We start from the raw sequence: 56,355 nt of genomic DNA, 5'->3' as shown, positions 1-56,355 counted from the left end.
TGGTCCTGCAGGACATCCGCGTCGGCGACGTGGTGCACGTCGGCTACACGGTCACGGGCGCGAACCCGATCCTGGACGGCCAGGCGAGCGACTGGGCGACCTTCGCGTGGCACAACCCCGTGCTCGACGCCCACCTGCGGGTGCTGATGGATCCGGGCACCGTCCCGGCCATCCACCGCGAGAACGGCGCGCCACGCCCCGTCGTGCGCACGCTGCCCGACGCGGTCGAGGTGTCGATGCACGCGCATGCCTCGCCCGCGATGGTGGACGAGTCCGGCTATCCGGGCTGGTACCAGCCGTTCCCCCTGGCGCAGGTCACCGCCCGCCGGGACTGGTCCGACGTCGTGGACTGGGCGCTGCCGCTGTATCCGCCGGTCGATGGACTCCCCGCCGACCTCGAGGGCCTGGTCGCCGGCTGGAAGGTCCTCGATGATCCCGCCGCGCGGCTCCAGGCGGCGCTGCGCGCGGTCCAGGACGATGTCCGCTACTTCGGCGTCGAGATGGGCGAGAACACCCACCGGCCGGTGTCGCCGCCGATCACCTGGACCCGGCGCTACGGCGATTGCAAGGACAAGGCGTACCTGCTCGTCACCGTCCTCGACCGCCTCGGCATCCGCGCGGTCCCCGCGCTCGTGTCCACGCATCGCGGCCGCGCCATCCGCGATTTCGCGCCGACCGCGGCGGTCTTCGACCACGTCATCGTGCGTGCCGAATTGCCGGAAGGCGTCGTCTGGGTCGATCCGACCCGCACGCAGGAGGGCGGCGACGTGCGCCTGGCGGACACCAGCCACCTTGGATTCGCGTTGCCCGTGGCGCCTGGCGTCGCGTCGCTCGAGGAGGTCGCTCGGCCCGAACGCCACGACAACGCCATCACCACGCGCGAGCGGTTCGAGGTCGGCGAGGATGGCCGGTCGGTCGAACTGGCGATCAGGACGACCTACCGCGGACGCGCCGCCGACCGCGCGAGGCGCACGATCGGGTCGGAACGACCCACGGACGTGTCCCGGCGCTACTCGGATTACTACCGGCGGCGCTACGGCGAACTGTCGGTGATCGAGTCCATGCGCATCAGCGACGACCGCCCGGCGAACGCGTTCGTGGTGCAGGAGCGGTACCGGCTCGCGGCCCCGGTGCGCGTCGATCGCACGCTCCACGTGCTGCCGTTGCAGGCCGAGGCGCTGCAGCCGATCGCCGAATCTCCGCGCACGGTCGAGCGCACGGGTCCGCTCGAGTTCGCGGCGTACCCGACGCGGTATCGGCACGAGATCGAGATCGACGTGCCCGAGGCGTGGGAGGCATCGTTCAAGCGGGAGGCCCTGTCGCACCGTTCGCCGGCCTATGCGTACTCGCGCGAGGTTGAGCCGACCGAGGACGGCGCGCGGGTGGTCTACGAGATGGACGTGCAGCGCACGGAGCTCGCACGGGAGGACGTCGCGGCGCACCTGTCCCAACTGAAGGCGACGCGCGAATCGTTGTGGATCGAGCTCGGTTTCCACGCCTCGCCCGCGTCGCTGGACGCGGCCGAGCGGAGGCGCCGGCTCGAGGCGCTGCTCAAGGATGCGATGGAGTGAACACCATGAAGACCCATGCCCTGCGGGCGATCGCGCTCGCATTCGCGGCCGCATGCGCGACCGCCCCCGCGACCGCGGCCGAGGACGGTGACCTGCCGGCCGCCGCGCAGCCGCCCGCGCTGGCGCCCCAGGAAATCGTGGCCGACCCCGCCGCGGCCTGGACCCGCTTCCTCTCGAGCGCGGCGCTGGAGGATGTCTACGCGGCCCACGCCGTGTTGAACGACGTGGGCTACCAGGCCGGCGCCGTGGACGCCGACCGCTGCCGTGACCACGCGCAGGCCCTGCGTGCCTCGGTGGAACGCGCGCCCGTGGGACTGGCGATGCGCCATGCCGCGATGCTGTGCGCGGAAGCGATCGGCGACGACGCCTGGGCGGAGGAGGAGGCGACGGTGTTCGCCGCCCTGTCGCGCCACGCCTTGTCGGGCGCGGGTGCCACCCGCATGGGCATGCCCGTGCGCGTGCTCATGCCGAGGGACCCCTATGCGCTGCTGAAGGCCAGTGGCCTCGAGTTCCTCTACGAGTACTACCAGGACGCGCGTCCGGCCCGCTATTTCCCGCTGGTGGTCGCGGCGCTCGACCCGGATTCGGGCAAGGAACGCCTGCTCCGGTTCGACTTCGTGGATTCCGGCAACGCGATGCTGCACGGCGACGTCCACAGCGGGTTCCCCGCGCAGCGGCACGCCCTCGCCAACGAGTTCCTCCGGTCGCATGCCGAAGGCGGCGACGTCGCGTCGATCGATGCGCTCGCGCTCGTGGAGGCCGCTTCGGCCCGCGGGAACCAGGCCAAGCGCGACCCGCTCAAGCGGGCGGCGGAGCGCGGCGGTATCCAGTCGGCGCGGGCATGGGCGGTCCTGTGCGTCCGGACGCCCTTCGAGGGCTGTGGCGACGGCTTGTTCGAGGCGCTCCTGCCGGGCGCGGAATCGCGGCACGGCGCCGTCCTGGTGCTGATGGCGTTCGCGCATGCCGAGGGCATCGGCTCGCCCGCGTCCGAGGACGATGCGAAGCGGTTGCTCGACCTGGCCGCGACGCGCTGGGAAGGCGAGGGCACGGCCGAGGTCGAATTCTCCGAGTTGTGGTCGCTGTCCCGGGGCGACGACCTGCGGCCTGGCTGGTTGCTCGATCGCCTCGAACGGGCCGCGTCGGCGGGATCGATCGACGCGCGGTTGCACCTGCTCGCGTTGCGCGCGGACGAGGCGGGCCTGTTCGACCCGGAGGCCACCCGGTTCCTGTCGCAGCCCGGGATCAATTCGCTCGGCGAGGGCCATGCGCTGCTAGCCGCGGACGCGTTCCAGGCCAAGGCCAAGCCGCTCGCGCTGGGCTTCATGGGCCACGCGGCGGCGGCGGGCAACGCGATGATGATGGGCCTGGCCGTGCTGAGCGAACTCGAGGCGGTGAAGGGGGCGCCGACCCCCGCGCTGCTGGAACGGCTCGAGGCGGCGGCGCATGCCGGCAGTGCCGCGGCCGCGCGTCGGCGCGCGTCGATCGCGGCGGATGCGGGCCAGTGGCAGGACGCGCAGTCCTGGCTGCTGGCCCCTGCGTGGTCGGGCGATGCCGATGCGATCCTCGATTACGCCCTGCTCATCTCCGAGGACCATCCGGGCGCGCCCGCGAAGCTGGAGGAGGCCGTCGGGATCCTGAAGTCCCTGGCCGAACTCGACGACGTGCCCGCGGCCCGCCGCGAACTGTCCCGGCTCGCGTTCGAGGGCCGCGGGATGCCGCGCGATCCCGCGCAGGCGCGCGCGTGGCTCCTCGAGGATGCAGAAGGCGGGGATGCGCAGTCGCAGGCGCTGCTCGGCCTGTCCTACCTCGACGACACGCACGGCGCGCCCGACGTGGATGCCGCCGAACGCTGGCTCGTCCCGTTGGTGGAGGCGGGCAACGACACGGCGATCATCGACTATGGCGCGTGGCTCTACTACAAGGGCGAAAGCGTCGAGGCGCGGCTGCGCGGCCTGGACGTCTGGGCGAAGGGCGAGGCGCACGACATCCTGACCGCGCGCAACAACCATGCCTGGGCGCTGTGCACCTCGCCCGACGCCGCGATCCTGGATCCCGAGCGCGGGCTCGAGATCGCGCTGGCGATGGACGCGGACCATGAGCTGGACGCAGGCGAGACCGACACGGTCGCCGCGTGCCATGCCGCCACGGGTGACTTCGAGTCCGCGACCCGGGTGCAGCAGGCCGCGCTCGACGCCATGGCCGCGTTCGATCAGGTGTCCGGCGACCAGGCGCGCGCCGACGCCATCGAAGCGATGCGCGAGGACCTCGGCAGCCGGCTTGCGCTGTACCGCGCACGCGAGGCCTACGTCGAACCGATCCCGCAGTGAGCGACATCGGATCGCGCGCCGACGGGCGTGCGATCCGCCCACCGGAACCGTGGGTGGGATCAGCCCTTGCGGCCGCTTCCCGACTTCTTGCCGCCGCCGTCCTGCTTGTTGACCGTGGCCCACGCGATGCGCTCGGCGTCCTCCTCCGAGCGACCCTGCTTCTTCTCGCTCTGCTCGATGTGGGACGCCTGGCGCTTCTGCTTGTCCGTGTAGGCCGACTTGTCACCCTTGCTCATGGTCGCCACCTGCGGTCGGGGGAGGGGTGCACGCTAGGCCGGAGGCCGTAAGCGTCGGGTCAATCCGGAGGGCGTTGGCATGCACACGCGGCAAACGTATTCAAGCAATCCGGCAAACCCGCTGTGCTAGCGTTCCGGGACCTCCGGAACCGCGCCAGAACGCGCCAATGACCGAACCCGATCGATCGACTCCCTCGCGGTCCCGCACCCGCGTGCTCGCGACGCTCGGGCCGGCGACGGATGCCCCCGGCGTCCTGGATGCATTGATCGAGGCGGGCGTGGACGTCGTCCGGCTCAACCTGTCGCACGGCGATGCCGCCTCCCACGCCGGCCGCGCGAAGGCCGTGCGCGAAGCGGCCGCACGGGTCGGCGTGGAGGTCGGCATCCTCGTCGACCTGCCGGGCCCGAAGATCCGCATCGAGCGGTTCGCCGAAGGCCGCGTCCGGCTGTCGGAGGGCGATGGCTTCGACCTGCTCGCCGACCCCGATGCGCCGCCGGGCGACGCGCGCCAGGTCGGCGTCAGCTACCTCGGCCTGCCCGGCGACGTCGCCCCGGGCGACGTCCTGCTGCTCGACGATGGGCTGGTGCAGTTGCGCGTGGAACAGGTCGAGGGCGCGCGCATCGCCACCACCGTGCTCAACGACGGCGAACTCTCCGACCGGAAGGGCCTGAACAAGCAGGGGGGCGGCCTTTCGCTCGGCGCGCTCACCGACCGCGACCGCGAGCTCATCGCGTTGGCGGCCGAACTGGGCGCGGACTTCATCGCGGTGTCCTTCTGCCGCAACGCGGAGGACATGGCGGAGGCGCGCCGGGTCGCGCAGTCGCACGGCAGCCGGGCGGCGATGGTCGCCAAGGTCGAGCGCGCGGAGGCGATCGAGCACCTGGCGGGGATCATCGACGCGTCGGACGTGGTGATGGTGGCGCGCGGCGACCTCGGCGTGGAGATCGGCGACGCGGCGCTGCCCGGCCTGCAGAAGAAGATCATCCGGGAGGCGTTGGCCCGCAACCGCGTGGTGATCACCGCCACCCAGATGCTGCAGTCGATGGTCGACAACCCGATGCCCACGCGCGCCGAGGTGCTGGACGTCGCCAACGCGGTGATCGACGGGACGGACGCGGTGATGCTCTCCGCGGAAACGGCGGCCGGCAGCTGGCCGGTCAAGGCGGTGCAGGCGATGGCCCGCATCTGTGCCGGCGCCGAGGCCCAGTTCGAGCACGAGACCGACTTCGAGCAGGCCCAGCGCGGCTTGCAGCGGGCCGACCAGGCGATCGCGATGGCGGCGATGTTCCTGGCCGAGCACATCGAGGTGCGCGCGATCGTGGCCATGACCGAGTCCGGCGGTACCGCGCGCTACCTGTCGCGGTTCCGCTCCAGCGTGCCGATCTACGGCCTGTCCCGCCACGTGGGCGCGCGGCGCCAGATGGCCCTGATGCGCGACGTGTTCCCGGTGGACTTCGACAGCCGCGGCCTGGCCGCCCGGGACGCCGCCCGGGAGGGGGTGAAGCTGCTGTTCGACAAGGGCCTGCTGGCGGACGGCGACCGGGTCATGTTCACCAGCGGCGACCACATGGAGCACCACGGGGCCACGAATACCCTGCGCCTGCTCCAGGTCGGCCCCGGCGGGCGGGCGGAGGGGCTGGGCGAGCTCTAGGGGCGCCCACGGGCGCACGGGGCCCGGGGTCCGGCCGGGGGGCGGCGGCGGCTATAATTCCGCCTTTCCCCGCACCGAGCGCAGGACGCCAATGAGCATCGAACAGCTTGCCGAGACCGCCCAGGCCATGGTCGCCCCGGGCAAGGGCATCATCGCCATCGACGAATCGAACGCCACCATCAAGAAGCGCTTCGACGGCGTCGGCATCGAGTGCACCGAGGAGAACCGCCGCGCCTACCGCGAGCTGCTCCTGACCACGCCGAAGCTGTCCGACCACATCTCCGGCGCCATCCTGTTCGACGAGACCATCCGCCAGGCCACGAAGGCCGGTGTGCCGTTCGCCAAGGTGATGAGCGACGCCGGCATGATCCCGGGCATCAAGGTCGACCGGGGCACGCACCCGCTGGCCGGCTTCCCGGGCGAGGTCGTGACCGAGGGCCTGGACGGCCTGCGCGACCGCCTGAAGGAGTACTACGGGCTGGGCGCGCGCTTCGCCAAGTGGCGCGCGGTGATCAACATCGGCGACGACATCCCGTCGGGCACCTGCATCGAGGCCAACTCGCACGCGCTGGCGCGCTACGCGGCGCTGTGCCAGGAGCAGGGCCTGGTGCCGATGGTGGAGCCGGAGGTGCTGATGGACGGCAGCCACGACATCGACACCTGCTTCGAGGTGACCGAGGTCGTGCTGCGTTCGCTGTTCGGCGCGCTCTACGAGCACAACGTGCTGCTCGAGGGCACGATCCTGAAGGCCTCGATGGTGCTGCCGGGCAAGGACAGCGACGAGCAGGCCAGTGTCGAGGAGGTCGCCGCCGCCACCCTGCAGTGCCTGAAGTCGACCGTGCCGGCGATCCTGCCGGGCATCGTGTTCCTGTCCGGCGGCCAGTCCGACGAGGACGCCACCGCGCACCTGGACATGATGAACCGCATGGGCCCGAACCCGTGGCCGCTGTCGTTCTCCTATGGCCGCGCGATGCAGTCGGCCGCGCTCAAGCTGTGGTCGCAGGACATCGCCGCGAACATCGGCAAGGCGCAGGAGACGGTGTTCGCCCGCGCCCGCGACAACGGCCTGGCCGCGCAGGGCAAGTGGGGCCAGGCCGCGTAACGCGGACCGCCCGGGAGTTGCAGAGGGACGCCGGCCGGAGGCCGGCGTCTTTTTTTTTGCGAGGCCGCCGTGCTCAGGGCAGGCCGGCGAGCCAGTCCTCGTCCGAGCCCTCGTTGACGTCCTCGAACAGGAACGTCGACAGGTAGCGCTCGCCCGTGTCGGGCAGCATCGCCAGGATCACGTCCCCCTCGTCCGCGCGTCCGGCGACCTGCAGCGCCGCCGCCACCGTGCCGCCGGCGGAGATCCCCACGAACAGGCCTTCCTCGGCCGCGAGCCGGCGCGCGGTGTCACGGGCGAGCACGTCGTCGATCGGCAGGTTCTCGTCGTAGATGGCGCGGTCCAGCACCTCGGGCACGAAATCCGGCGTCCAGCCCTGGATCTTGTGCGGGTTCCACTCCTTGCCGGCGAGCAGCGACGCGCCGGCCGGTTCGCAGGTGACGATCCTCAGGTCGGGCCGCGCCGCCTTGAGCACCTTGCCCGCGCCGCTCATCGTGCCGCCGGTGCCCCAGCCGGTGACGAACCAGTCCAGCCGCTGGCCGGCGAAGTCGCGCAGGATCTCCGGGCCGGTGGTCTGCGCGTGGTACGCGGGATTGGCCGGGTTCTGGAACTGGCGGGCCAGGAACCAGCCGTGCTTCTTCGCCAGTTCCTCCGCGCGCCGCACCATGCCGCTACCGCGCTCGGCGGCCGGCGTGAGGATCACCTTGGCGCCATAGGCGCGCATCAGCTTGCGGCGTTCGATCGAGAACGTCTCCGACATCGTCGCCACGAACCTGTAGCCGCGCGCCGCGCACACCATCGCGAGCGCGACGCCGGTGTTGCCGGAGGTCGCCTCCACCACGGTGTCGCCGGGCTTGATCAGGCCGCGCGCTTCCGCGTCCAGGATGATGCCGATCGCCAGCCGGTCCTTGACCGAGCCGCCGGGGTTGAAGGACTCGACCTTCGCGTACATCCGCACATGCGGGGGCGCGACGCGCTGCAGGCGGACCACCGGCGTGCCGCCGATGGTGTCGAGGATGCTCTCGTGGACGGTCATGGGACGCTCCGGGGGGGGCGGGCGGGTCTGCGCACGATGGCACAACGCGGCGACCGTGGCGGGACGGCCGCCGGTCGAACGGCGACACGGAACGCAGCGTTCCATGCATGCGGCGCGCCGGCCCTGACCAAGGTCACGGGGCGTTGCCCGAGGCGCTGGCTAGAATCCCGGGATGACCACGTCTCCATCGGGCGCCACGGCCCCAAGGCCGGCCAGGGTGCCGCCATTCCTCGTCCTCGTCCTCGTGCCGCTGGTGCTGGCGCTGGCCGCCTGCGGGCGCGACGCGGCGCGCGCGGAGGGCGGCGCGGCGCGCGACGCGGCGATTCCCGTCACCACCACCGAGGTGGCCCGCCGCGAATGGAACGACAGCCTGCAGGCCGTCGGCACGGTGAAGGCGCTCGAGTCGGTGGATGTCACCGCGAAGGTCAGCGAGACGGTCGAGCGGGTGCACTTCGACAGTGGCGACGCGGTGCGTGCCGGTGCGCCGCTGGTGACCCTCTCCGGTTCGCAGCAGCAGGCCGCGCTCGCCGAGGCGCAGGCCGCGGCGAACGAGGCCGAGCGGCTGTATCGAAGGCTCGAGGGCCTGGCCGGCCAGCAGCTCGTGGCCAGCGCGCAGCTCGACACCCAGCGCGCGACGCGCGACGCCGCCCGCGCCCGCGTGGCGCAGGTGCGCGCGCAGCTCGGCGACCGCGTGGTGCGCGCGCCGTTCGCCGGCGTGCTGGGCATCCGCCAGGTCAGTCCCGGCGCGCTGGTGACGCCGGGCACCGTGATCGCGACGCTCGACGCCATCGACCGCGTGCACGTCGATTTCCCCGTGCCCGAGCAGGCGCTCCCGTCCGTCGCCGCCGGCCACCGCGTGATCGGTCGCAGCGCCGCGTGGCCGACCCTGGAGTTCAGTGGCGACGTCGAGACGATCGGCACGCGCATCGATCCGCAGACGCGCGCGCTGACCGTGCGCGCGGAGTTCCCGAATCCCGACCAGCGGCTGCGGCCCGGCATGCTGATGGAAGTGCGGCTGCTGCAGCCGGCGCGCGACGCGCTGGTCGTGCCGGAGATCGCGGTGGTGCAGGTCGGCCGCGAGAGCTTCGTCTTCCGCGTCGGCGAAGACGGCGTGGTGGAGCGCGCGCCGGTGCAGACCGGCAGCCGCCAGGCGGGGTCCGTGGTGGTCGCGTCCGGCCTGGCGGCGGGCGACCGGATCGTGGTCGACGGCACCGGCAAGTTGCGCGATGGCGTGCGGGTGGTGGAGGCGGGCCGCGAGGGCGCGCCGACCGACGAGGGCGGCGGCGCCAGCCACGGCGCGGCCGTGCAGCCGGCCGGGGGCTGACGGGCCATGCGCCTGTCCGAGGTCTCGATCGAGCGGCCCGTCTTCGCGACGGTGCTGAGCCTGCTGCTGGTCGTGCTCGGGGTGATGGCGTTCTCGCGGCTCACGCTGCGCGAACTGCCGGCGATCGATCCGCCGATCGTGTCGGTGGAAATGGCGTACCCGGGCGCGTCCGCGGCCGTGGTCGAGACCCGGATCACCCAGGTCCTCGAGGACGCGGTGAGCGGCATCGAGGGCATCCGCACGCTGTCATCGCGCAGCCGCAACGGCAGCGCGGACCTGACGCTCGAGTTCACCCTCGAGCGCGACATCGAGGCCGCCGCCAACGACGTGCGCGACGCGGTGAGCCGCGTGCTCGACCGCCTGCCCGAGGAGGCCGAGCCGCCGGAGATCGAGAAGGCCGACAGCAGCGCCGAGACCATCATGTGGCTCAACATGAGCTCCAGCCGCATGGACACGCTGGCGCTGTCGGACTACGCCGACCGCTACGTCGTCGACCGGCTGGCGTCGCTCGACGGTGTCGCCCAGGTGCGGATCGGCGGGCAGCAGCGCTACGCGATGCGCGTCTGGCTGGACCGCGAGGCGCTCGCCGCGCGCGGACTGACCGCCTCCGACGTCGAGGACGCGCTGCGGCGCGAGAACGTGGAACTGCCGGCGGGCCGGCTGGAGTCCGAGGACCGCGACTTCACCCTGCGCGTGGCGCGCAGCTACCTGTCGCCGGAGGATTTCCAGCGCGTGCCGCTGGGTCGCGGCGCCGACGGCTACGTGGTGCGCCTGGACGACGTGGCGGACGTCGAGCTGGCCACGTCCGAACGCCGCGCCTACTACCGCAGCAACAGCGAACCGAACATCGGCCTGGGCATCGTCAAGACATCGACGGCCAACAGCCTGGAAGTGGCACGGGCCGCGCGCGCGGAGGCCGAGCGCATCCAGCAGACGCTGCCCGGGGGCACCGACATCTTCGTGGCGTTCGACAGCACCGTGTTCATCGGCGCGGCGGTCGAGCGGGTCTACCTGACGCTGGCCGAGGCGATCGTGCTGGTGCTGATCGTGATCTGGCTGTTCCTCGGCAGCGCGCGCGCTGCGCTGATCCCGGCGGTGACGGTGCCGGTCTGCCTCGTCGCCTCGTTCATGGCGCTCTACGCCTTCGGCTTCTCGATCAACCTGCTGACCCTGCTGGCGCTGGTGCTGTGCATCGGCCTGGTGGTGGACGACGCGATCGTGGTGCTGGAGAACGTGCAGCGGCGCGTGGACCTGGGCGAACCCCCGCTGGTCGCGGCCAAGCGCGGCACCGCGCAGGTCGCGTTCGCGGTGATCGCGACCACGGCCGTCCTGGTGGCGGTGTTCCTGCCGGTCGGCTTCATGGAGGGCGACACGGGCCGCCTGTTCCGCGAGCTGTCGGTGGCGTTGGCCGGTGCAGTGGCGATCTCCGCCTTCGTCGCGCTGACGCTCACCCCGATGATGTGCTCCAAGCTCGTGCGGCCGCACGGGCGCGAGCACGGACGTGGACTGGACGGCTGGATCCACGCGCGGCTGGAGAAGGTGACCACGGGCTACCGCGGCATCATCGAGCGGCACGTGGACCGCACCTGGCTGTTCGGCGGCGTGCTGCTGGCGGCAGTGGTCGTGGGGGCGCTGCTGTTCCGCTGGGTGCCGTCGGAACTGGCGCCGACGGAAGACCGCGGCGCGTTCTTCGTGTCGGTGACCGGTCCGGAAGGCGCGGGCTTCGATTACACGGTCGGGCAGATGCAGCAGATCGAGTCGGTGCTCGGCGACTTCGTCGCCAGTGGCGGTCCGATCCAGCGCGCCAACACCCGCGTTCCCGGCGGCTGGGGCGCGAGCGAGGAGATGCACACCGGCAACGTGATCGTGTTCCTGCGCCCGTGGGACGAGCGCGAGGTGAGCACGAACGAGGTGGTGGACGAGCTGCGCGCCGAGCTGGGCACGCTGCCCGGCGTGCGCGCGATGCCGCGGGTGGGCGGCGGGCTGGTGCGCGGCGGCGGGCAGCCGGTGGAGATCGTGCTCGGCGGGCCGGAGTATGGAGAGATCGCCGCCTGGCGCGACCGCCTGATGGCGCGCATGGAACAGAACCCGGGCCTGTACGGCGTGGACTCCGACTACCGCGAGACGCGGCCGCAGATGCGGGTGGAGATCGACCGCCAGCGCGCCGCGGACCTCGGCGTGTCGGTGACGGAGATCGGCCGCACGCTCGAGACGATGATGGGCGGGCGCCGCGTGACCACCTACGTCGACGACGGCCAGGAGTACGACGTCGTCGTCCAGGCCGGCCGCGAGGACCGCCGCACGCCGTCCGACCTCGCCAGCCTGTACGTCCGTTCGGCTGCCGGCGAACTGGTGCCGCTCGCCAGCCTGGTGACGATCCAGGAGATCGCCGAGGCCGGCGAGCTCAACCGCTTCAACCGCCTGCGCGCGATCACCATCTCGGCCGGACTGGCGGATGGCTATCCGCTCGGCGAGGCGCTCGAGTGGGTGCGCGGCGTCGTGCAGGAGGAACTGCCCGAATACGCGCAGCTCGACTACAAGGGCCAGTCGCGCCAGTTCGTCGAGGCCGGCGGCGCGGTCTTCTTCACCTTCGCGATGGCGCTGCTGATCGTGTACCTGGCGCTGGCCGCGCAGTTCGAGAGCTTCGCGCACCCGCTCACCATCATGCTGACCGTGCCGTTCGCGGTGCTGGGTGCGCTCATCGGCATCGCGGTCACCGGCGGGACGCTCAACCTGTTCAGCCAGATCGGCATCGTGATGCTGGTGGGGCTGGCGGCCAAGAACGGCATCCTGATCGTCGAATTCGCCAACCAGCTGCGCGACGACGGCGCGTCGGTGCGCGAGGCCATCGTCGAGGCGTCCGCCGTCCGGCTGCGGCCGATCCTGATGACCTCGGTGGCGACCATGATGGGCGTGGTCCCGCTGATCGTCGCCGGCGGACCGGGTTCGGCGAGCCGCGCCGCCATCGGCGTGGTGGTCCTCTTCGGCGTCGCGTTCTCCACGTTGCTGTCGCTGTTCGTGGTGCCCGCGTTCTACATGCTGCTGGCGCCGCGCACGCGCTCGCCGCGGGCGCTGGCCCGGCGGCTGGCGAAGCAGGAGGCGGAGACCCCGGAGGTCGGCGGCCACGCCTGAAGCGCGCCTCACCTATTGGCGCCCCGCGGGCTTCGCGCCGCGGGGGCGATCCGGTTAAGGTGCCGGCTCCGCCGCCGTCCGCCCCGTGCCGGGGCCGGCGCGGCCTGGCCTGACCGGGAGGGGCACGTGGAACAATTGATCAACGCCGTCAACGGCATCGTCTGGAGCCTGCCGCTGGTGGTGCTGTGCCTCGCGCTCGGCATCTACTTCTCGATCCGCACGCGCTTCATGCAGGTGCGCGGCATCCCCGAGATGATCCGGCTGATGCTCAACAACAAGGCGTCGGACTCGGGCGTGTCCTCGTTCCAGGCGCTGGCGATGTCCCTGAGCGGGCGCGTGGGCACCGGCAACATCGCCGGCGTGGCCACCGCCATCGCCTTCGGCGGCCCGGGCGCGGTGTTCTGGATGTGGATGATGGCCTTCCTCGGCGCGGCCACCTCCTACATCGAATGCACGCTGGCGCAGATCTACAAGGAAAAGGACGACGAGGGGCGCTACCGAGGCGGCCCGGCGTACTACATCGAGAAGGCCATGGGCCTGAAGTGGTACGCGTGGCTGTTCGCCGTGGTCACGGTGCTGGCCTGCGGCTTCCTGCTGCCGGTGGTGCAGGTCAACACGCTGGCGACTGCGATGAACGTCGCCTTCGACATCCCGCCGCTGCTGATGGCGGTCGTCGTCGCCGTCGCGCTCGCCCTGATCATCTTCGGCGGCGTCACCCGAATCGCCACGTTCGCGCAGTTCGTCGTGCCGTTCATGGCCCTGGCGTACATGCTCGTCGCGATCACGATCATGGCGCTCAACGCCGACCGCCTGCCGGCGATGTTCTCGCTGATCATCGACAGCGCCTTCGGCCTGCATGCCGGCTTCGGCGCGATGCTCGGCCTGGCGGTGGAGTGGGGCGTCAAGCGCGGCATCTACTCCAACGAGGCGGGGCAGGGCACGGGCCCGCACGCCGCCGCGGCGGCCGAGGTGCAGCACCCGGCGCAGCAGGGCTTCGTGCAGGCGTTCTCGGTCTACGTCGACACGCTCCTGGTATGCAGCGCGACCGCCTTCATGATCCTGTCGACCGGCATGTTCAACGTCGCCTCGCCGGAGGGCGGATTCCTCGTCCAGGCCCTGCCGGGCATGGAGGCGGGGCCGGCCTACACCCAGGCCGCGGTGGATTCGGTGCCGGAACTGGCCGGGTGGGGCGAGGGCTTCGTGGCGATCGCGCTGCTGTTCTTCGTGTTCACCACCGTCATCGCGTACTACTACATGGCCGAGACCAACGTGGCCTACATCAACCGCAAGGTGCACCGGCCCTGGCTGGTGCTGCTGCTGCGCCTGACGATCATCGGCGCGGTGATGGTCGGCGTGTTCCGCACCGCCGGCGGCGCCTGGGCGCTGGGCGACATCGGCGTGGGCCTGATGGCCTGGCTGAACCTCATCGCGATCGTCATCCTGCACAAGCCGGCGCTGGCTGCGCTGCGCGACTACGAGCGCCAGAAGCGCGCCGGCGTGGTCGACTACGACTTCGACCCGAAGGCCCTGGGCATCGACAACGCGCACTACTGGGAGCGCCGCGAGGTGGGACTGGAGCCCGACCTGCCGGACGTCGACGGCCCGGTTCGCGGTCCCGGCAGTGGTGGCGATGGCCGCTGAACCCCGCAGGCACGGCCGCAGTGGCCAGGCGCCGCCGGCGACCCGCGACGGCGCCGCGCACCCGGAAGAACAGCGGCTCTACGGGCTGAACGCGGTGCGCGCGGCCTTCGCGCACCGTCCCGACGCGCTGCGCAAGCTGTGGCTGCTGGAGTCGCGCATCCCGGCGCTGCAGCCGATGCTGAAATGGTGCGTCGAGCGCCGCATCGGCTACCGCGTGGTCGGCGAGGACGACCTGCAGCGCCTGTCGGGCGGCACCCACCACGAGGGCGTCGTCGCCGACATGCTGCGCGCGCCGATGCCCGCGCTGGGGCCCTGGCTGCGCGGGGCCGCGGACGGGCCGCAGTGCGTGCTGTGGCTGGAGGGCGTCGGCAACCCGCACAACGTCGGCGCGCTGCTGCGCTCGGCGGCGCACTTCGGGGTCGCGGCCGTGCTGTTGCCGAAGGAGGCGCCCGCGTTGTCCGGCGCGGCGGCGCGCGTGGCCGAGGGCGGCGCCGAGGCGGTGCCGCTCGTCCGGCTGGGGCGCCGCGACAACGCGATGGCGCAGTTGCGCGGCGCGGGGTTCACGCTGGCCGCGACGGTCGTCCGCCAGGGCACGCCGCTGGCCGATGCGCCCGTCCCCTCGCGCGTGGCCTGGATCCTCGGCGCGGAGGGCGTCGGCCTGGACACGGACATCGCCGCCGCCGCCGACGAGCGGGTCACCATTCCCGGGACCGGCGCGGTCGAGAGCCTGAACGTCGCCGTCGCGGGCGCCCTGCTGATGTCGGCATGGTTCAGCCGCCGGGCGGGATGATGCGCCGCCGCGCGGCGTCAACGCGCGGGCCGGCTGGAGGATTCGACATGGACAAGGCGGCATCCGACCGCATCGCCACGCACGGGCCGGTCCTGCGCATGGTCATGGCCGCGGCGTTCGTGCTCGCGATGCTGCCGGCCTGGGCGGCGGCGCGCCCGTCGTTCGTGGTCGACTACCGGGTGGCGCTGTCGCCCGAACGCGGCGAGGCGCGGGTCGTGGTGTCGACGCGCGCGGTCGACGGCCGCCTGATCCGGCTGAAGATGCCGCTGGACCGCGACCGCTACCACGACCTCGAGGCCGACGGCTCGCTGGCGCGCGACGGTTCGCGCGTGACCTGGACGCCGCCCGAGGCCGGCGGCACGTTGCGCTATCGCGTGCGCATCGACCACCGCCGCCGCGGCGACGGCTACGACGCCCGGATCACGAAGGACTGGGCGCTGTTGCGGGGCGACGACCTGTTCCCGCCGATGCAGGCGACCGTGACCAGGGGCGCCGACGCGCGCGCGCGCCTGCGCTTCGTCCTGCCCGAGGGCTGGAGCGTGGAGACGCCCTACGCCCGCACGGACGACCGCAAGGCGTTCGTCGTCGTGGACCCGGAGCGGCGCATGGACCGGCCCGAGGGCTGGATGCTGTTCGGCCGGATGGGCGTGCGGCGGGACAGGGTCGCCGGCACCGACATCGCCGTCGCCGCGCCGGTGGGGCAGGACGCGCGCCGCGGGGACCTGCTCGGCTTCGTCACCGCGCTGGCGCCCGAACTGCGCCGCGCCTTCGGGGCGCTGCCGCCCCGGCTGCTGCTGGTCCAGGCCGGCGACCCGATGTGGCGCGGCGGCCTGTCCGGGCCGCGCTCGCTGTTCCTCCATGCGGACCGCCCGCTGATCAGCGAGAACGGCAGCAGCACGCCGGCGCACGAGCTGGTGCACGTCGTCACCCGCCTGCACGCGGCCGACGACGACGACTGGATCGTCGAGGGCATCGCCGAGTACTACTCCATCGAACTGCTCCGGCGCGCCGGCCTGCTGAGCGAGCGCCGCGCCGGCATGGCGATCGACTGGATGCGCGAACACGGCGAGGATGTCGACCGCCTGTCCACCGACCGCTCGAAGGGGGAGGTCACCGCGCGCGCGGTGGCGCTGCTGGCCGACCTCGACCGCGAAGTGCGCGGCGCGACCGACGGACGCCGCGACCTGGACGACGTCGTCCGCCCGCTGCTCGCCGACCGGGAGGTCTCGCGCGAACGCCTGCGCGAGGCCGCGCGCAAGGCGATGGGCCGCGAGTCGCGCGTGCTGGATTCGCGGCTGCTGCGCTGACGCGGCTCAGTCCGCGCCGTCCGCCGCGGGCGCCACGGGCGCGCTGCCGAATCCGCCGCGGGCCTCCGCGGCCAGGTACGCGAACACCGCATAGGCGGCCACGTTCTGCGCCACCGCGTCCGGATCGATCTTGTCGAAGGTGTCGTCCGGCGTGTGGTGGAGGTCGAAGTAGTCCGTGCCGTCCTGCGCCAGGCGCGCCCAGGCCAGGCCCTTCTGCGCGAACGGAATGAGGTCGGGGCCCGGCCCGCCGGTGCCTGGCGCATGCGCGATGCCCAGCGGCGCGAGCGCGCGCGCGATCGCGGCTTCGGCGTCCCGCGCCCATCCTGGCGCGCCCGTCGAGAACGCGTAGATCCGTCCGGCGCCGAAGTCGCTCTCCGCCGCGATCTGGTGCTTCACCAGCGCGTCGGCGTGGGCGGCCGCGTAGGCCTTTCCGCCGTGCAGGCCCTGTTCCTCGTTCGCGAACGCGACCACGCGGATGCTGCGCGCGGGGCGCGCGTCCATGCGGCCGATCAGCGCGCCCGCGGCCATGGTGATGCCGATGCCGGCGGCATCGTCGATGGCGCCGGTGCCGAGGTCCCAGGAGTCCAGGTGGCCGCCGATCAGCACCACCTCGTCCGGCATCGCGCTGCCGGTGATCTCGCCGATGACGTTTTGCGAGGTGTATTCGCCGCCCCAGCCGACATCCAGCGCCATGCGCACGCGGACCGGCCCGCGCTCGAGCAGCCGCGCGAGCTGGTCGGCATCGGGATTGGACAGCGCGGCCGCGGGGATCGGGGTGAGGCCGTCCTCGAACCGGGTCTGGCCGGTATGCGGGTTGCGATGCGAATCGGTACCCGCCGAGCGCATCAGGTACCCCGCCGCCCCGGCACGGATCGCGGCCGACGGCCCGCGCGAGCGCACCGCCGACCCCGGCCCGTAGCCCGCACCGTCGCGCGCGCGTTCCATCCGGTAGTCGACGAAGGCGATCTTCCCGTCGAGCGAACCGGGCGCGGCGGCCTCCAGCGCCGCGAGGTCGGCGAAGCGCACGATCGCGGCCTCGACGGTACCGCCCGGGCTGCCACCGAGGGCGGTCAGCGCCAGGGGCTGCGCGTTGTCGCCCAGCACGGCGCCGGACTCGCCGCGGCGCACCCACTTCGGGAAGGTGACCGGCTCGGTCCAGACGCGGTCGTAGCCGAGTTCGCGGAACTTCGCTTCCGCCCACGCCACGGCGCGTGCGTCCCCCTCGCTGCCGGCCAGTCGCGGGCCGACCTCGGTGGTCAGCGATTCGGTGATGCGGTAGCCGAGGTCGCTCGCCAGTGCCTGTTCTCGCAACGCGTCGGCGGCGTCGAACGCGGTCGACGGGATGGTCGTGGGTGCGGTCGGTGACGAGGCATGGAGCGGGGATGCGCCGAGCGCGAGGGCCAGGGCCAGGGCGGCCGGGACGAGGGCAGGGCGCATGCGGGCTCCACGGACGACGGGAAACGCCGCAGCTTAGCAGCGCCGCCCACCCCGTCCGTGTGCCCCAGGTCACGCGCCGCGTAGGCGGCGCGCACCCGGTGCGTCCTCAGCGTGGCTGCTTCAGCGCGTCGCGGATCTCGCGCAACAGCAGCACCTCTTCCGGCGGCGGCGCGGGTGCGGCGGCTTCCTTGCGGTGCATGCGGTTGTACGCGCGCACCACCAGGAAGATCACGAAGGCGATCAGCACGAAATCGAGGATGGTCTGGATGAAGGCGCCATAGGTGACCACGGGCGCGGCTGCTTCCCGGGCTTCGGCGAGGGTCGCGTAGTCTTCGCCGTCGAGCGCGATGAACAGCTGCGAGAAGTCCACGCGGCCGAGCGCCATGCCGACCACCGGCATCACGATGCCGTCCACCAGCGCGGTGACGATCTTGCCGAAGGCCGCGCCGATCACCACCGCGACCGCCAAGTCGAGGACGTTGCCGCGTGCGATGAACGCCTTGAATTCGCTGGCCATGCCCATGCGTGCTCCCCTCGTGCGAAGCCGGCGCGGCCGGCGGTCGGCGCAGGGTAGCGCAGGCGGTCAGCGTGCCGGGACGATCCGGCCTTCGAGCACCAGCAGGTCGTCGAGCGTCGCGCGGAACGTGTTGCCGGGTTCGAGCGGCCCGACGCCCGCCGGCGTGCCCATGAAGACCAGGTCGCCGGCACGCAGCGCGTACAGCCGCGACAGTGCGACCAGGATGTCCGCGACGTCCCAGATCATGTTCGAGAGCACGGATCGCTGGCGGACGACGCCGTCCACTTCGAGCGACAGCGTCCGCGCCGCGAGGTCGCCGACGTCCGCCGCCGGCAGCAGGCCGCTGGCGGGCGCCGCGTGGTCGAAGCTCTTGCCGGTGTCCCAGGGCAGGCCCGCGGCCTTGGCGCGCGCCTGCAGGTCGCGGCGCGTCAGGTCCAGGCCGATGCCGTAACCGAAGACGAGCGTCAACGCGGCGTCCCGGTCGAGCGCGCCGGCGGGCGCGTCCGCGCCCAGCGCCACCACCAGCTCCACTTCATGGTGCAGGTCGGACGTGCCGGGGGGATAGGGGATGTCGCCGACCGCGGGCACGATCGCGTCGGCGGGCTTGAGGAAGAACACCGGGTCGCCCCGCGTCTCCGGCACGGCCGCGCCCATCTCGCGGGCGTGGTCGGCGAAATTGCGCCCCACGCAGTAGACCCGGCGCACGGGGAACCGCGCGTCGCCGCCGGCGACCGGCAGCGAGGGGCGGGGCGGGGCGGGAATGACGAAGCATTCGGCGCCGTCGTCGCCTGCCGGGACGTCGGCCACGCGTCAGCGCGAGGGCAGGGAGTGGCGGTCGACGACGCGGAACGTGCCGTCCAGCACCTGGCCGTCCATGTCGCGTGCGCGCTGCCGCGCGATCGGCTTGCCACGCAGGTTCAGCAGGCGCAGCACCACGCCCGCGGCCAGCATCGCCAGCCCCACGAACAGGCCGCCCACCAGCAGCACCGCGAGCAACGCCAGGCCGAGCAGGGCGGCGCCGAGGCGCAGCAGCGGGTTGCGCGGCTTGCGCGGCGCGAACAGGGCATGGAGGCGGGTGGAGTCGAAGCGGAAGGCGTGGACGTGCATGGAACCTGCGTTCTCTCGGATTCGGTGCGTGATGGCGGTCTTCGTGGCCGTGACACAATTCCGTGCCCGGCCGGCGGTCGCCACTGGCCGGCAAGTATCGGGGCCGAGGCCGATCCAGTCGTGAAAGAAGCGTTAAACAGTGGCACGCGCGCGTGGCTGGTCGCACTCGATTCGCTGCCGGACGGCACGCTCTGCGAGCATGAAGCGGTCGTCGACGGGGACGCGGAGTCGCTGATCCTGCTGCGCGACGGCGACCACGTGCGGGCCTGGTTCAACATCTGCCCGCATGCCGGCAGGCGGCTGGACTGGGCGCCGGGGAAGTTCCTGCTGTCGAAGGCCGGGGACCTCGTCTGCGCCGTCCATGGGGCGACGTTCGCCCTGGGCGACGGCCGCTGCATCGCGGGGCCGTGCGTGGGTGAATCGCTGCGCGAGGTGCCGGTGTCGGTGCGCGACGGCGGCGTCTGGCTCGCCTGAGCCGGCGCCGGCGGCGGCGGACCTCAGAACATCAGGTTGACCGCCAGCACCACCACGACGATGTACGCCGCGGCCAGCGGTCCGCCCACGCGCCAGAGGTCCGCGCTGCGGTAGTCCGCCGGGCCGGTGATCATCGACATGACCGGGTTGGACGCGGTCATGAAGTTGTTGGACGCGGCTAGCGCCACGATCAGCGCGAAGGCGGTCGGGTCGCCCCCGGCGGCGAGCGCCAGGTTGATCGCCATCGGCACCATCACGATGGTGGCCCCGACATGGCTGATGACCAGCGAGAACACCGAGGTCAGCAGCGCCAGCGCCAGTTCGATGACCCAGATCGGCAGGCCTTCGGGCAGGCGTTCGAGGGTATGGCCCGCGATCCACGCCGCGGCGCCGCTGGTGTCCATCGCCCAGCCCAGCGGGATCAGGCAGGCCATCAGGAACACCGTCTTCCAGTTGATGGCCGAATAGGCCTCGTCCATCTGCAGCACGCCCGCGACCAGCATGCCGGCCACGCCCGCCATCAGCGCGACCGAGACGGGCAGGCTGGTGGTCAGCGCGAGGAGGATGGTGAGCGCGAAGATCGCCATCGCGATCTTGAACTTGTGCGGGCGCTGTTCGCCCTTGGGGTAGTCGGTGACGACGACCAGGTCGCGTCCCTTGGCCGCGTCGCCCAGGTCCGTCCAGATGCTGTGCAGCACCAGCATGTCGCCGGCGCGAAGCTGGACGTTGCGCACGTCCTCGCGCAGCACCTGCTTGTCGCGGTTGATCGCCAGCAGGCTGATGCCGCGTTGCTTGCGCAGCTGCAGGTCGCCGGCGGTCTTGCCGATGAACTTCGAGGTCGGCGGGACCACGGCCTCGGAGATGCCGGCACGGCTCGGGTTGAACAGGTCGCCGAAGTGCCGGAGCCGGGCGGACAGGCGAAGGAAGTTGTTCTGCGCGAAGTCGGTCACCTGCTGCCGCGGGCCCATCGCGCCCAGCACGCTGCCGACCCAGATGCGGGTGTCGGCCGGCGGCGCGAGGCGTGATTCGTTGCCGCTCTTCAGCGCCAGCAGGAGCGGCGCGCGGTGCAGCGCCTCGGCCTCGCCGACGGTCATGCCGACCAGCGGGCTGTCCGCGCCGACCGTGAGCTCGAACACCTCGCCCTCGATGCCGTAGGCCTGCGCGAAGTAGCTCTGGGTGCGCGCGGGCGTCACGCCCTTGTCGCTCTCGCCCCGCAGCAGCCGGTCGCCGAACAGGCGGAAGTACAGCAGCGCCGCGCCGAGCAGCGCCAGGCCGATGGGCATCGGCGCGAACATGCGCAGCGGCTCGAGCGTCGCCACGCCCGAGGGCAGGTTGGCGTTGGCCGAGACAAGCAGGTCGTTGAGCAGGATCAGCGGTGAATTGCCGACCATGGTCAGCGTGCCGCCCATCACCACCGCCACCGCGAGCGGCAGCAGGAGCCGCGACAGCGGGATGCCGGTGCGCGATGACAGGCGCGAGGCGACCGGCAGGTAGAGCGCCATCACCGACGGATTCTGCATGATCGACGAATTGACGCCGGCGACCGCCGAGGTCAGCAGGAGCAGGCGCTGCTCCACGCCGTGCGCGCGCCGCAGCAGCCAACCGGCCAGGCGGTTCAGCGCGCCGGTACGGTCCAGGCCCGCGCCCAGGATCATGGTCGCGATCACGCTCATGACCGCGTTGCCGGAGAAGCCGCCGAACAGGTCCTCCGGCGCGACCACGCCGGTCAGGCCCAGCAGCACGAGCACCACGAGCGCGACCACGTCGGGCCGGATGCGCTCGAACAGGAACATCGCCATCACGAAGCCCACCAGCCCGAGCACGATCTGCATGTCGGTGGTGAGCGTCAGCGCGGTGTCCATCGCGGCCGGGGCTGCCCCTTGGTCGTCGGTCCCGGGCCCGGGACGCGGGTGGTTCGTCGAGCGTGTCGCGCGTCAGGCCGCGACGCGGTCGTACAGCAGGTCCCACACGCCGTGGCCGAGCCGCTCGCCACGGGTCTCGAAGTGCGTCCGCGGGCGCCACGACGGGCGCGCCACCGCGCCCCGCGGGCCGGCCCGGTTCGCCAACCCGGGGGTGGCGTCGAGCACGTCCCACATCTGCTCCGCATAGTCCCGCCAATCGGTGGCGAGGTGCAAGCGGCCGCCGGGGGCGATGCGCGACACCAGCAGCGCCGCGAAATCAGGGTTCACCAGCCGCCGCTTGTTGTGGCGCTTCTTGTGCCAGGGATCCGGGAAATAGATGCGGACCTCGTCCAGCGACGCCGGGGCGATCTCGTGCTCCAGCACCTCCACCGCGTCGTGGTGGTAGACGCGCACGTTGCCGAGCCCGTCCTGTTCGAGCGCGTTGAGCAGGCGGCCGACGCCCGGCGCGTGCACCTCGATGCCGACGTGGTCGCGCGCCGGGTCCTGCGCCGCGGAGAAGCGCAGCGCCTCGCCGTTGCCGAACCCGATCTCCAGGATGCGCGGCGCGTGGCGCCCGAACGCCCCGTCGAAGTCGCGGACCGTGCCCGCGTAGTCGAGGCCGAACTTCGGCCAGAGCGCGTCGAACGCCCGCTGCTGCGCCGGCGTGAACCGGCCCTGCCGCAGCACGAAGCTGCGCACGCGGCGGTGGCCCTCGGCCACGGTGAACGGCTTGGGCGGGACGCGCCCCTTCGGCGCCTCGTCGCTCATGGCCGCCCGGGCGCCGACGCGTCCGAGGCGGTCATCCGACCAGCCCGTCGACCGGGCTCGAGGCGCTGGCGTAGCGCTTGCGCGGGATGCGGCCGGCGAGGAAGGCGTCGCGCCCGGCCTCGACCGCCAGCTTCATCGCGCGGGCCATGCGCACGGGATCCTTCGCGCCGGCGATCGCGGTGTTCATCAGCACCCCGTCGCAGCCGAGTTCCATCGCGATCGCAGCGTCCGAGGCGGTGCCCACGCCGGCGTCGACGATGATCGGCACCGAGGCGTTCTCCACGATCTCCAGCAGGTTGTACCGGTTCTGGACGCCGAGGCCCGAGCCGATCGGCGCGGCCAGCGGCATCACCGCGACGCACCCGATCTCCTCCAGCCGGCGCGCCAGGATCGGGTCGTCGCTGGTGTAGACCATGACCTGGAAGCCGTCGGCCACCAGGGTCTCGGCGGCGGCCAGGGTCTGCACCACGTCGGGGAACAGCGTCTTCTGGTCCCCGAGGACCTCCAGCTTCACCAGCGCGTGCCCATCGAGCAGCTCGCGCGCCAGGCGGCAGGTCCGGACCGCTTCGTCGGCCGTGTAGCAGCCGGCCGTGTTGGGCAGGATCGTGAACCGGTCGGGGGGCAGGACGTCGAGCAGGTTCGGCTCGCCGGGCGCCTGGCCGATGTTCGTGCGGCGGATCGCGACCGTCACGATCTCCGCGCCGGCGGCCTCGGTGGCGCGGCGGGTCTCGTCGAGGTCCTTGAACTTGCCGGTCCCCGTGAGCAGTCGGGAACCGTAGGTGCGGCCCGCGATCGACAGTCCGTCGTCGCCGGGCCCGGGGGCGGGCTGGGTCATGCGCGCCATGGTACCAGCGCCGTTCGTCGTTCCCGGATTCCCGCCCGTCGGTCGGGGACGGCGTCTTGTCCGGTTCGAGCGCGGCGGGTCGTTGGGTTCGAAGAGCGGGCGGAAGGCCGGGGGTCCACCCCTGTGCCCTCGGCGACACTCCGTCCGCCACGCGCGATTGCCATCGCGCGGTGCGCAAAAAGCACACCCGGCGCGAGCCGGGGTCGCAAAGCTACGGGTCCCCGGCCACTCCCCCCGCCGAGGATCGCCGGGTTCCCGTTCCGCGGATGGCCGTCGCGCGGCCTTTTGCCTGGTGCCGTCGGGAGCGCACCGACGCGCATCGTTCGCGCCGGCCGGCGTCAGCCGCCGCCGAGCGCGTGCACGATCTCCACCCGGTCGCCTGGCGACAGCACGTGGGTCGCGTGCTGGCCGCGGGGGACGATGCACCCGTTCACCTCCACGGCGACCCTGCGCCCGGCCAGGCCCTGCAGCCGCAACAATGCTTCGATGGTGGTCGCAGGCGCCACGGAGGTGGGCTGGCCGTTGAGCTGGATGGCGTCGTCGGGCATCGGATCGGCGTCGTTGCGGGTGGGTCGACGGGCATTGTCCCGCAGGCGGGCGCCCGCCTGCATCCGGCACTTGAGCGTGGCCCGGGCTTCGTGGAACGATCCGCCATGCGCCGGCGTACGTCGCCGGAGCGCCTGACTGAACCGCACGGGGATCCCATCGATGACTTCCGCTTCCCGGCCCGGCCGCCGGCTGCTGGCCGCCGCCCTCGCCTTCGCCTGCGCGCCGGCCTTCGCCGACAGCCCCTTCTCGAGCACGGTCTTCTTCGGTGACAGCCTGACCGACGCGGGCACGTTCCGGCCCGCGCTGATCCAGTTCGCCGGGCCCGAGGCCGCGATCCTCGGCCGGTTCACGACCAATCCGGACCTGGTCTGGGCGGAGTGGCTGGCCGGCTACTACGGCGGCGACGGCAACCCCGCCAACCAGGGCGGGGACAACTACGCGGTGGGTGGCGCGCGCACCGGCACCGATACCGCCGGCCCGTTCGGCGCCATCCCGTCGGTGACTTCGCAGGTCCAGGCCTACCTCGCCGCGAACGGCGGGCGCGCGGATGCCGATGCGCTGTACACCGTATGGGCAGGCGCGAACGACCTGTTCGCGATCACCGATCCGTCGACCGCACCGCTGCAGATCGGCGCCGCGGTGACCGCGCACGTGACCGCCATCGGGACGCTGCAGGCGGCCGGCGCGCGTTACGTCCTGGTGCCGACGGTGCCCGACCTCGGCCTGACGCCGGCGTACACCGCGATGGGCCAGTCGGCCACCGGCAGCCAGCTGTCCATCGGCTACAACTCGGCGCTGTTCAACGCGCTGGCGGCGAACGGCCTGCGGGTGATCCCGCTCGACACGTTCGGGCTGCTTCGGGAGGTGGCCGCCGACCCGGGCCGCTACGGCTTCGCGAACGTCACCGGCACCGCCTGCCAGCCGCAGGTCACCGCGCAGTCGCTGACCTGCAATCCCGGCACGCTGGTCGGTCCGGATGCGCCGGACACCTACCTGTTCGCCGACGGCGTGCATCCCACGGGCGCGGCGCACGAGATCGTCGCCGACTTCGCCGTCGCCACCATCGAGGCGCCGCGCCAGGTGGCGTTGCTGCCGCATGCGGCGCAGTCGATCGGCCGCTCGCGCGCCGAGCGCGTGCGCGGACGCCTCGACGCCGGCGCGCCGGCCGACGGCACCCGCTGGTGGGCGGACGTGCGGGGCGACGTCCAGCGGCAGGACGAGGGCGATGCGATGGACGGTGGCGGGCCGAGCCTGACGCTGGGCGTCGACTGGACGCGTGGCGCGATCGTCGCGGGCCTGTTCGCCGGCATCGGCCGCCAGGACATCGACTTCGGCGACGACCGCGGCGAGTTCGAGCAGCGCGATGCGGCCCTTGGCGGTTTCGTCGGCTGGCGCGGCGACGGTCCCTGGGTGCAGGCGCAGGCGAGCTATGCGCGGCTGGGCTTCGACGTCGATCGCGTCGTGCAGCTCGGCCCCGCCACGCGCGTGCATGAAGGTTCGCCGGACGGCACCAACCTCGGCGTCGGCCTCGCCGGCGGCTGGCGCTTCGACGCCGGCGCGCTGTCCCACGGCCCGGTGCTGTCGGTGCTGTCGCAGCGGATCGAGGTCGACGGCTACGCCGAGTCCGCCGACGCGGGCAGCCAGTCCAGCGCGCTCGCCTACCCGGAGCAGTCGTTCGACTCGCTCGTCGGCAGCGTCGGCTGGGAAGTCGAGTTCAACGGCGGCGCGATCCGGCCGTACGCCCGGGCGACCTGGGACCGCGAGTTCGAGGACGCGCCGGAGGAAGCCTTCGCGATGTCGCAGTCGATCGCCGGCGCGCTGCCGTGGGCGGTGCCCGCGCACCGCTTCGACGAGGACTACGCCACGGTGCTGGTCGGCGCGCGCACGGCCGTGTTCGGCCTGGACGCGGACCTCGGCCTGATGACCACGGTCCAGAACCACGGCAACGACACGACGGTCTTCGCGACGGTCGGCGGGCGCTTCTGACGCAGGAAAGGCCGGCGGGCACCGCGTTGCCAAGGGGCGCGCGGCCTGCTTAGACTTGCCACTTCGCGGGTGTAGTTCAATGGTAGAACTGCAGCTTCCCAAGCTGCTAACGTGGGTTCGATTCCCATCACCCGCTCCAGGTCCAGGCGGCGGCCGTCCCACGAGGGGCGGCCGCCGTTTTCGCCTCCGGTCGCCCCCTCGGGAGGTTCGATGCGCGACAGCACGGAACCGACGGGCCTGATCGTGCTCGGCTGGCGCGAATGGCTGGCGCTTCCGGCGCTCGGCATCGCCGCGATCCGCGCCAAGGTGGACAGCGGCGCGCGCAGCAGCGCGCTGCATGTCGACGCGCAGTGGCGGTTCACCGAGGGGGGCGCGCCGTGGGTCGGCTTCCGCCTCACGCCGTCCGAGGGCGCGGCGCCGATCGAGGCCGCCGCGCCGCTGCTCGACGAACGCGAGGTCACCGACTCGGGCGGCCACCGCGGCACGCGCGCGTTCCTGCGCACGCCACTGTCGCTGGCGGGTGTGGTGCGGGACGTCGACGTGAACCTGGCGGACCGGCGCGGGATGCGTTTCCCGATGCTGCTCGGCCGGACCGCGATGGCCGGCGCCTTCACCGTCGACCCGTCACGCTCGTTCCTCCACGGCCGCCCCGGCGAACGCCCCGCATGAAGCTCGCGATCCTCTCGCGCAACGGCAAGCTGTACTCGACCCGCCGCCTGATCGAGGCCGCGCGCCAGTACGGCCACAGCGTGCGCGTGCTCGACCCGTTGCGCTGCTACATGCGCATCAGTTCCGACGGCTTCGCGATGCATTACCGCGGCACCACCCTCACCGGGTACCACGCGGTCATCCCGCGGATCGGCGCGTCGGTCACGCGCTATGGCACGGCAGTGCTGCGCCAGTTCGAACTCATGGGCAGCTTCACGCCGAACCCGTCCGACGCGATCCTCCGCGCGCGCGACAAGCTGCGCTGCCACCAGCTCCTCGCCGCGCAGGGCCTGGGCCTGCCGGTCACCGTGTTCGGCGACAACCCCGACGACACCCACGACCTGCTGTCGCTGCTCGGCCCGCCGCCACACGTGATCAAGCTCACGGAGGGCACGCAGGGCGCCGGCGTGATGCTTACCGAGAAGCCGTCCGCGTCGCGCAGCGTGATCGAGGCCTTGCGCGGCCTGTACGCGAACTTCGTGGTGCAGGAGTTCATCGGCGAGGCGAAGGGCGCGGACCTGCGCTGCTTCGTGGTCGGCGGCCGCGTCATCGCCGCGATGCGCCGCCAGGCGCCGAAGGGCGACTTCCGGTCGAACCTGCACCGCGGCGGCAAGGCCCGCGCGATCACGCCCAGCGCGGCGGAGCAGGACACAGCGATCCGCGCCGCGCGCCTGCTGGGGCTGGGTATCTGCGGCGTCGACCTGATCCGTTCGAAACGGGGGCCGCTGATCCTCGAGGTCAACGCGTCGCCGGGACTCGAAGGCATCGAGGCCGCCAGCGGGGTGGACGTGGCCGGCCACATCATCGAGTACGTGGCCGGACGCCAGCGGCGGCGCAGCGCCAAGCTGCGGGCCGCGCGGGCCGGGGACGCCGCCGCCAAGGGCAAAAAGTCTGTCTGATCAGTGACTTGCGGTCGCCTCGCGCCGCCCGGGTCGCCCGGCGAAGCCGGTTTAACAGCGCCTTAATCGACCCCTGCGTACAGTGCCCGTTCCGCAATCCTGCCTCCCCTGGCGCAGGCCGCGGCCGGCATCGTCGCCGACCGTGGCAGGGTCCTCGTCCCCGCGTGCCAGGCAGCGGATTACGGCCATCGGGGTTATACCTTCGGCCCGGACGGCACGCCGTCCGGGCCGTGTTTTGTCCGCGCGGCGGGTTTGCATCGGGTGCCGGGCACGTGCGGCGACGCGCATGTTCATGCCGGCCATGCGCCGCGGTCTGGCAGAATCCGGCGGCTGGTGCGATCGCGGGAACCCGCGCACGCGATCGGCACTCCAACCGTGCCCAGCACGCGACCGGCTCGACGAGCCGCCAACCGGGACCGTCCATGCGCATCCTCGTGATCGAAGACAACCAGGACATCGCCGCCAACCTCGGCGACTACCTCGAGGAACGCGGCCACGCCGTGGATTTCGCCGCCGACGGCGTCACGGGGCTCCACCTGGCCGTAGTCAACGACTTCGACGCGATCGTGCTGGACCTGAGCCTGCCGGGCATGGACGGCCTGGAGGTCTGCCGCAAGCTTCGCAACGAGGCGCGCAAGCAGACGCCCGTGCTGATGCTCACCGCCCGGGATTCGCTCGACAACAAGCTGGCCGGCTTCGACTCCGGCGCCGACGACTACCTGATCAAGCCGTTCGCGCTGCAGGAGGTGGAGGTCCGGCTCAACGCGCTGTCGCGCCGGGGCAAGGGCGTGCAGACGCGGGTGCTGGAGGTCGGCGACCTGGAGTACAACCTCGACACGCTCGAGGTGCGCCGCGAGGGCAAGCTGCTGCAGCTCAACCCGACCGCGCTGAAGATCCTGCAGGCGCTGATGGAGTCGGCGCCGGCGGTGGTCACCCGGCAGGAGCTCGAGACCCGCGTGTGGGGCGAGGAACTGCCGGACTCCGACTCGCTGCGCGTGCACATCCACGGCCTGCGCCAGGTCGTCGACAAGCCCTTCGAGGTACCGATGATCCAGACCCGCCACGGCATCGGCTACCGGATCGCGCCGCCCGATGCCGGGAGCTGACGCGGGTCCGCGCGTCCGCGTGAGGCGCCGGCGGCCCCGCTTCCGGCGCCGGCTGCGCAGCCGCATCATCCTGTCGTTCGTGCTGCTTGGCTTCGGCCTGACGCTGATGCTCGCGTTCGCCACCAACTGGGTGCGCAACCGGGTGGAGAACCAGCTGGTCGAGGACGTGATGAACCGCAACCTCGACGAGTCGTGGCTGCGCTACGCGCGCAGCGGCGGCGAGGCGCCCGTCGCGCCGGTCGAGCAGATGCGCGGCTACTTCTACACGGCCGACAAGTTCGACGACCTGCGGCGCAGCCGCCCCGAATGGTACGAGCTCGAGGACGGCATCCATTCGATCACCGTGCTGGAGGACGACGGATCCGAGTCGTTCTACAAGCTGGGCGTGCGCAAGTCGCCGGAGGCGTGGTTCTTCCTCGCCTACGACATGAGCCAGGTCGAGCGGGGCGAGGAACGTTTCAACACCGCGCTGGTGGGCGTGGTCGTGCTGTTCACCGCGCTGTCGCTGGTGATCGGCTGGTGGGCGGCGTCTCGGGTGATGAGCCCGGTTTCCGAACTCGCGCGGCGCCTGCGGCTGTCCGGTCGGAGCTCGGAACCCGAATCGCTGGCCACGCACTTCCCGGACGACGAGGTCGGGCAGCTCGCGTTCGCCCTCGACGACTACGCCGAGCGGCTGACCGACGTGGTCAAGCGCGACCGCGAGTTCAATGCCGACGTGAGCCACGAGCTGCGCACGCCGCTCGCGGTGATCAAGGGCGCGGTCGAGCTGCTGCTGGCGCGACCCGACCTCGACGAACGCACCCGGGCGCGCCTGCTCCGCATCCAGCGCGCCGAACAGCAGTGCACCGATCTCATCAGTGCGCTGCTGCTGCTCTCGCGCAACGAGCGCGGGCAGGGCCATACCGACGTGGCGCGGGTCGCGGAGCAGTTGATAGAGGTGCACCGTGCGCAGTTGGGCGCCAAGCCGCTCGACCTGCGCGTCGAGGGCGCGGGGCCGTTGCCGGTGGAGGCGCCGGAGGCGGCGGTCTCGGTGGCCCTGGGCAACCTCGTCGGCAACGCGGTGAAGTACACGCGGCAGGGCGAGGTGATCGTCCGCCTGCGGGGCGATTCCGTGGACGTCATCGACTCCGGCCCGGGCCTGAGCGCCGAGGACGCGGCGCGCCTGTTCGAGCGGGGATACCGCGGCAGCCATGCCGAGCACTCGCAGGGCGGCGGCATCGGCCTGTCGATCGTGCGCCGCCTGTGCGAGCTCTACGGCTGGCAGGTCCGCGTGCAGCCGGGCGAGGAAGAAGGCGTGGTGGCGACGCTCGAATTCACGCCCGCAGGGGATGCCTGATCAATCGCGCGTGGCGGTGTCGATCGGATCAAGCCAGCCGTGCCGGTCGGGCGTGCGGCCGTCGAACAGCCCGAAGAACAGGTCCTGCATCCGGCGCGTCACCGGGCCCGGCCGGCCTTCGCCGACCTGGCGGCCATCCACGGACCGGATGGGCGTGATCTCCGCGGCCGTGCCGCACATGAAGAGTTCGTCGCACAGGTAGAGGTATTCGCGCGGCAGGTCCCGCTCGACCACGTCGATGCCCGCGTCGCGCGCCAGGGTGATCAGCGTGTGCCGCGTGATGCCGTCCAGCAGCGCGGCGCTCGCCGGCGGCGTGTGCAACGCGCCGCCGAAGACCAGGAACAGGTTCTCGCCCGCGCCCTCGCTGAGCAGGCCGGTCGACGCCAGCGCGATGCCCTCGCCGAAGCCCAGCCGGCGCGCCTCGCGCGCGACCAGCTGGCCGGACAGGTAGTTGCCGCCCGCCTTGGCGCCGGCGGGAATGGTGTTGGGTGCGAACCGCTGCCAACTGGACACGCAGGCATCGATGCCCGCCTCGAGCACGCCTTCCCCCAAGTACGCGCCCATCGCCCAGGCGCCGACGGCCACGTCCGTCGGCGTGTCCGCCGACAGGCCGAACCCGCCCAGCCCGCGGAACGCCACCGGGCGAAGGTAGGCGCGGCCGAGGTCGTTGGCCTCGAGCACCGCGCGACAGGCCGCCTCGATGCGGTCCGGTGCGAAGGGCATCGCGATCTCGTGGATCTTCGCCGAGGCGAACAGGCGGCGGACATGGTCCCCGAGCCGGAAGATCATCGGTCCGTCCGGCGTGTCGTAGCTGCGGATGCCCTCGAACACGGACGAACCGTAGTGCAGGGCATGTGCCATCACATGCGTTGTCGCCTCGGCCCATGGCTTGATGGCGCCGTTGTGCCAGATCTTCTCGGGATAGCGCATGGATCGCCGGTCGCTGGTGCACCCGACGGGTGCGGAGCCGGCATTCTCGCCCAAGCCGGCGCCCGTGGGCCGGTAGGCCGCTAGAGCTGGATCCACCAGCAGGCCATGTGCCGGCGGAGGCCGAACACGGTCCGCGCCGGGGTGGTGCCGTTGGCCAGCGTCTGCTCCACGCGCAGGCCCACGGGCGCGGCGCGCACGCTGGCCTGCGGGTACAGGTTGCCGTCGACGGAGGCGCCGGCCGGGTCCGCCACGGCTCCCTGGATCGGCACGACATCCACCAGCGGCCGCTGGACGATCGCGTCGAGCCGGCGCATGACCCGCTCCGCGGGGCCGGAGGACATGCCGGGCCAATGGTAGAGCGCCGCCAGCCGGTTGACGTCGCCCGAATCGATGGACGTCGTCAGCTCGTACATCAGGTCCTGGAAATTGCGGGCGCAGCCCCCGCGGAACAGCCGCGTGCTGGCGACGCCGGGCGTGGCGGGCGATGCGGTCCGGGGGTTCGCGCCGAGCGCGTCGCAGCGCCGGTCGGTGTACAGGGTCCGTCCGTCCGGGGTCACGCAGCGCCGCACCTCGGCCTCGGCGCGTGCCGTGGGCACCAGCGTGGCGGGCAGGGCGAGGATCACGACGAGGGGCAGCAGGGCGGCACGCCTCGCATCGCGTCGTCCGGTCCCGGGTTCGGGAAGGGGGGAAGGCATGCGCGGAGCGTACCGGCCCGCGGCGGGGCGGGGTAGCCGGGACGCTGAACACCGGGCGCCGGATGCAGGAACCGCCTGCCGCATGCGAAAGGACCCGGCCTTGCCGGGTCCCTTGCGCGTGGACGTGCAGTCGTGTCCGTCGGAGGTCGTGGGCAGCCCGGCGCCCCTCAGAATCGGACGAAGTAGCAGCCCTGGTAGCGCTCGACGTCCATGTCCACCACGCGCGAGACGCCGCCTTCGCCGAACATCAACTGCATGATGCCGCCGGACGACGATCCGCCGGACGAACCACTGGCGTCGGCGAACCCGCCAAGCGAAATCGTGGCGTCGAAGAACTGCGTGTCCATGAGCGGATCGGTGGCCAGCTGTTCGAGCCGCGCCATCACGCCCTTCGCCTGGTCGCTGCCCATGCCGGCCCAGTGGTAGCTCTCCGCGATGCGGTTCACGTCGCGCAGCGCGAACGAGCCGCGCAGGTCCATCGCCAACTGCGTCGGCGTGCGTGCACAGCCGTCCGAGGCGGAGCGGCGCGCGGTGGTGTTGCCCACCGGCGCGTCCTGGCCCGGAAGGAACGAGGCGGCGTCCGCATGGGCGCCGGTCCCCGGGGTGCCCTGGGGTGCCCGGAGCGACTCTTCCCGGGCGATGCGGGCGACGCGCGTCATCAGCTCGCCCGACATGGGGGTCGCGGTCGCGCCGAAGGCGCCGCAGGGCTTGTCGGTGTAGACCACCGACCCATCGGCGGCTTCGCAGCGCTGGATGCCGGTGGCGGCATGTGCGTCCCGGACCAGCGGCGAACCCGGGAGCAGGGCGGCGGTGGCGGCGATCGTGGCGGCGGCGAGGGCGGTGGCGAGCGGCGGGCGGTTCATGGCGGTCGGGCGCTGGGCGCGTGGCTGGTGTGCCGCCAGATTCCCCGCGCGCGCGTCGCCGGTCCGTTCGATCCGGCCCGCCGACGCTGAACAGGCGCCGACACGCCCCGGATTTCACCGCATCCGGGCGAGCACGTTCACCGTCGGTTTCGAGAGGTTGAGCGTATAGAAATGCAGCGCGGGCGCCCCGCCGTCCACCAGGCGGCGGCACAGGCCGGCCACCAGGTCGGCGGCGAACTCCCGGATCGCGTCGACGTCATCGCCGTAGGCCTGCATCCGCTTGCCGATCCAGCGCGGGATCTCCGCGCCGCAGGCCTCGGAGAACCGGCGCAACTGGCTGAAGTTCGACACCGGCATGATCCCGGGCACCACCGGGATGTCCAGGCCCATGCCGCGCACGTCGTCGACGAACCGGAAATACGCGTCGGCGTTGTAGAAGTACTGGGTGATCGCGCCGTCCGCGCCGGCGTCCACCTTCGCCTTGAAGTGCCGCAGGTCCGAGAACGGGTCGCTGGCCTGGGGGTGCATCTCCGGGTAGCAGCCCACCTCGACGTGGAACCAGTCGCCATGCTCCTCGCGGATGAAGGCGACCAGGTCGGCGGCGTAGCGGAAGTCGCCCATGCGCGCCATGCCGGAGGGGAGGTCGCCACGCAGCGCGACCAGGCGCCGGCAGCCGAGTGCGCGGTAGAGCTTGAGCAGCGACCGCAGCTCGGCGCGCGTTCCGCCCATGCAGGACAGGTGGGGCGCCGCCTCGAGCCCATGGCGGTCGCGCAGCCGTCGCACCGTCTCGGGCGTGTACGACAGCGTGGAGCCACCCGCGCCGAACGTGCACGAAACGTACTCGGGCAACTCGGACTTGAGCCGGGTGGCCGCGCGGTCGAGCTGCGCGCGCTGCTCGTCGGTCTTCGGCGGGTAGAACTCGAACGAGATCGGGACGCCGGCCATTCCAGGTCCTCTGCGCGGGAGGGGCATGGCGGCGGGCGGCACCGGGCCGCCCGCCGCGTCCGGTCAGTAGCGGTAGTGCTCGGACTTGTACGGGCCCTCGACCGGCACGCCGATGTAGTCCGCCTGGTCCTTGGTGAGCTTCGTCAGCTTCACGCCGATCTTCTCCAGGTGCAGGCGCGCGACCTCCTCGTCGAGCTTCTTCGGCAGCAGGTACACCTGCTTGCCGTACTCGTCCTTGCGCGCCCACAGGTCGATCTGCGCGAGCGTCTGGTTGGAGAACGAGTTCGACATCACGAAGCTGGGGTGGCCGGTGGCGCAGCCCAGGTTCACGAGCCGGCCCTCGGCGAGCAGGAAGATCGCGTTGCCGTTGGCGAACACGAACTTGTCCACCTGCGGCTTGATGTTCACCTGCTCGACGCCCGGCAGCGCCTTGAGCGCGTCGACCTGGATCTCGTTGTCGAAGTGGCCGATGTTGCAGACGATCGCCTGGTCCTTCATCGCCTGCATGTGCTCGACGGTGATGATGTCCTTGTTGCCGGTCGTCGTGACATAGATGTCGGCGCGGCCGAGGGTGTCCTCGAGCGTGGTGACCTCGAAGCCCTCCATCGCCGCCTGCAGCGCGCAGATCGGGTCGATCTCGGTGACGACCACGCGGGCGCCGTACGCGCGCAACGAGTGCGCCGAGCCCTTGCCGACGTCGCCGTAGCCGCACACGACCGCGACCTTGCCGGCCAGCATCACGTCCATCGCGCGCTTCAGGCCGTCGGCCAGCGACTCGCGGCAGCCGTACAGGTTGTCGAACTTGCTCTTGGTGACCGAGTCGTTGACGTTGATCGCCGGCACCAGCAGCTGGCCCTTCTCGGCGAGCTGGTAGAGGCGGTGCACGCCGGTGGTGGTCTCCTCGGACACGCCCTTCCAGTCGCGCACGACGGTGGTCCAGAAGCCCGGGCGCTCCTTCGCGACGCGCTTGAGCAGGTCCTTGATGACCTTCTCCTCGTGGCTGCCGGCCGGGCCGTTGACCCAGCTGTCGTCGCCCTGCTCGAGCTCGTAGCCCTTGTGGATCAGCAGCGTGACGTCGCCGCCGTCGTCCACCACCAGCTGCGGCCCGAGGTAGCCGCCCTTGCCGTCCGGGAAGCTCAGCGCGGCGAGCGTGCAGTCCCAGTATTCCTCGAGCGTCTCGCCCTTCCAGGCGAACACCGGGGTGCCGGTCGCGGCGATCGCGGCGGCGGCGTGGTCCTGCGTGGAGAAGATGTTGCACGAGGCCCAGCGCACGTCGGCGCCGATGTCCTTGAGCGTCTCGATCAGCACCGCCGTCTGGATGGTCATGTGCAGCGAGCCGGTGACGCGCACGTCCTTCAGCGGCGCCTCCGCGGCGTACTTGCGGCGGATGGACATCAGGCCGGGCATCTCGTGCTCGGCGATGTCGATTTCCTTGCGGCCCCAATCGGCCAGGGAAATGTCGGCGACCTTGTAGTCGCCATCCTGGGAAAAGGTCTTGCGAACAGCATTCATGGTTCGAGCTCCGGTCTGGTTCCGCACCCCGCGCGGGTGCGGGCGGGTGGGGGCCACCGGGCGCCGTTGTCGCGTGGTCCCCGCCGAGCCTGGCCGGCCATGCCGGTCGCAGCGCCCCTCGGCGGGGAGTGGCGGGGCCCGTGGCCCCGCCCGTTCATGGCCACCTCGGGTGGCCGGGCGGACGGGCCGCCCTAAAGCTTGGCGTCGGCGCGCAGCGCGTCGGCCTTGTCGGTCTTCTCCCAGGAGAAGGCCGTGGCGACGTGCTTCTTGCCGTTCGGATCGAGGTACTCCACCTCGTACGGCTTGCGGCCGAAGTGGCCGTAGGCCGCCGTCGGGCGGTAGATCGGGTGCACCAGGTCGAGCATCCTGAGGATGCCGTACGGGCGCAGGTCGAAGTGGCGGCGGATCAGCTTCTCGATCTCGGCGTCGGTGATGCGGCCGGTGCCGAAGGTGGTCACCGAGATGCTGGTCGGCTCGGCCACGCCGATGGCGTAGGACAGCTGCACCTCGCAGCGCCCGGCCAGGCCCGCGGCGACCACGTTCTTGGCCACGTAGCGCGCGGCGTACGCGGCGCTGCGGTCGACCTTGGACGGATCCTTGCCCGAGAACGCGCCGCCGCCATGGCGGGCCCAGCCGCCGTAGGTGTCGACGATGATCTTGCGGCCGGTCAGGCCGGCGTCGCCCACCGGGCCGCCGATCACGAACTTGCCGGTCGGGTTGATGTGGAACTTGGTGCCCTTGTGCAGCCACTTCTCGGGCAGCACGGGCTTGAGGATGTGCTCGCGCACGGCCTCGACCAGGTCCTTCTGCTTCACGCCCGGGTCGTGCTGCGTGGACAGCACGACCGCGTCGATGGCGACCGCCTTGCCGTTCTCGTAGCGCAGGGTGACCTGGCTCTTGGCATCCGGGCGCAGCCACGGCAGCGGCGAGTTCTTCTTCTTGCGGATCTTCGACTGCTGCTCGACCAGGCGGTGCGAGTAGTGGATCGCGGCCGGCATGAAGCTCGGCGTCTCGGCGGTGGCGTAGCCGAACATCAGGCCCTGGTCGCCGGCGCCCTGTTCCTCGGGCTTCTTGCGGTCCACGCCCTGGTTGATGTCGGGCGACTGCTTGCCGATCAGGTTCAGCACGCCGCAGGTCGCGCCGTCGAAGCCGACCTCGCTGCTGTCGTAGCCGATGTCCAGGATGACCTTGCGGGTCAGGTCCTCGAGGTCCACCCAGGCGGTGGTGGTGATCTCGCCCGCGACGATCGCCACGCCCGTCTTGACCAGCGTCTCGCAGGCCACGCGCGCGCGCTTGTCCTGGGTCAGGATGGCGTCGAGGACGGCGTCGGAAATCTGGTCGGCGACCTTGTCCGGATGGCCTTCGGAAACGGATTCGGAGGTGAACAGCGTGGTGGTCATGGGCCGTGGGCTCCCGCGGGATGGTGATTCATCCCTTTATTCGGATGAAAGGATGGCCGCATAGGATAGCGCCTGCGGCCGGGATGCGCATCTTGCCGGAACCCCCTCGGAAGGGGGCGAGACGGCGTTCAGCTAGCATCGCCGGATGGACTCGATCACCCAGGCCCTGCTCGGCGGGGCGGTCGCTGCGGCCTTCGTGCCGGCCGGCCACCGCCGGGCCGCCCTGCTGGCCGGCGCCGCCCTCGGCACGCTGCCGGACCTCGACTCGCTGCCGCTGGCCCTGCTGACCGGTGACCCCGTGCTGCGCATGACCTGGCACCGCGGGCCGAGCCACTCGCTGTTCGTCCTGCCGGTCCTCGGCTGGCTGCTGTGGATGTGGTTCCGTGGCCGGGGCGGGCGCGTGGGCGCGGCGCCCGGGCACTGGTTCCGCGCGATCCAGCTGGCGTTGCTGACCCATCCACTGCTCGATGCGTTCACGGTCTATGGGACGCAGCTGTTCTGGCCGCTGCCGCTCCGGCCGGCGATGTGGTCGAGCGTGTTCATCATCGATCCGCTCTACACGGTGTGGCTGCTCCTCGCGGTCGCCGTGGCCGCGTTCGCCGGGTCGCGGCGCATCGCGCGCCATGCGCTTGTCGCAGGACTGGTCGCGAGCACGGCCTACCTCGGCTGGTCGCTGGCCGCCAAGTCCATCGTGGACCGGCGCGCGGACGAGGCACTGGTGGCGGCGGGCCTCGGCGACGCCCCGCGCTTCTCGGCCGCGTCGCCGTTCAACACGTTGCTGTGGCGCGTGGTGGCGATGACGCCGGACGGGTTCGTGGAGGGCGAGACGTCGCTCGTGGCCGACGAGGGCCCGGTGCGGTTCCGCCGCCATGTCTTCGCGCCGGAGGCGCGCAGCGCCCTGGCGGTGGTCGATGCGACGGAGGCGGTCGCGCGCCTGCGCTGTTTCAACCACGGCTTCATGAAGCCGCAGGTGCGCGACGGCCGCCTGGTCCTGAGCGACCTGCGCATGGGCGCCGAGCCCGACTACACATTCAATTTCGCCGTCGCCGAGCGACACGGGGCGGCTTGGCGGCCGATCCCGCCCGAGCAGTTGCGCTGGCCGTGGGAGGTGGAGCGGCGTCTCGCCGTGATGTGGAACAGGATCTGGACGTCCCCGCGCGGCGCGTCGGCCGGCCCCGGCCAGGCGACCGGCCCGTGACGCCGCGTCAGTAGACGGTCGCGCGCGCCTGCACGAAGGAATAGAAGAACACCGCGTTCGGGTCGTTCTGCACCTGCTGCATCTCCCGGCGCATGCCCTCGACGGTGGCGGGTTCGACCTTGCCGGCCTCCACCAGCTGGTCGGCCGCCGACAGCAGCAGTTCCTCCCAGAACGCGATCATCTGCTTGCGGCGCGCGGGTTCGCGGTTGTCGAAGTGGAAGGTCTTGATCTCGGTGGTGACGTCGCGGAACCCGCCCGCCAGCAGCAGGTTGCCGAGCTTGGCCCCCACGAACGGGTCGCCGCCGCTGTCGATCTGGAAGTCGTTGAAGGCCATCCAGTAGCGCCACGTGTCGGGCGAGTAGGGATCCAGCAGGAAGGAGGCGTTCAACACTTCTGTCGCGTACACGACCGCGCCCGGCGCAAGCACCCGGCGCACTTCGCTGAGCACGCGGGCGGGCGAGGGGACGTGCTCCAGGACCCAGCACAGGAACGCCGCATCGAACCGGCGCGGCTCGAAGGGCAGGTCGCTGGCGTCGGCGCGGTGCAGTTCGTAGCGACCCTCCAGCCACGGCATCCGGCCGAGGTTGTCGCGCGCGGCCGAGAGCTGCTGGGCGTTGAAGTCCACGCAGGTGACGTGCAGGTCCGGAAAGCGCCGCAGCAGGATCTCGGTCTGGGCGCCGACGCCGCTGCCGACCTCCAGCAGGCGGCGCGACTCGGTGAAGTCGATGTTGCGGAAGATGGTCGATTCGGCCAGCCGCGCCTGGCGCTGCAGGCGTGCCTGCTCGGTCGGCGAGAAGCCGTGCAGGTAGGGGAAGTCGGTGCTGGATCGCGTCGCGTCGCTCATGTCGGCGGTTCCATCGGTGGCGCGAGGCGCGCCCGGTTCGAAATGGGGTCGCGCCGCCTGCCACTCAGGCGGCGACGGGCAGCTCCGGCGGGACGCCGGCGGCGAGCGCGTCGAAGTAGTCGCGCGTCAGGCGCAGCTGCGAGGCCGGATCCTGCGCGCGGTTGGCAACCGCGAGGAAGGCGCGGTTCTCGGGTCGGTCCTTCGCGTACCAGCCCAGGTGCTTGCGCGCGATGCGCACGCCCATCTCCTCGCCGTAGAACGCGTGCAGGTCGACCAGGTGGCCGAGCAGGATGTCGCGGACCTCCGCGTGACCCGGCGATGCCAGCCGCTCGCCCGTGGCGAGGAAGTGCGCGATCTCGCGGAAGATCCACGGCCGCCCCTGCGCGGCGCGGCCGACCATCACCGCGTCGCAGCCCGTCAGGCGGAGGACGTCGGCGGCCTTGTCCGGGCCGTCGACGTCGCCGTTGCACATGACCGGGATCGACACCGCGTCCTTCACTTGGGCGATCGTGCCGTACTCGGCGTGCCCGGTGTACATCTGGTCGCGGGTGCGCCCGTGCACGGCGAGTGCCGCGATGCCGCTGTCCTCGGCGATGCGCGCGATCGCGACGGCGTTCTTCCGGTCGGCGGCCCAGCCCGTCCGGATCTTGAGGGTGACCGGGACGTCCACCGCGCCGGCCACCGCCGCCAGGATGCGGGCCACGAGCGCTTCGTCCCGCATCAGCGCCGAACCGGCCCAGGCCTTGCAGACCTTCTTGGCGGGGCAGCCCATGTTGATGTCGACCAGCTGCGCGCCCTGGTCGACGTTGTAGCGCGCCGCGTCGGCCATCAGCGCGGGCTCGGTGCCGGCGATCTGGACGCTCACCGGCGCGGGTTCGCCGGCGTGGTCCATCCGGCGCAACGACTTGGCCGTGTTCCAGAAGCGCGGGTCGGACGTCGTCATCTCCGACACGCACAGCCCGGCGCCCAGCCGCTTGCACAGCACGCGGAATGGTTTGTCCGTCACGCCCGCCATGGGCGCGAGGACGACCGGTGGCTCGATGGCGTGGGGGCCGATGCGCATGGCGCGAGTTTAGCGGGCGCCGGTCAGGCCCGGCCGATCCGGCGACGGCGCCACCAGAACAGGGCCCCCGTCACCAGCAGGAACGCCGGCAGGAGCCCCCCGAGGAACGTCAGCCAGCGCATCGCGCCCCCGCCCACCGCGCCGACGTGCAGGGGGTAGATGGCCTGGTGGATGCGGATGCCGGCGGCATGCCCGGTCGCATCGACGACCTGCAGGGTGCGGTCGCCGGCGGCGGTCGCGCGGATCTCGCTCCGGCCCACGGGGTGCCACTCGCCGGGCGCTCGGGCGCGGAAGGCCACGCTCCCGTCGTCCTCGGCGGGGATGGACAGGCGGCTCACGCGCGCACCGGGCAGCGCGATGTCCACGCGTGCGAGGACGGCATCCCATTCGATGCGCTCCGCAGCCGGCGCTTCCGTCGCCGCGGGTGACGCGCCGCCGCCGAACACGGCGACGAGCACCGTGCGGAACCCATTGGAATAGACCATCCCGACGCCGGTCAGCGTCAGCAGCAGGAGCAGCGGCGAGAGCAGCGCACCGGCCGACTGGTGCCAGCTGCGCCAGCGCCGCGCCGGCGGACCGCGGTGCCACCGCAGGCTCGAGAGCCACTTGCCCGCCTTCGGCCACCAGAGGTAGAGGCCGGTGACGAGCAGGCCGAGCGCGATCCAGCCGACCACGCCGAGGAATTCCCTGCCCGTGGGTCCGGCCCGCAGCTCGACGTGGAATTCGTGCAGCCACAGCAGCACGTCGTCGTGGTGCGAGCGCTCGAGCAGCAGGCGCCCGTCGTCCGGCGCGAAATAGGCCCGCGACCCGTCCGCGAGGTAGCCCTGCCAGACAGGGAGGTCGGCGTGCGGCAGGTCGAGCGCGCGCAGGCCACGCGGGCGCCAGGTCTCGACGATGCCCTCGAGGACGCGGCCGTCCGCGATCGGCGCATGGCCCTCGAGCGACGGGTGCTGCCACTTGAGCAGCGCGACATGGAAGACGAGCGGAGCGCCCGCCAGCGCGACCAGTGCGAACACCGTGCCCGCCGCGAGGCCCAGCCACAGGTGCAGCCACGCCAACGCCGCCCGGAGGCGGCGTCGGAACGGTCGTCCCCGTGCGGGACTGCCCGGCGACATCGCGGCGGTCGCTCCGGTCAGAAGCGGTGCGACCAGCCCAGCGTCAGGACCCGGCCGCGGCCGGCGACGTAGGTGTCCGCGCGCGGGGTGCTCTGCGAGTAGTAGGTCACGTACTGCTCGCCCAGCAGGTTCTCGACACCCACGTCCAGGGTGCCCACCGGGAGCGCGAAGCGGGCCATCAGGTCGACGAGGGTGTAGCCGTCGAAGTCCGCGACCTCCGCGCCCTGGCGGTCGAACGACCGGTCGAAGGCGTGGCTGGCCTGCAGGCGGGTGCTGATTCCGGGCGACCAGTCGCGGGTCCAGAACGCGGTCACGCGGTCCGGGCTCACGTTGATGCCGGGCAGGTCGCTGTCGACGCGGTCGTCGCCGTCGCTGTCGTACTCGCCTTCGGTTGCCGCGTACGCGAGACCGAGGCGGTCCGCGTCGGCGACACGCACCGCCACGTTGCCCTCGATTCCGCGGATCTCCGTGCGCTCGCGCACGACGCTGTACGTGCCGGACACGGGGTCGAACGACAGGCGCGAGCCCAGCTCGGAGTCGGACCAGAAGGCGGCCAGGTGCGCGACCCAACGGCCGTCGTCGTAGTCCACGCCGACTTCGCGGTTGTCGGCGATCACCGGCGACAGGTCGACCAGGTCGTCCACGCGCTGGCCCGGCGTGTTGATGCCGCGCAGCACGCGGCCCACGTCCGCGACGGTGTAGCCCTCCGAATAGGACGCGTACAGCTTCAGCGCGTCGGTCGCTTCGAACACGGCGCCCACGTTGGGCAGCACTTCGCTGGTGGTCGGGTTGCCACCTTCGACCTGCTGGCTGCCGTAGACGGGCAGCGTGGTGAAGTCGTCGACCTGGAGCTCGCCGTGCTCGTAGCGCAGGCCGCCGGTCAACAGGACGCGATCGCCCAGCCGCCACTCGGTCTGCACGAACGGCGACCACGATTCGTAGCGCGTCTCCGGCACCCAGTCGAGGTCGCTGACGACCAGCTCCTGGTAGGTCGTGTCGCGCGCCCAGTCCAGGCCCAGGGTCAGGCGCAGCCGGCCGTCGAGCAGGCCGCCGCGCGACCACGTCGCCTTGCTGCCGAGCTTCTCCGACGCGTTCTGCGACTGGTCCCACCAGTCCGGGTCGCGTCCGTCGCCCCAGAAGTCGCCCCAGTTGCTGCCGCCGTAGAGCGCGGCGAAGTCGACCCAGTAGGCCTGGGCCTGGAAATAGCCGCCGGCGAACGCGTTGTCCGTGTAGTCGGCGACGAGCGACGTGGAGCGGTTGCGCGGCCCCTCGCCTTCGGGCGCGCCGCGCTCGGACGTGGCGAGCAGCCCCGTGGCGGGATCGCCGTCGACCGTGCGGTAGTCGTGGTTGCCCTGCAGGTGGTAGCGGTTGGCCGTCAGTTGCAGGCGGCGGTCCTGGTCGAGCGTCCAGCCGGCCTTCGCGAACAGGTCGTGGCTGCGGGCGTCCATCAGGTCGCCCTGCACGTCGTTGACGGCGATCGCCCGGCCGTCCGCGTCGTAGTACAGCCCTTCGCTCGCGTACGACGCGCCCGCGACCATGTCGAAGGCGCCCGAATGCGTACCGAAGACATAGGATGCGCGGTGGCCGTCGCCGTCGTCCTCGGCGGGCAGGGCCGTGCTCGCGGCGATCGTGACGTCATGGAACGTCCCGCCGTCCCCGCGCGGCGCGCGCTTGGTGATGATGTTGATGATGCCGCCGGACGCGCCCAGGCCCTGCAGCGCGTTGGCGCCGTGGATGACCTCGATGCGCTCGATCATCGCCGGGTCGATGGTGTGGCCGTCGCGGCCGCCTTCGCGCAACGGCGTCGACTGCGGCACGCCGTCGACCAGGTACAGCGGCTTACGTCCGCGCAACGTCTCGCCGCTGTTGGTCAGCTTCTGGCGCGACGGGGTGAACGACGGGATCAGGTTGGACAGGACCTGCGACAGGTCCTGCGTGATCGCCAGCTGCTGCTCGAGCTGCTCGCGGTCGATGACGGTGATGGTGTTCGGCAGCGCCGCGTCGGAGTCCGGGACGCGGCTGGTGCTGGCGGAGACGACCACCCGGTCGAGGGTGGTGGCGTCATCGGCGGCGGCGGGCAGGGCGAGGGCGCCGGCGATCGCGCCGGCGAGCAGTCGGATGGGGGTCATGCGCGTCCAGGTCCTTCGAGGCGGCGCGCATGTTAATAAAAACGATTCGCATTAGCAACGGCACGGGCCGGCTAGCGCTGCAGGTGGTACACCTCCAGGCGTTCCGTGTGCGCCTCCAGCACCATCAGCAGTTCATCGGGGCCGATCCGGACCAGGAACCCGGCACTGTTCGCATGGCCCGGCCACTGCGCCTCTTCCGGCCAGGCCGGGTCGTAGGCGCGTGGTGGTTCATCGTTGACCGTCTGGGTGCCGAGGAAGGCGAGGCGGTCGGGTTTTGCATCGCGGTGGAGTATTCCGCTGCGCCTTTGCGAACCGGCCGTCTTGGCGAACGCATGCCCGCATGGATGCGGACGGATCTCCCCGGCGAAGAACGGGTAGCCGAACACGTCCCCGTGCGCGGACTGCAGCGAGCGCACCCGCCACGGACCGTCGATGTTTCCCAGCGGCAGTGACGGACGCCGCAGCAACGTCCGCATCATGCGCGCGTCGGCGGTGTCACGGGGGACGTGATCGGCGAGGTCCCGCCTGTCGGCGTCCACGGCGCGTGCATGCGCGGGAAGGGCGCGCGTCGTCCAGTCGCAGGACGCGCCGCCTGCGCGGACGTCCGTCGATCCGGTCACGCTGCGCGTGTCGATGGGAGAAACCGCTGCCTCGGCATCGATCGCCGATCGACCACTCGCGGGCGGCGCACGCTCGCCAGTGGCGCATCCCGACAACAGGAGGACAAGCAGGCAGGCGGGTGCCGAAGACGTCAAGGGGCGTCGGCGGGGCGGGGCGGCGTGGCGGCTCGGGTCCATGCGCGGCACGCTCGCGCGCCCCCGGTGACCGGGCGATGAAGCGTCAGGACCAGGGCATGGCCAGGGCCGCGCCGGCGGCCTCGGTCGAGCGCGCGGCGTAAGCGGTGGCGGTCTCGACTTGCCTTCGGAACTGCGTTCCCGGCGCACGCGCGAGCGCGCTGCACAGGGCGCCGCTGAAGGCGTCGCCGGCGCCCGTGGTGTCCACCACGCGGACGCGGGGTGCCGCGACACGGTAGGCCTCGTCCCGATCCCCGCGCCGCCTGTCGTCCGCGTGCGAGACGAAGCAGCCCGCGGCACCGAGCGTGACGACCACCGTGCCCCCCGGGAGCAGCGCACGGCACCAGGCGTGCAGCCGCGCGTCATCGACGGCGGGCACGTCCTGGGGCGCCACGTCGGCGATGCCGCGCGCGGAGAGCAGGGCGACGAGTTCGGTCTCGTTGGGCGTCACGACGTCCACGCACGCCAACAGCGCGTCGGGCACGGGCGCATTGGCCGGCGCGGGGTTGAGGACGGCGAGCATCCCGCGGGCGACCGCACGGGTGAGGACAGCGACGACCGCGTCGGGCGGGGACTCGAGTTGCGCCAGCACGACGGCCACGTCGTCGAACGCGTCCAGTGCGTCGACCGCGAACCCTGCGTCGAGCGCCGCGTTCGCGCCCGCGCCGATCACGATGGTGTTCGATCCGGCGGCGTCCACGTAGATCCCGGCCGTGCCGGTCGGTGCGTCGGCAGGCAGCGCACGCAGGTCGATGCCGTCCGCCGTGCACAGCGCACGCGCCTGCTGCGCACCCGCGTCTTCCCCCAGTGCACAGACGAAGCCTGTCGCGGCACCGCTCCGCCGGGCGGCGACCGCCTGGTTGAAGCCCTTGCCGCCGGGCCCGGTCGAGTAGGTGCCCGCCAAGGTGGCGCCGGGCGCCGGGAGCGTGGCGACGCGCCAGACATGGTCGATGTTGAACGACCCGACGACGACGACCCGCCCCACGGCCCGTGCCTCAGGCCGTGGCGCTGAGGACGCCCGCGATCGTGGCGGTCATCAGGGTGGCCAACGTGCCGCCGAGCACCGCGCGCAGGCCGAAGCGCGCCAGGTCGTGGCGACGTTCGGGCGCGATGCCGCCGATCCCGCCGATCTGGATCGCGATCGAGCTGAAGTTCGCGAAGCCGCACAGTGCGTAGGTGGCGATCAGCGCGCCCCGGTCGGTCAGGCCGACGCCGGGCACGTTGCCACGCAGCACTTCGCCCAGCTGCACGTAGGCGACGAATTCGTTGAGCACGACCTTGGTGCCGATCAGCCCGCCGACGGTGGCCGCGTCCTGCCAGGGCACGCCGATCACCCAGGCGATCGGCGCCAGCAACAGGCCGAGCAGGCCGGCCAGGTCGGTGCGCCGGCCGAGCATCGCCTCGAGGCCGGTGACCTCGCCCAGCCACGCCAGCGGGGCGTTCAGCAGGGCGATCAGCGCGATGAACGCCAGCAGCATCGCGCCGACGTTCAGCGCGAGCTTCAGGCCGTCCGACGCGCCGGCCGCGGCGGCGTCGATCACGTTGGTCGTCGTTTTCTCGACGTTGACCCGGACCTCGCCGAGCGTCAGCGGCGTGGCGGTCTCCGGGACGAGGATCTTGGCGATGACCAGGGTCGCGGGCGCCGCCATGACGCTGGCCGTGATCAGGTGCTTGGCGTAGAACGCCTGTTGCGCCGCGTCACCGCCGCCCAGCAGCAGTACGTACGCACCGAGCACGCCGCCGGCGATGGTGGCCATGCCGCCGACCATGAGCGTGACCAGCTCCGACTCGGTCATCTTCGAGATGTACGGGCGCACCACCAGCGGCGCCTCGGTCTGGCCGATGAAGGAGTTCGCGCACACGCTCAGCGTCTCCGCGCCCGACACGCGCATCAGGCGGGTGATCACCCAGGCCATGCCCTGGACGACCTTCTGCATCACGCCCAGGTGGTAGAGCACGCTCATGAAGCTGGCGAAGAAGATGATCGTCGGCAGCACCTGGAACGCGAACACGAAGCCGAACCGCTCGGGGTCGGTGAAGTCGCCGAAGATGAACCGCGCGCCCTCGGTGGTGAACCCGAGCAGCTTCACGAACCCGGTCGCGATGGTGTCGAACACCACCGCACCCCAGGGCGTGAGCAGGACGAACGCGGCGATCAGCAGCTGCAGCACCAGGCCGACCGAGACCAGCCGCCAGTCCACCCGCCGCCGGTTGTTGGAGAACGCCCAGGCGATGGCCAGCAGCACCGCGAGTCCGAACAGGCCGAACCCGGCCCGCGCCACCATGTCCATCGAACGTCCCCGCCGGCCCCTTTTCGAGCGCGCAGGTTAGGGGAGCCGCCTGCCACCGGCAACCGCCGGCGGGCGCTTGCGCCGATGGCGGGGCTTGGTCAGGCGTCGCGCGCCATCGCCCGGTTCCCGCCCTCGCGCTTGGCCCGCTTGAGCCGCTGGTCGGCGCGCCGCAGCAGGTCGGACATGTCCGCGCCTTCCTGGGGGAAGCTCGCGAGCCCGGCGCTGATCGTCTGCCGGACCCGGTCGCCATCGGGGGTCCTGAAGCCGCGTTCGAGGATGGACTGGCGGATCGCGTCCACGTGTTCCCACGCGGTACCCAGGGGCTGGCGCAGCAGCAGGACGAACTCCTGGCCGCCGATCCGGACCAGCCATTCGTCGTGCACCGCCTCTTCGCGGACGAAGTCGATGAGCTGCCGCAGGACCGCGTCGCCGGTCTTGAACCCCGATTCCTCGTTGAGCACGCGGAAGCGGTCCATGTCGATCAGCGCCAGCGTCAGGCTGCCGCCGTTCGAGCGGACCTCGTCGAGCAGGCGCGGCATCCGGTGGTGCAGCCACGTCCGGTTCGGCAGGCCGGTGAGCCCATCCGTGCCCGACAGTTCCACCAGCCGCTGCATCCGGTAGACGACGGTGCACGTGACCAGCGTGAACGCCGCGAGCAGTCCGAGGCGCTGCAGTTGCCCCGCGAGCGCGACCGTGCCGTGCTCGGTCGAGACCAGGCGCTCGGGCGTTTCCGACATGGCGAATGCCACCAGCACGAGGCCCGCGTACTGGACGATCGCCAGCGCGCCGGTGAACAGGGCCACGCGACCGTCGCTGCGCAGGGCCCCGACGCTGATCGCGACCAGGTAGCCGGAAAACACCAGCACGCTGTTGAGTCCGGCGGGAATCGACCCGGCCGCGAGGATCCCGAGCACCGCCGTGCCGACCGTGACGTCCCAGGCGCTGGTCACGAAGGGCAGCCATGCATGGCGCCTCGGCCGGCGGGCGAGGGCGAGCCAGGCATGCGCCACGACGTTGAGCACGACGACGGCCGCCAGGCCCAGGAACGTTTCCTGGACGTTGCCCCCGCCAAGTGCGTTGGCGAGTGGTGCGAGCAGCAGCAGGGTCGCGATGACCACGCGCAGGCGGGCCACGAGCAGCTCGCCACTGGCGCCGAGCTCCAGCATGAGGTCGTCGGGCCGCGACGTCAGCGACGCGAGGGCCGCCTGGAATCCTCCCTTCGGCTCGAGCATGCGTGTCCCCGTTCCCTGGCGCGGGGCGAGGATAACGCGCGCCGGCCGCGGCCGCGCCGGCGGCGGGCCCACGGCTACACTCCGCGGACGCCCGCACTCCGACAAATCCCATGGAATACCGCCGCCTCGGCTCCTCCGGCCTGCCGCTGTCCGCGCTCTCGCTCGGGGCGTGGGTCACCTTCGGCAATGCCGTCGGGCGCGGTGCGGCGCGCGAGATGATCGCCGCGGCGTGGGACCACGGGGTCAACTTCTTCGACAACGCCGAGGGTTACGCCAACGGCGAGGCCGAGCGGGTGATGGGCGACGCGGTCGCGGACCTGCGCCTGCCACGCGATGGTTGGTGCGTCTCGAGCAAGGTCTTCTTCGGGGCCGCCGACGACCCGCGGCCGACGCAGCGGGGCCTGTCGCGCAAGCATGTCCACGATGCCTGCCACGCGGCGTTGCGCCGGCTGCGCGTCGACTACCTCGACCTGTATTTCTGCCACCGCCCCGATCCGGACGTCCCGATCGCCGAGACCGTGTCGGCGATGGACGTGCTCGTGCGCCAGGGCAAGGTCCTGTACTGGGGCACGTCGGAGTGGAGCGCGACGCAGATCCGCGAAGCGCACCGGATCGCGAAGGCCAACGGCCTCGTCGCGCCCACGATGGAGCAGCCGCAGTACAACCTCCTGCACCGGCACCGCGTGGAACTCGAGTACGCACCGTTGTACGCGGAGTACGGCATGGGCACGACCACGTGGTCGCCGCTCGCGTCCGGGCTGCTGACGGGCAAGTACAACGAGGGCGTGCCCGGGGACGCGCGCCTTGGCCAGGAGGGCATGGGCTGGTTGCGGAAATGGGTGCTCGGCGACGAGACGGAGGACCGGGTCGCGCGCGCGCGGCGCTTCACGGCCCTCGCCGACGAGATCGGCGTGCCGCCCGCGCCCCTGGCCATCGCGTGGTGCCTGCGCAATCCGCACGTCTCGACGGTCATCCTCGGTGCATCGAGGGTCGGGCAGCTGGTGGAGAACCTCGCCGCGCTGGACGTGGCACGCACCCTGGACGAAGCGACCTGGGCACGGATCGAGGCGGCAACGACGGGCTAGGCGCGGAGCGGTTGACGCCCAAATAGGAATCATTATCATTCGCGGACACCCGTCCCGGGAGTCCGCGATGCCCGCGCCCACCCACGCTGTCGGATCCCGCCCCCGCGTCCCGGTCAAGCGCACGATGCGACAGGAGGGTTGCGACGTGCCGGCGGACGAGGCGCGGCCATCCCCCCGCCCGCCCGCGTGCGAGAGCAGTGAACTGCTCCGTGGCGCGCGCGAGGTCCTCATCCGCCATGGCGGCGAGGTCTACAGGCTGCGCCACACGCGCAACGACAAGTTGATCCTGACCAAGTAGCGCCGCGGGGCCGCCGTGCCAGGCGGCGAGCCGCCCTCGAACTGAACACGTTCATGCATGCGACGCCGTGGTGCGCCGGCATGACCTTGCGCTCACGCGCCCGGCGGCAATTTTCCCTACGCCGCGAGGCACCTCCCCCAAGAACAGGAGCAGGACCGTGAACAAGGACATCTTCGAAGGCAAGTGGGACCAGATGAAGGGCAAGATCCAGCAGCAGTGGGGCAAGCTCACGGACGACGACTTCGACGTCGCCGATGGCAACCGCGACTACCTGTGCGGCCGACTGCAGGAACGCTACGGCTGGGACCGCGAGCGCGCCGAGGACGAGATCAACACCTTCGAGCGCGCGGTGAAGCCGGACTACATGTAATCCGGGGCATCCACCGGGAGACGACGGGCCGGGCATTCCCCCGGCCCGTCTTGCGTTCCGGGCGCGCCGCCGTCCGCCGGACGCCCCGGCAGTCGCCCGCGCGGCTAAGATGTGGACGACTCTGGGGAGAGCGTCCATGGATCTGTTCGTCGTCGTCCTGCTGGTCTTCGCCGTCGTCACCGTGTTCATGGGGGTGCGCGTCGTGCCCCAGGGCTACGAATGGACGGTGGAACGCTTCGGCAAGTACACCCACACGCTGTCGCCGGGCCTGGGATTCATCGTCCCGTGGATCGACCGGGTGGGGCGCAAGCTCAACATGATGGAACAGGTGATGGACGTCCCCAGCCAGGACGTGATCACCAAGGACAACGCCGTGGTGAAGTGCGACGGCGTCGTCTACTTCCAGGTGCTCGACGCGCCCAAGGCCGCGTACGAGGTCGCCCAGCTCGAAATCGCGATCCTCAACCTGGTGATGACCAACATCCGCACGTCGATCGGCTCGATGGACCTGGACGAGTCGCTGTCCAAGCGCGACGAGATCAACGCCAAGGTGCTGGTCGCCGTCGACCAGGCGACGCACCCGTGGGGCGTCAAGGTCAACCGCATCGAACTGAAGGACATCCAGCCGCCGCGCGACCTGGTCGAGGCCATGGCGCGCCAGATGAAGGCCGAGCGCGAGAAGCGCGCCAACATCCTCGAGGCGGAGGGCTTCCGCCAGGCGGCCATCCTCAAGGCCGAGGGCGAGAAGCAGTCGACCATCCTCGACGCCGAGGGCGAGCGCGAGGCCGCGTTCCGCGAGGCCGAGGCCCGCGAGCGCCTGGCCGAGGCCGAGGCCAAGGCCACGCGCATGGTGTCCGAAGCGATCGCCCAGGGCGACGTCCAGGCGATCAACTACTTCGTCGCCCAGAAGTACGTCGAGGCGCTGAAGGAGTTCGCGGCGTCGCCGAACCAGAAGCTGCTGATGCTGCCGATGGAGGCGACCGGCGTGCTGGGCTCGCTCGCCGGCATCGCCGAACTCGCGCGTTCCGTGAAGCCGGGAGGTGGCGATGGACACGCGCCCGAAAGGCATCCTGCGAGGGATCGCTGACATGCTGGCGGCGGTGATGCAGTCGCCGTGGTTCTGGTGGGGGCTGGCACTGCTCCTGCTGGCGATCGAGGCGCTCGCGCCCGGCACGTTCATGCTGTGGCTGGCGATCGCCGCCGCGGGGACGGGGCTCGTCGACCTGGTGCTGCCGCTCGAGCCCACGACCGAATGGATCGTGTTCGCGATCCTGTCGCTGGTGTCGGTCGGCATCGGCTGGCACGTGCGCCGGTCGCGCACGCCGCCCGAGGCGGGGCGCCCCCTGCTGAACCGCCGGGGCGAACAGCTCGTCGGCCAGGTCTTCGTGCTCGAGACGGCGATCGTGGATGGCCGGGGGCGACTGAAGATCGGCGATGCGTTCTGGACCGCTGCCGGTCCCGACCTGCCGGCCGGCACGCGCGTGCGCGTGGTGGCGTCCGACGCGGGCACGCTGAGGGTCGAGGCCGCCTGACCCGGGCGCGGTCCCGCCACCCCGGTCCGGGGGCGGCAGGAGCCGACCCGCCGCGTCTGGGATAATCGCCGGTCCCCACACGCACGCGAACCGACGATGACCCGCAGCACCGTCCTCAACGATGCCCACCGCGCCCTCGGCGCGAAGATGGTCGACTTCGGCGGCTGGGACATGCCGCTCCACTACGGCTCGCAGGTCGACGAGCACCACCAGGTCCGTCGCGACGCCGGCATGTTCGACGTCAGCCACATGACGGTGGTCGACCTGCACGGCGCCCGCGTCCGCGAATTCCTGCGCCGCCTGCTCGCCAATTCGGTCGACAAGCTGAAGGCGCCGGGCAAGGCGCTGTACGCCTGCATGCTCGACGAGCGCGGCGGCGTGATCGACGACCTGATCGTGTACTTCGTGGCCGACGACTTCTTCCGCATGGTGGTCAACGCGGCCACCCGCGAGAAGGACCTGGCCTGGATCCGCACCCAGGCCGAGGCGTTCGCCGTCACGGTGGTGGAGCGCGAGGACCTGGCGATCATCGCGGTGCAGGGCCCCACCGCGCGCGAGCGGGTGGCCGGCCTGCTCGACGAGGCGGGCGCCGCGGTCGCCGCCAGGCTCGGCCGGTTCGCCGCCGGCGAAGCGCGGACGACCGCGGGCGTGCCGCTGTTCCTGGCGCGCACCGGCTACACGGGCGAGGACGGCTTCGAGGTCATCGTGCCCGCCGACAGCGCGCCGGCGCTCTGGCAGGCGCTGCTCGACGCCGGGGTGAAGCCGGCCGGCCTCGGCGCGCGCGACACGCTGCGCCTGGAGGCGGGCATGAACCTCTACGGCCAGGACATGGACGAGTCGACCACGCCGTGGGAGTCGGCGCTCGGCTGGACGATCTCGATGGACGAGGGCCGCGACTTCATCGGGCGCCAGGCGCTCGAGGCGCAGAAGGCCGGCGGCGTCCCGCGCCAGCTCGTGGGACTGGTGATGGACGAGCGCGGGGTGCTGCGCCACGGCCAGCGTGTCCTGGCCGCGAGCGGGGAAGGGGAGATCCTGTCGGGCACGTTCTCGCCGAGCATCGGCAAGGCGATTGCGTTCGCGCGGATCCCCGCGGGGGACGCGGGCGACGTGCGGGTCGACATCCGTGGCCGCGAGGTGCCCGTCCGCCTGGTCAAGCCGCCATTCGTCCGCGAAGGCAAGCCGCAGCCCGGCATCTGACCGGCCGCGTGGCCTTCGCTACACTACCGCCGCCCGGGCCAGGCGCCCGGCGCGGCAAGCACCAGCACCCCCAGCACGGAGCAGCGGCATGAGCGAGATTCCCGGCGACCTGAAGTTCATGAAGTCCCACGAGTGGCTGCGCGTCGAGGGCGACGGCAAGGCCACGGTCGGCATCTCCGACCATGCCCAGGGACTGCTGGGCGACCTCGTCTACGTGGAGCTCCCGAACGTGGGCGATCGCATCGAGGCGGGCAACGCCTGCGCCGTCGTCGAGTCGGTCAAGGCCGCGTCCGACGTCTACGCACCCGTGTCCGGCACGGTGGTGGAAGTCAACGGCGCGCTGGCCGACAAGCCGGAGACGATCAACGAAGACGCCTACGGCGACGGCTGGCTGTTCGTGCTCGAGGTCGAGGAGCCGGACCAGGTCAAGGAACTGCTGGAGCCGGACGACTACGCCGAACTCCTCGAGGATGACGACCACTGAGTCGTCGCGGGGCCGGCGTCGTCCGGCCCGATGCTGCAAACCGGACCGGCCGCGACGCGGCCGGTTTTTTTTGTGGCCGAGGAAGCCGGTGCGACCGGACCGACCGGTCGGTCGGCACGTGCGCGACGATCCGGCCACGTCGTCGACCTTCATCGCGTTTTCGCGCATTTCGGCTTGTGCGACGCGCCAAGCCGGCGCCTGGCCGGCCACGCCAGGTCACGCCGCGGGCGGGTCGCCACGCGTCGTGCGTATCGTGCGCGCGCCGTGCGCACGTCCGTGCGGAAGCGTGGACAAAATATCGCCACACCGTCTGGAAACCGCGCCAGCGCTTGTTTTCAGCGCGCATGCATGACGGTCCGGTCATGGCTCTGGTGCCGGCGGCCGGCGTTGGCGTGTTCCTTGTGTCGGCGTTCGCCGGGCCGGTCCGGGATTGCGGTGCGAAAAAACACGGACGGGGTTGTTGACAGCCAAAAAAACCGTGATTAGGTTTCGCGCAGCAGACGTTGCCTGCAGGAACGAGTGAGCCGAGTCAACGCGACAACGCGCGACACAACTCAGCCTTCCGCCCGGACGGTCACAACGGTGGAATCGGGCACCGTCTCCCTCGAAAAAACCCGGCAACGTCCAGACCATCCCACCCGCGCCGCGAATGCGACGCGGGTTTTTTGTTGCCGCGCGTCCGTGCGGCACGGGCAAGCATCCGTTCCGGCGCGCCACGCGCACCGGCGGTTGGCCGCGGGTCCGATCCCCGCGGCGCTGTTTCCTCCTGGGCAGTCAAACCAGCGAGTCCACTGACGAGGAGCCATCCCATGGCCATGAAGAAAGCTGCGAAGAAGTCCGCCAAGAAAGCGACGAAGAAAACCGCGCGCAAGACCGCCGCCAAGAAGGCGACGAAGAAGACCGCGCGCAAGTCCGCCGCCAAGAAGTCGACCGCCCGCAAGGCGGCGAAGAAGACGGCCCGCAAGTCCACCGCCCGAAAGGCCGCCAAGAAGACGGCCCGCAAGGCCACGGCGAAGAAGCGTCCGGCGAAGAAGACGGCCCGCAAGGCAGCCGCCAAGAAGCGCCCGGCGAAGAAGACGGCCCGCAAGGCCGCCGCCAAGAAGCGTCCGGCGAAGAAGACGGCCCGCAAGGCGGCCGCCAAGAAGCGCCCGGCAAAGAAGACGGCCCGCAAGGCCGCCGCCAAGAAGCGACCGGCCGCCAAGAAGACGGCCCGCAAGGCGGCCGCCAAGAAGCGTCCGGCCGCGAAGAAGACGGCCCGCAAGGCCGCTGCCAAGAAGACCGCGAAGAAGGCTGCCAAGCGCCCGGCGAGGCGTCGTGCCGCCAAGAAGTCGGCCCCGGTGACGATGCCGGCGATGCCGACCCCGATGATGTAATCGGCGACCCCGAAAGCCGTAGTCCAATCGGCTCCCTCCCTGCGCCCAGGCAGGGAGGGAGCTTTTTTATGCGCTGATGGCGGCGGCCGGCGCGCGGCGCCGCGCGGTTGCGGTCAGCGGGGCGCGGCGGTCGCGACGCCCGCGCGTGCGCCCGGCCGGGCTTGCGTGCGCGCGTCGCGATACTGGCTGATCCCGCGGCCGGGGGTTGCCCCGCTCGCCTCGAATGCCGCCGCGTCGGCGAGCACGCCGTTCTGCAGCCACGACTGGGGCGCCAGGCCGATCGCACGGTCGAGCACCGTCGGCAGGAGCGCGGACGGCAGCGAGCTTTCGCCGTTCCACAGGACCGCGATGCCGAGGTCGCGGTCGGGCAGCAGGGCGATCATGCCGCGGTAACCCTGCACCGCACCCGCGTGGTACACGAGGTCGTGCCCCGCGTAGTCGTAGATCCGCCAGCCCAGGCCGTAGCCCGCCGCCTGCAGGCGTTGCCGGCGCCACGAACCGGCCCCGCCGCGGATCTCGGTCGGCGTGTCCACGAGCGGCGTGTGCAGTGTCGCGAGCAGCGGCGCGGGCAGCACGTCCGGCCGGTGGCCGCCCTGGGCAAGCAGCCATTGCGCCATGTCATGCGCGCTGGCGTTGACGCCGGCCGCCGGCGGCAGCCGGTAGTAGGTCGGCTTCGGCCGCAGCGAGACCCAGCCGCCGCGGCCGCGGACATGCGGGCGCGCCCAGCGCGAGCTTGCTTCGATGCCTTCCAGGCCGAGGCTGGCGTCCACCATGCCGAGCGGGCCGAACAGCCGGCGCTCGATCGCCTGGCTGTAGAACTGTCCGGTGGCGGCGAAGACCACGTCGCCGATCAGGCTGAAGGCGACGTTCTGGTAGCCGTAGCACGCGCCCGGCGCGCAGCGCAGGGGTGTCTGGTAGAGGCGGTTGACCAGGTCGCGGTAGTCGGCGTTCGACTCGATGTCGCGGTCGTAGGTGTGGTGCGGGAGGCCGACGCGGTGGCTGAGCACGTCCGCGACCGTCAACTGGCGTGCCGCGATCGGGTCGTTCAGGCGGAACTGCGGCATGTACTCGGCGACTCGGCTGTCCCAGCGCAGCGCACCCTCGGAGACCAGCATGCCGGTCAGCGTCCCGGCGAATCCCTTGGACAGCGAGGCGAGGCGGAACACCGTGTGCGCGTCGACCGGCTCGGCCGCGCGCACGTCGGTGATGCCGTAGCCGCGCGCGCTGAGCACGCGGCCATCGTGCACGATCGCCATGGCCAGCCCGGGCACGCGCTGGTTCGCGACCAGCGCCTGCGCCATCGATTCGAATTCCCGGACGTCGAATCCGTTCGCAAGCGGGCGGGCGGTCTGTGCGGTGGGCGTGGCGACCGCCGGCGTCGCGGCCGCGGTCGACACCTCGACCATCGCCAACGTGTCCGGCGTGGCCGCAGCCTCGGGCGCCGGTTGCGGATCGACGGTGCCCGGGAACTGGTTGGCGGAGGCGACCGCGAAGGCGAGCAGGCCGAGCGCGGCCGCGCCGGCGAGGGCGCGGCCGCGCCACCTGGCATGCCTCGTCCGCGACTGCCTCGTTTCCATCCTGCCTGCCCCCTGCGTATGCTGCGGATCCGACCCGGGCGTGCGGCGTCGGGTCCGTTCCGATTCTAGCGACCGTGCCGGGCGTTGCATGAACATGCCGCACGTTTCCGTGAAGCGCCGATGAATGCGCGGCCACCCGCCGCGGTTTAGGGAGGAAGGGGAAATGGGCACTGTGTTCCTGTTGGTCGTGCTGGCGATCGCCGGCGTGCTGGTCGCATGGGGCGTGGGCATCTACAACGGGCTGGTCACCGCCCGGAACGCGTGGCGCAATGCGTTCGCGCAGATCGACGTCCAGCTGCAGCGGCGCTTCGACCTGATCCCCAACCTGGTGGAGACGGCGAAGGGTTACCTGGCCCACGAGCGGGGCACCCTCGAGGCGGTCACCGCCGCACGCAACACCGCGCAGGCGGGACTTGCGGCGGCCAAGGCGGCGCCGGGCGATCCGGCGGCGATGGCCGAACTGTCCCGGTCGCAGGCCGCGCTGGAGGGCGCGCTCGGCCGCCTGCTGGTGACGGTCGAGGCCTATCCTGAGCTGAAGGCGAGCCAGAACATGATGCAGCTCACCGAGGAGCTGACCAGCACCGAGAACAAGGTGGCCTTCGCGCGGCAGGCGTACAACGACAGCGTGATGGCCTACAACAACCGGCGCGAGGTCTTCCCGGCGAGCCTGGTCGCGAACAGTTTCGCCTTCAAGCCGGCGGCGCTGCTCGAGATCCCCGCCGACCAGCGCGACGCGGTCCGCGCCGCGCCGAAAGTCCAGTTCTGATCCCGGCATCCACCGGCCCGTGCGGCGTTCGCACCCCGCGGGCCGCCCGCTGAAGGCGCGACCGCCCCGGCTGCCCACGTGAATTTCTTCGAACGCCAGGCGCAGGCGCGCCGCACGTCGACGCGACTGGTGTCGCTGTTCGCGCTGGCGGTGGCGGGCATCGTGGGCGCCGCCTGCTTCGCCGTCTGGCTGGTGGCGGGGACCGACGCCACGGGGGCCACCAACACCGGCCTGCTGGCGGGGACCGCGCTGGTGACGCTGGCGGTCATCGGATTCGGTTCGCTCTACCGGATCGCGTCGCTGCGCGACGGTGGCGAGGCGGTGGCCCGGCAACTGGGCGGCGTGCCGGTCGACGAGGGCACCACCGACCTGGGCCTGCGGCGCCTGCGCAACGTGGTTGAGGAGATCGCCATCGCGTCCGGGGTGCCGATGCCGCGGCTCTACGTCCTGGAGCACGAGGCGGGCATCAACGCGTTCGCCGCCGGGTACGCGCCCGCCGATGCCGCGATCGCGGTCACCCGCGGTGCGCTCGACCGGCTCAACCGGGACGAGCTCCAGGGCGTCGTCGCCCACGAGTTCAGCCACGTGCTCAATGGCGACATGCGGCTCAACATCCGCCTGATCGGCGTGCTGTTCGGCATCCTGATGGTGGGGCTGATCGGCCGGAAGGTGCTCGAGCACGGCGGCCGCGCGCGCGGACGTGGCAGCGCCGCGATCCTGGCGGCGGCGCTGGTCGCGATGGCGATCGGCTACATCGGCCTGTTCTTCGGCCGGATCATCAAGGCGGGGATCAGTCGCACGCGCGAGTCGCTCGCCGATGCGTCGGCGGTGCAGTTCACCCGGCAGGCCGCCGGCCTGGCCGGCGCGCTCAAGAAGATCGGCGGCCTGCCGGACGGCGCGCGATTGAACGACCCG

At 71.7% G+C, this 56,355-nt stretch carries 50 protein-coding genes, 1 tRNA gene, 1 pseudogene and 2 riboswitches (2 of these 54 only partly in view); of the genes and pseudogenes, 27 read left to right on the top strand and 25 right to left on the bottom strand.

Annotation, left to right across the window (positions count from 1 at the left end; translation table 11 throughout):
- Together ACYU7H_RS03660 and ACYU7H_RS03655 are read left to right on the top strand one after the other, a co-directional pair.
- Positions 1-1,571, top strand: the 3' portion of a protein-coding gene (locus ACYU7H_RS03660) for a DUF3857 domain-containing protein (RefSeq protein WP_460812566.1). It extends 355 nt beyond the left edge of the window; 1,571 of the gene's 1,926 nt are visible here — the last part of the coding sequence; the start codon falls outside the window, past its left edge; it ends in the stop codon at positions 1,569-1,571.
- 5 nt (positions 1,572-1,576) lie between these two features.
- On the top strand, positions 1,577-3,898 hold the full coding sequence (locus ACYU7H_RS03655; RefSeq protein WP_460812565.1) for a tetratricopeptide repeat protein: 2,322 nt from the start codon (positions 1,577-1,579) through the stop codon (positions 3,896-3,898).
- A 62-nt stretch (positions 3,899-3,960) separates the two neighbouring features.
- On the opposite strand, the pseudogene ACYU7H_RS03650 reads toward ACYU7H_RS03655, so the two are convergent.
- Positions 3,961-4,134 (bottom strand): annotated as a pseudogene (locus ACYU7H_RS03650) (HupB); the annotation flags it as partial.
- Between the two features lie 167 nt (positions 4,135-4,301).
- Between ACYU7H_RS03650 and pyk the strand changes: the two are divergent.
- Positions 4,302-5,786, top strand: coding sequence for a pyruvate kinase (pyk, locus tag ACYU7H_RS03645; RefSeq protein WP_460812563.1), 1,485 nt, complete (start codon positions 4,302-4,304; stop codon positions 5,784-5,786).
- Positions 5,787-5,877: 91 nt separating this feature from the next.
- A complete protein-coding gene (locus ACYU7H_RS03640) occupies positions 5,878-6,888 on the top strand; it encodes a class I fructose-bisphosphate aldolase (protein WP_460812562.1) in 1,011 nt (336 codons plus the stop codon).
- 73 nt (positions 6,889-6,961) lie between these two features.
- Here the strand turns inward: ACYU7H_RS03640 and cysK are convergent, their stop codons facing one another.
- Positions 6,962-7,921 carry a cysteine synthase A gene (cysK, locus tag ACYU7H_RS03635; RefSeq protein WP_460812561.1) on the bottom strand — a complete coding sequence of 320 codons (960 nt, stop codon included), beginning with the start codon at positions 7,919-7,921 and terminating at the stop codon, positions 6,962-6,964.
- 172 nt (positions 7,922-8,093) lie between these two features.
- Between cysK and ACYU7H_RS03630 the strand changes: the two genes are divergently transcribed.
- From ACYU7H_RS03630 to ACYU7H_RS03610, 5 genes are all read left to right on the top strand, one after another.
- The gene (locus ACYU7H_RS03630; RefSeq protein WP_460812559.1) at positions 8,094-9,245 is read left to right on the top strand and encodes an efflux RND transporter periplasmic adaptor subunit; all 1,152 of its coding nucleotides are present in this window, start codon (positions 8,094-8,096) and stop codon (positions 9,243-9,245) included.
- Positions 9,246-9,251: 6 nt separating this feature from the next.
- Complete coding sequence (locus tag ACYU7H_RS03625) at positions 9,252-12,377, top strand: efflux RND transporter permease subunit (RefSeq protein ID WP_460812558.1); 3,126 nt, start codon at positions 9,252-9,254, stop codon at positions 12,375-12,377.
- A 126-nt stretch (positions 12,378-12,503) separates the two neighbouring features.
- A complete protein-coding gene (locus tag ACYU7H_RS03620) occupies positions 12,504-14,018 on the top strand; it encodes an alanine/glycine:cation symporter family protein (protein WP_460812557.1) in 1,515 nt (504 codons plus the stop codon).
- Positions 14,008-14,808: a TrmH family RNA methyltransferase gene (locus ACYU7H_RS03615; RefSeq protein ID WP_460812555.1), complete on the top strand. Its 801-nt coding sequence runs from the start codon at positions 14,008-14,010 to the stop codon at positions 14,806-14,808. Before ACYU7H_RS03620 ends, ACYU7H_RS03615 begins: the two co-directional genes overlap by 11 nt.
- 47 nt (positions 14,809-14,855) lie before the next feature.
- Positions 14,856-16,115 carry a M61 metallopeptidase family protein gene (locus tag ACYU7H_RS03610; protein WP_460812553.1) on the top strand — a complete coding sequence of 420 codons (1,260 nt, stop codon included), beginning with the start codon at positions 14,856-14,858 and terminating at the stop codon, positions 16,113-16,115.
- Positions 16,116-16,121: 6 nt separating this feature from the next.
- Here the strand turns inward: ACYU7H_RS03610 and ACYU7H_RS03605 are convergent, their stop codons facing one another.
- From ACYU7H_RS03605 to ACYU7H_RS03590, 4 genes are all read right to left on the bottom strand, one after another.
- Complete coding sequence (locus tag ACYU7H_RS03605; RefSeq protein WP_460812552.1) at positions 16,122-17,552, bottom strand: M28 family peptidase; 1,431 nt, start codon at positions 17,550-17,552, stop codon at positions 16,122-16,124.
- A gap of 106 nt (positions 17,553-17,658) precedes the next feature.
- On the bottom strand, positions 17,659-18,075 hold the full coding sequence (gene mscL / locus ACYU7H_RS03600; RefSeq protein ID WP_460812551.1) for a large conductance mechanosensitive channel protein MscL: 417 nt from the start codon (positions 18,073-18,075) through the stop codon (positions 17,659-17,661).
- A gap of 60 nt (positions 18,076-18,135) precedes the next feature.
- The gene (locus ACYU7H_RS03595) at positions 18,136-18,876 is read right to left on the bottom strand and encodes a fumarylacetoacetate hydrolase family protein (RefSeq protein WP_460812549.1); all 741 of its coding nucleotides are present in this window, start codon (positions 18,874-18,876) and stop codon (positions 18,136-18,138) included.
- Between the two features lie 3 nt (positions 18,877-18,879).
- Positions 18,880-19,176, bottom strand: coding sequence for a hypothetical protein (locus ACYU7H_RS03590; RefSeq protein WP_460812548.1), 297 nt, complete (start codon positions 19,174-19,176; stop codon positions 18,880-18,882).
- A gap of 120 nt (positions 19,177-19,296) precedes the next feature.
- Here ACYU7H_RS03590 and ACYU7H_RS03585 point away from each other — a divergent pair, with 120 nt between their 5' ends.
- The gene (locus tag ACYU7H_RS03585; protein ID WP_460812546.1) at positions 19,297-19,650 is read left to right on the top strand and encodes a Rieske (2Fe-2S) protein; all 354 of its coding nucleotides are present in this window, start codon (positions 19,297-19,299) and stop codon (positions 19,648-19,650) included.
- Between the two features lie 23 nt (positions 19,651-19,673).
- Here the strand turns inward: ACYU7H_RS03585 and ACYU7H_RS03580 are convergent, their stop codons facing one another.
- From ACYU7H_RS03580 to thiS, 4 genes are all read right to left on the bottom strand, one after another.
- A complete protein-coding gene (locus ACYU7H_RS03580) occupies positions 19,674-21,512 on the bottom strand; it encodes an SLC13 family permease (protein ID WP_460812545.1) in 1,839 nt (612 codons plus the stop codon).
- A gap of 72 nt (positions 21,513-21,584) precedes the next feature.
- Positions 21,585-22,319, bottom strand: a complete 735-nt coding sequence (trmB, locus tag ACYU7H_RS03575; RefSeq protein WP_460812544.1) for a tRNA (guanosine(46)-N7)-methyltransferase TrmB — start codon at positions 22,317-22,319, stop codon at positions 21,585-21,587.
- A gap of 31 nt (positions 22,320-22,350) precedes the next feature.
- Complete coding sequence (locus ACYU7H_RS03570; RefSeq protein ID WP_460812542.1) at positions 22,351-23,154, bottom strand: thiazole synthase; 804 nt, start codon at positions 23,152-23,154, stop codon at positions 22,351-22,353.
- A 179-nt stretch (positions 23,155-23,333) separates the two neighbouring features.
- Positions 23,334-23,423, top strand: a riboswitch (cyclic di-GMP riboswitch).
- 78 nt (positions 23,424-23,501) lie between these two features.
- Complete coding sequence (thiS, locus tag ACYU7H_RS03565; RefSeq protein WP_460812541.1) at positions 23,502-23,711, bottom strand: sulfur carrier protein ThiS; 210 nt, start codon at positions 23,709-23,711, stop codon at positions 23,502-23,504.
- Between the two features lie 160 nt (positions 23,712-23,871).
- On the opposite strand from thiS, the gene ACYU7H_RS03560 reads away from it, so the two are divergent.
- From ACYU7H_RS03560 to ACYU7H_RS03535, 6 genes are all read left to right on the top strand, one after another.
- Complete coding sequence (locus tag ACYU7H_RS03560) at positions 23,872-25,698, top strand: autotransporter domain-containing protein (protein ID WP_460812540.1); 1,827 nt, start codon at positions 23,872-23,874, stop codon at positions 25,696-25,698.
- A 65-nt stretch (positions 25,699-25,763) separates the two neighbouring features.
- Positions 25,764-25,837, top strand: a tRNA-Gly gene (locus ACYU7H_RS03555).
- 71 nt (positions 25,838-25,908) lie between these two features.
- Entirely contained in the window at positions 25,909-26,367 is a 459-nt protein-coding gene (locus tag ACYU7H_RS03550) for an ATP-dependent zinc protease family protein (protein ID WP_460812538.1), read from the top strand.
- Positions 26,364-27,305, top strand: coding sequence for a 30S ribosomal protein S6--L-glutamate ligase (gene rimK / locus ACYU7H_RS03545; RefSeq protein ID WP_460812536.1), 942 nt, complete (start codon positions 26,364-26,366; stop codon positions 27,303-27,305). The genes ACYU7H_RS03550 and rimK overlap by 4 nt, the downstream gene beginning before the upstream one ends.
- A 422-nt stretch (positions 27,306-27,727) precedes the next feature.
- Complete coding sequence (locus ACYU7H_RS03540) at positions 27,728-28,411, top strand: response regulator transcription factor (RefSeq protein ID WP_460812534.1); 684 nt, start codon at positions 27,728-27,730, stop codon at positions 28,409-28,411.
- On the top strand, positions 28,398-29,747 hold the full coding sequence (locus ACYU7H_RS03535; RefSeq protein WP_460812533.1) for a sensor histidine kinase: 1,350 nt from the start codon (positions 28,398-28,400) through the stop codon (positions 29,745-29,747). The genes ACYU7H_RS03540 and ACYU7H_RS03535 overlap by 14 nt, the downstream gene beginning before the upstream one ends.
- Here the strand turns inward: ACYU7H_RS03535 and ACYU7H_RS03530 are convergent, their stop codons facing one another.
- The 6 genes from ACYU7H_RS03530 to metK all read right to left on the bottom strand — a co-directional run bounded on the left by ACYU7H_RS03530 (position 29,748) and on the right by metK (position 36,092).
- Positions 29,748-30,677 carry a branched-chain amino acid transaminase gene (locus tag ACYU7H_RS03530; RefSeq protein WP_460812531.1) on the bottom strand — a complete coding sequence of 310 codons (930 nt, stop codon included), beginning with the start codon at positions 30,675-30,677 and terminating at the stop codon, positions 29,748-29,750.
- Positions 30,678-30,757: 80 nt separating this feature from the next.
- Positions 30,758-31,372: a hypothetical protein gene (locus tag ACYU7H_RS03525; RefSeq protein ID WP_460812530.1), complete on the bottom strand. Its 615-nt coding sequence runs from the start codon at positions 31,370-31,372 to the stop codon at positions 30,758-30,760.
- 167 nt (positions 31,373-31,539) lie between these two features.
- Positions 31,540-32,235 (bottom strand): hypothetical protein, encoded by a 696-nt coding sequence (locus ACYU7H_RS03520; protein WP_460812528.1) that lies wholly within the window; start codon positions 32,233-32,235, stop codon positions 31,540-31,542.
- A gap of 114 nt (positions 32,236-32,349) precedes the next feature.
- On the bottom strand, positions 32,350-33,180 hold the full coding sequence (metF, locus tag ACYU7H_RS03515; protein ID WP_460812527.1) for a methylenetetrahydrofolate reductase [NAD(P)H]: 831 nt from the start codon (positions 33,178-33,180) through the stop codon (positions 32,350-32,352).
- Positions 33,181-33,243: 63 nt separating this feature from the next.
- Positions 33,244-34,692, bottom strand: a complete 1,449-nt coding sequence (ahcY, locus tag ACYU7H_RS03510) for an adenosylhomocysteinase (protein WP_460812526.1) — start codon at positions 34,690-34,692, stop codon at positions 33,244-33,246.
- Positions 34,693-34,743: 51 nt separating this feature from the next.
- A riboswitch (S-adenosyl-L-homocysteine riboswitch) is annotated at positions 34,744-34,818 on the bottom strand.
- 65 nt (positions 34,819-34,883) lie between these two features.
- Positions 34,884-36,092, bottom strand: coding sequence for a methionine adenosyltransferase (metK, locus tag ACYU7H_RS03505; protein WP_460812524.1), 1,209 nt, complete (start codon positions 36,090-36,092; stop codon positions 34,884-34,886).
- A gap of 145 nt (positions 36,093-36,237) precedes the next feature.
- On the opposite strand from metK, the gene ACYU7H_RS03500 reads away from it, so the two are divergent.
- Positions 36,238-37,290, top strand: coding sequence for a metal-dependent hydrolase (locus tag ACYU7H_RS03500; RefSeq protein ID WP_460812522.1), 1,053 nt, complete (start codon positions 36,238-36,240; stop codon positions 37,288-37,290).
- Between the two features lie 7 nt (positions 37,291-37,297).
- Here ACYU7H_RS03500 and ACYU7H_RS03495 read toward each other — a convergent pair whose 3' ends face one another.
- From ACYU7H_RS03495 to ACYU7H_RS03460, 8 genes are all read right to left on the bottom strand, one after another.
- Complete coding sequence (locus ACYU7H_RS03495) at positions 37,298-38,134, bottom strand: class I SAM-dependent methyltransferase (RefSeq protein WP_460812521.1); 837 nt, start codon at positions 38,132-38,134, stop codon at positions 37,298-37,300.
- 64 nt (positions 38,135-38,198) lie between these two features.
- Complete coding sequence (gene dusB / locus ACYU7H_RS03490) at positions 38,199-39,197, bottom strand: tRNA dihydrouridine synthase DusB (RefSeq protein ID WP_460812519.1); 999 nt, start codon at positions 39,195-39,197, stop codon at positions 38,199-38,201.
- Between the two features lie 23 nt (positions 39,198-39,220).
- A complete protein-coding gene (locus ACYU7H_RS03485; protein WP_460812517.1) occupies positions 39,221-40,255 on the bottom strand; it encodes a PepSY-associated TM helix domain-containing protein in 1,035 nt (344 codons plus the stop codon).
- 74 nt (positions 40,256-40,329) lie between these two features.
- Positions 40,330-42,441, bottom strand: a complete 2,112-nt coding sequence (locus ACYU7H_RS03480) for a TonB-dependent receptor (protein ID WP_460812516.1) — start codon at positions 42,439-42,441, stop codon at positions 40,330-40,332.
- A gap of 71 nt (positions 42,442-42,512) precedes the next feature.
- Complete coding sequence (locus tag ACYU7H_RS03475) at positions 42,513-43,238, bottom strand: DUF4893 domain-containing protein (RefSeq protein ID WP_460812514.1); 726 nt, start codon at positions 43,236-43,238, stop codon at positions 42,513-42,515.
- 43 nt (positions 43,239-43,281) lie between these two features.
- The gene (locus tag ACYU7H_RS03470) at positions 43,282-44,220 is read right to left on the bottom strand and encodes a ribokinase (protein WP_460812513.1); all 939 of its coding nucleotides are present in this window, start codon (positions 44,218-44,220) and stop codon (positions 43,282-43,284) included.
- Between the two features lie 10 nt (positions 44,221-44,230).
- Entirely contained in the window at positions 44,231-45,526 is a 1,296-nt protein-coding gene (locus ACYU7H_RS03465; protein ID WP_460812512.1) for a NupC/NupG family nucleoside CNT transporter, read from the bottom strand.
- 98 nt (positions 45,527-45,624) lie between these two features.
- A complete protein-coding gene (locus tag ACYU7H_RS03460) occupies positions 45,625-46,758 on the bottom strand; it encodes a GGDEF domain-containing protein (RefSeq protein WP_460812510.1) in 1,134 nt (377 codons plus the stop codon).
- Positions 46,759-46,868: 110 nt separating this feature from the next.
- On the opposite strand from ACYU7H_RS03460, the gene ACYU7H_RS03455 reads away from it, so the two are divergent.
- From ACYU7H_RS03455 to ACYU7H_RS03420, 8 genes are all read left to right on the top strand, one after another.
- The gene (locus tag ACYU7H_RS03455) at positions 46,869-47,843 is read left to right on the top strand and encodes a potassium channel beta subunit family protein (RefSeq protein WP_460812508.1); all 975 of its coding nucleotides are present in this window, start codon (positions 46,869-46,871) and stop codon (positions 47,841-47,843) included.
- 124 nt (positions 47,844-47,967) lie between these two features.
- Positions 47,968-48,141 (top strand): hemin uptake protein HemP, encoded by a 174-nt coding sequence (gene hemP, locus ACYU7H_RS03450; RefSeq protein WP_460812507.1) that lies wholly within the window; start codon positions 47,968-47,970, stop codon positions 48,139-48,141.
- Between the two features lie 157 nt (positions 48,142-48,298).
- On the top strand, positions 48,299-48,511 hold the full coding sequence (locus ACYU7H_RS03445; RefSeq protein WP_460812505.1) for a CsbD family protein: 213 nt from the start codon (positions 48,299-48,301) through the stop codon (positions 48,509-48,511).
- Between the two features lie 136 nt (positions 48,512-48,647).
- Positions 48,648-49,598 carry an SPFH domain-containing protein gene (locus ACYU7H_RS03440; protein ID WP_460812504.1) on the top strand — a complete coding sequence of 317 codons (951 nt, stop codon included), beginning with the start codon at positions 48,648-48,650 and terminating at the stop codon, positions 49,596-49,598.
- 16 nt (positions 49,599-49,614) lie between these two features.
- Positions 49,615-50,043: an NfeD family protein gene (locus tag ACYU7H_RS03435; protein WP_460813055.1), complete on the top strand. Its 429-nt coding sequence runs from the start codon at positions 49,615-49,617 to the stop codon at positions 50,041-50,043.
- Positions 50,044-50,139: 96 nt separating this feature from the next.
- A complete protein-coding gene (gcvT, locus tag ACYU7H_RS03430; protein WP_460812502.1) occupies positions 50,140-51,240 on the top strand; it encodes a glycine cleavage system aminomethyltransferase GcvT in 1,101 nt (366 codons plus the stop codon).
- 88 nt (positions 51,241-51,328) lie between these two features.
- Complete coding sequence (gene gcvH / locus ACYU7H_RS03425) at positions 51,329-51,724, top strand: glycine cleavage system protein GcvH (RefSeq protein WP_460812501.1); 396 nt, start codon at positions 51,329-51,331, stop codon at positions 51,722-51,724.
- Positions 51,725-52,533: 809 nt separating this feature from the next.
- Positions 52,534-53,097 carry a histone gene (locus ACYU7H_RS03420; RefSeq protein WP_460813053.1) on the top strand — a complete coding sequence of 188 codons (564 nt, stop codon included), beginning with the start codon at positions 52,534-52,536 and terminating at the stop codon, positions 53,095-53,097.
- Positions 53,098-53,210: 113 nt separating this feature from the next.
- Here the strand turns inward: ACYU7H_RS03420 and ACYU7H_RS03415 are convergent, their stop codons facing one another.
- A complete protein-coding gene (locus ACYU7H_RS03415) occupies positions 53,211-54,674 on the bottom strand; it encodes a serine hydrolase domain-containing protein (RefSeq protein WP_460812499.1) in 1,464 nt (487 codons plus the stop codon).
- Positions 54,675-54,837: 163 nt separating this feature from the next.
- Here ACYU7H_RS03415 and ACYU7H_RS03410 point away from each other — a divergent pair, with 163 nt between their 5' ends.
- Both ACYU7H_RS03410 and ACYU7H_RS03405 read left to right on the top strand, forming a co-directional pair.
- Positions 54,838-55,440: a LemA family protein gene (locus tag ACYU7H_RS03410; RefSeq protein WP_460812497.1), complete on the top strand. Its 603-nt coding sequence runs from the start codon at positions 54,838-54,840 to the stop codon at positions 55,438-55,440.
- 78 nt (positions 55,441-55,518) lie between these two features.
- Positions 55,519-56,355, top strand: partial view of a M48 family metallopeptidase gene (locus tag ACYU7H_RS03405; protein WP_460812495.1) — the start only. It continues 1,056 nt past the right edge of the window; the window shows 837 of its 1,893 coding nt (coding positions 1-837); its start codon is at positions 55,519-55,521; the stop codon falls past the right edge of the window.

It is taken from the genome of Luteimonas pelagia (assembly GCF_054776035.1).
This window is presented reverse-complemented; position numbering and strand designations above follow the sequence as displayed.

Coding starts and splice junctions, on each gene's coding strand:
- gcvH (WP_460812501.1), top strand. CDS start 51,329: ATGAGCGAGATTCCCGGCGACCTGAAGTTCATGAAGTCCCACGAGTGG.
- ACYU7H_RS03615 (WP_460812555.1), top strand. CDS start 14,008: ATGGCCGCTGAACCCCGCAGGCACGGCCGCAGTGGCCAGGCGCCGCCG.
- ACYU7H_RS03410 (WP_460812497.1), top strand. CDS start 54,838: ATGGGCACTGTGTTCCTGTTGGTCGTGCTGGCGATCGCCGGCGTGCTG.
- ACYU7H_RS03475 (WP_460812514.1), bottom strand. CDS start 43,238: ATGGACCCGAGCCGCCACGCCGCCCCGCCCCGCCGACGCCCCTTGACG.
- ACYU7H_RS03435 (WP_460813055.1), top strand. CDS start 49,615: ATGCAGTCGCCGTGGTTCTGGTGGGGGCTGGCACTGCTCCTGCTGGCG.
- cysK (WP_460812561.1), bottom strand. CDS start 7,921: ATGACCGTCCACGAGAGCATCCTCGACACCATCGGCGGCACGCCGGTG.
- ACYU7H_RS03415 (WP_460812499.1), bottom strand. CDS start 54,674: ATGGAAACGAGGCAGTCGCGGACGAGGCATGCCAGGTGGCGCGGCCGC.
- metK (WP_460812524.1), bottom strand. CDS start 36,092: ATGACCACCACGCTGTTCACCTCCGAATCCGTTTCCGAAGGCCATCCG.
- hemP (WP_460812507.1), top strand. CDS start 47,968: ATGCGACAGGAGGGTTGCGACGTGCCGGCGGACGAGGCGCGGCCATCC.
- ACYU7H_RS03420 (WP_460813053.1), top strand. CDS start 52,534: ATGGCCATGAAGAAAGCTGCGAAGAAGTCCGCCAAGAAAGCGACGAAG.
- gcvT (WP_460812502.1), top strand. CDS start 50,140: ATGACCCGCAGCACCGTCCTCAACGATGCCCACCGCGCCCTCGGCGCG.
- ACYU7H_RS03630 (WP_460812559.1), top strand. CDS start 8,094: ATGACCACGTCTCCATCGGGCGCCACGGCCCCAAGGCCGGCCAGGGTG.
- ACYU7H_RS03610 (WP_460812553.1), top strand. CDS start 14,856: ATGGACAAGGCGGCATCCGACCGCATCGCCACGCACGGGCCGGTCCTG.
- dusB (WP_460812519.1), bottom strand. CDS start 39,197: ATGCGCATCGGCCCCCACGCCATCGAGCCACCGGTCGTCCTCGCGCCC.
- metF (WP_460812527.1), bottom strand. CDS start 33,180: ATGGCCGGCGTCCCGATCTCGTTCGAGTTCTACCCGCCGAAGACCGAC.
- ACYU7H_RS03580 (WP_460812545.1), bottom strand. CDS start 21,512: ATGGACACCGCGCTGACGCTCACCACCGACATGCAGATCGTGCTCGGG.
- ACYU7H_RS03500 (WP_460812522.1), top strand. CDS start 36,238: ATGGACTCGATCACCCAGGCCCTGCTCGGCGGGGCGGTCGCTGCGGCC.
- mscL (WP_460812551.1), bottom strand. CDS start 18,075: ATGGGCATGGCCAGCGAATTCAAGGCGTTCATCGCACGCGGCAACGTC.
- ACYU7H_RS03550 (WP_460812538.1), top strand. CDS start 25,909: ATGCGCGACAGCACGGAACCGACGGGCCTGATCGTGCTCGGCTGGCGC.
- ACYU7H_RS03640 (WP_460812562.1), top strand. CDS start 5,878: ATGAGCATCGAACAGCTTGCCGAGACCGCCCAGGCCATGGTCGCCCCG.
- ACYU7H_RS03605 (WP_460812552.1), bottom strand. CDS start 17,552: ATGCGCCCTGCCCTCGTCCCGGCCGCCCTGGCCCTGGCCCTCGCGCTC.
- thiS (WP_460812541.1), bottom strand. CDS start 23,711: ATGCCCGACGACGCCATCCAGCTCAACGGCCAGCCCACCTCCGTGGCG.
- ahcY (WP_460812526.1), bottom strand. CDS start 34,692: ATGAATGCTGTTCGCAAGACCTTTTCCCAGGATGGCGACTACAAGGTC.
- pyk (WP_460812563.1), top strand. CDS start 4,302: ATGACCGAACCCGATCGATCGACTCCCTCGCGGTCCCGCACCCGCGTG.
- ACYU7H_RS03440 (WP_460812504.1), top strand. CDS start 48,648: ATGGATCTGTTCGTCGTCGTCCTGCTGGTCTTCGCCGTCGTCACCGTG.
- ACYU7H_RS03465 (WP_460812512.1), bottom strand. CDS start 45,526: ATGGACATGGTGGCGCGGGCCGGGTTCGGCCTGTTCGGACTCGCGGTG.
- ACYU7H_RS03560 (WP_460812540.1), top strand. CDS start 23,872: ATGACTTCCGCTTCCCGGCCCGGCCGCCGGCTGCTGGCCGCCGCCCTC.
- ACYU7H_RS03460 (WP_460812510.1), bottom strand. CDS start 46,758: ATGCTCGAGCCGAAGGGAGGATTCCAGGCGGCCCTCGCGTCGCTGACG.
- ACYU7H_RS03520 (WP_460812528.1), bottom strand. CDS start 32,235: ATGAACCGCCCGCCGCTCGCCACCGCCCTCGCCGCCGCCACGATCGCC.
- ACYU7H_RS03495 (WP_460812521.1), bottom strand. CDS start 38,134: ATGAGCGACGCGACGCGATCCAGCACCGACTTCCCCTACCTGCACGGC.
- ACYU7H_RS03540 (WP_460812534.1), top strand. CDS start 27,728: ATGCGCATCCTCGTGATCGAAGACAACCAGGACATCGCCGCCAACCTC.
- rimK (WP_460812536.1), top strand. CDS start 26,364: ATGAAGCTCGCGATCCTCTCGCGCAACGGCAAGCTGTACTCGACCCGC.
- ACYU7H_RS03625 (WP_460812558.1), top strand. CDS start 9,252: ATGCGCCTGTCCGAGGTCTCGATCGAGCGGCCCGTCTTCGCGACGGTG.
- ACYU7H_RS03570 (WP_460812542.1), bottom strand. CDS start 23,154: ATGACCCAGCCCGCCCCCGGGCCCGGCGACGACGGACTGTCGATCGCG.
- ACYU7H_RS03655 (WP_460812565.1), top strand. CDS start 1,577: ATGAAGACCCATGCCCTGCGGGCGATCGCGCTCGCATTCGCGGCCGCA.
- ACYU7H_RS03455 (WP_460812508.1), top strand. CDS start 46,869: ATGGAATACCGCCGCCTCGGCTCCTCCGGCCTGCCGCTGTCCGCGCTC.
- ACYU7H_RS03590 (WP_460812548.1), bottom strand. CDS start 19,176: ATGCACGTCCACGCCTTCCGCTTCGACTCCACCCGCCTCCATGCCCTG.
- ACYU7H_RS03525 (WP_460812530.1), bottom strand. CDS start 31,372: ATGCCTTCCCCCCTTCCCGAACCCGGGACCGGACGACGCGATGCGAGG.
- ACYU7H_RS03530 (WP_460812531.1), bottom strand. CDS start 30,677: ATGCGCTATCCCGAGAAGATCTGGCACAACGGCGCCATCAAGCCATGG.
- ACYU7H_RS03480 (WP_460812516.1), bottom strand. CDS start 42,441: ATGACCCCCATCCGACTGCTCGCCGGCGCGATCGCCGGCGCCCTCGCC.
- ACYU7H_RS03535 (WP_460812533.1), top strand. CDS start 28,398: ATGCCGGGAGCTGACGCGGGTCCGCGCGTCCGCGTGAGGCGCCGGCGG.
- trmB (WP_460812544.1), bottom strand. CDS start 22,319: ATGAGCGACGAGGCGCCGAAGGGGCGCGTCCCGCCCAAGCCGTTCACC.